The sequence below is a fragment of the Veillonella magna genome, from assembly GCF_959600285.1.
GTDB lineage: Bacteria > Bacillota > Negativicutes > Veillonellales > Veillonellaceae > Veillonella_A > Veillonella_A magna.
The window spans coordinates 57,672-115,342 of sequence record NZ_CAUGKU010000001.1 but is presented as its reverse complement, the minus strand read 5'-3'; the positions used below and the strand labels follow the sequence as shown (position 1 = coordinate 115,342).

The 57,671-nt window shown below is 43.2% G+C and carries 56 protein-coding genes and 1 other annotated feature (2 of these 57 cut by a window edge); of the genes, 55 read left to right on the top strand and 1 reads right to left on the bottom strand.

Features of this window, described 5'->3' with window-relative positions; translation table 11 throughout:
- The 32 genes from larE to pyrR all read left to right on the top strand — a co-directional run.
- Positions 1-301, top strand: the 3' portion of a protein-coding gene (larE, locus tag Q5873_RS00540; protein ID WP_303058871.1) for an ATP-dependent sacrificial sulfur transferase LarE. Its footprint begins 518 nt before the window's first position; the window shows 301 of its 819 coding nt (coding positions 519-819); its start codon lies beyond the left edge, outside the window; the stop codon is at positions 299-301.
- Positions 302-310: 9 nt separating this feature from the next.
- Positions 311-766, top strand: a complete 456-nt coding sequence (locus Q5873_RS00535; RefSeq protein ID WP_288190989.1) for a hypothetical protein — start codon at positions 311-313, stop codon at positions 764-766.
- Positions 767-835: 69 nt separating this feature from the next.
- Positions 836-1,648, top strand: a complete 813-nt coding sequence (locus Q5873_RS00530) for an MBL fold metallo-hydrolase (RefSeq protein WP_288301576.1) — start codon at positions 836-838, stop codon at positions 1,646-1,648.
- A 4-nt stretch (positions 1,649-1,652) separates the two neighbouring features.
- On the top strand, positions 1,653-2,762 hold the full coding sequence (locus tag Q5873_RS00525; protein WP_303058869.1) for a S1C family serine protease: 1,110 nt from the start codon (positions 1,653-1,655) through the stop codon (positions 2,760-2,762).
- 9 nt (positions 2,763-2,771) lie between these two features.
- Positions 2,772-3,251: a 23S rRNA (pseudouridine(1915)-N(3))-methyltransferase RlmH gene (rlmH, locus tag Q5873_RS00520; RefSeq protein WP_303058868.1), complete on the top strand. Its 480-nt coding sequence runs from the start codon at positions 2,772-2,774 to the stop codon at positions 3,249-3,251.
- 23 nt (positions 3,252-3,274) lie between these two features.
- On the top strand, positions 3,275-4,147 hold the full coding sequence (locus Q5873_RS00515; RefSeq protein ID WP_303058867.1) for a hypothetical protein: 873 nt from the start codon (positions 3,275-3,277) through the stop codon (positions 4,145-4,147).
- A gap of 144 nt (positions 4,148-4,291) precedes the next feature.
- Positions 4,292-4,750 carry a CBS domain-containing protein gene (locus Q5873_RS00510; RefSeq protein ID WP_205087421.1) on the top strand — a complete coding sequence of 153 codons (459 nt, stop codon included), beginning with the start codon at positions 4,292-4,294 and terminating at the stop codon, positions 4,748-4,750.
- A gap of 103 nt (positions 4,751-4,853) precedes the next feature.
- Positions 4,854-6,185: a trigger factor gene (tig, locus tag Q5873_RS00505; RefSeq protein ID WP_288190147.1), complete on the top strand. Its 1,332-nt coding sequence runs from the start codon at positions 4,854-4,856 to the stop codon at positions 6,183-6,185.
- Between the two features lie 42 nt (positions 6,186-6,227).
- Positions 6,228-6,821: an ATP-dependent Clp endopeptidase proteolytic subunit ClpP gene (gene clpP, locus Q5873_RS00500; RefSeq protein ID WP_303058866.1), complete on the top strand. Its 594-nt coding sequence runs from the start codon at positions 6,228-6,230 to the stop codon at positions 6,819-6,821.
- Positions 6,822-6,836: 15 nt separating this feature from the next.
- The gene (clpX, locus tag Q5873_RS00495) at positions 6,837-8,063 is read left to right on the top strand and encodes an ATP-dependent protease ATP-binding subunit ClpX (RefSeq protein ID WP_303058865.1); all 1,227 of its coding nucleotides are present in this window, start codon (positions 6,837-6,839) and stop codon (positions 8,061-8,063) included.
- A 96-nt stretch (positions 8,064-8,159) separates the two neighbouring features.
- Positions 8,160-10,472: an endopeptidase La gene (lon, locus tag Q5873_RS00490; protein WP_303058864.1), complete on the top strand. Its 2,313-nt coding sequence runs from the start codon at positions 8,160-8,162 to the stop codon at positions 10,470-10,472.
- Positions 10,469-11,164 carry a ribosome biogenesis GTP-binding protein YihA/YsxC gene (gene yihA / locus Q5873_RS00485; protein ID WP_303058863.1) on the top strand — a complete coding sequence of 232 codons (696 nt, stop codon included), beginning with the start codon at positions 10,469-10,471 and terminating at the stop codon, positions 11,162-11,164. Before lon ends, yihA begins: the two co-directional genes overlap by 4 nt.
- Positions 11,161-12,132: a polyprenyl synthetase family protein gene (locus Q5873_RS00480; RefSeq protein WP_303058861.1), complete on the top strand. Its 972-nt coding sequence runs from the start codon at positions 11,161-11,163 to the stop codon at positions 12,130-12,132. Before yihA ends, Q5873_RS00480 begins: the two co-directional genes overlap by 4 nt.
- Before the next feature lie 2 nt (positions 12,133-12,134).
- Positions 12,135-12,989 (top strand): twin-arginine translocase subunit TatC, encoded by an 855-nt coding sequence (gene tatC / locus Q5873_RS00475; RefSeq protein WP_303058860.1) that lies wholly within the window; start codon positions 12,135-12,137, stop codon positions 12,987-12,989.
- Positions 12,990-13,103: 114 nt separating this feature from the next.
- Positions 13,104-13,331 (top strand) — a binding site (T-box leader).
- Between the two features lie 36 nt (positions 13,332-13,367).
- Positions 13,368-16,025: a valine--tRNA ligase gene (locus tag Q5873_RS00470; RefSeq protein ID WP_288190151.1), complete on the top strand. Its 2,658-nt coding sequence runs from the start codon at positions 13,368-13,370 to the stop codon at positions 16,023-16,025.
- Positions 16,026-16,034: 9 nt separating this feature from the next.
- Positions 16,035-17,327 (top strand): bifunctional folylpolyglutamate synthase/dihydrofolate synthase, encoded by a 1,293-nt coding sequence (locus tag Q5873_RS00465; protein ID WP_303058859.1) that lies wholly within the window; start codon positions 16,035-16,037, stop codon positions 17,325-17,327.
- A 48-nt stretch (positions 17,328-17,375) separates the two neighbouring features.
- Positions 17,376-18,611: an O-antigen ligase family protein gene (locus tag Q5873_RS00460; RefSeq protein WP_303058858.1), complete on the top strand. Its 1,236-nt coding sequence runs from the start codon at positions 17,376-17,378 to the stop codon at positions 18,609-18,611.
- 423 nt (positions 18,612-19,034) lie between these two features.
- Positions 19,035-20,537 carry a succinyl-CoA:acetate CoA-transferase ScpC gene (locus Q5873_RS00455; protein WP_303058857.1) on the top strand — a complete coding sequence of 501 codons (1,503 nt, stop codon included), beginning with the start codon at positions 19,035-19,037 and terminating at the stop codon, positions 20,535-20,537.
- 28 nt (positions 20,538-20,565) lie between these two features.
- On the top strand, positions 20,566-22,212 hold the full coding sequence (locus Q5873_RS00450) for an acyl-CoA mutase large subunit family protein (RefSeq protein ID WP_028254790.1): 1,647 nt from the start codon (positions 20,566-20,568) through the stop codon (positions 22,210-22,212).
- 36 nt (positions 22,213-22,248) lie between these two features.
- Positions 22,249-22,644, top strand: coding sequence for a cobalamin B12-binding domain-containing protein (locus Q5873_RS00445; RefSeq protein ID WP_028254789.1), 396 nt, complete (start codon positions 22,249-22,251; stop codon positions 22,642-22,644).
- A gap of 91 nt (positions 22,645-22,735) precedes the next feature.
- Entirely contained in the window at positions 22,736-23,677 is a 942-nt protein-coding gene (gene meaB, locus Q5873_RS00440) for a methylmalonyl Co-A mutase-associated GTPase MeaB (protein WP_303058855.1), read from the top strand.
- Between the two features lie 46 nt (positions 23,678-23,723).
- Positions 23,724-24,146, top strand: a complete 423-nt coding sequence (gene mce / locus Q5873_RS00435; RefSeq protein WP_028254787.1) for a methylmalonyl-CoA epimerase — start codon at positions 23,724-23,726, stop codon at positions 24,144-24,146.
- Positions 24,147-24,184: 38 nt separating this feature from the next.
- Positions 24,185-25,714, top strand: coding sequence for a methylmalonyl-CoA decarboxylase subunit alpha (gene mmdA / locus Q5873_RS00430; RefSeq protein WP_028254786.1), 1,530 nt, complete (start codon positions 24,185-24,187; stop codon positions 25,712-25,714).
- 72 nt (positions 25,715-25,786) lie between these two features.
- Positions 25,787-26,131: a methylmalonyl-CoA decarboxylase subunit delta gene (mmdD, locus tag Q5873_RS00425; protein WP_028254785.1), complete on the top strand. Its 345-nt coding sequence runs from the start codon at positions 25,787-25,789 to the stop codon at positions 26,129-26,131.
- Between the two features lie 26 nt (positions 26,132-26,157).
- Positions 26,158-26,343, top strand: coding sequence for a methylmalonyl-CoA decarboxylase subunit epsilon (gene mmdE / locus Q5873_RS00420; RefSeq protein ID WP_303058853.1), 186 nt, complete (start codon positions 26,158-26,160; stop codon positions 26,341-26,343).
- 59 nt (positions 26,344-26,402) lie between these two features.
- Complete coding sequence (gene mmdC, locus Q5873_RS00415; protein ID WP_028254784.1) at positions 26,403-26,792, top strand: methylmalonyl-CoA decarboxylase subunit gamma; 390 nt, start codon at positions 26,403-26,405, stop codon at positions 26,790-26,792.
- A 50-nt stretch (positions 26,793-26,842) separates the two neighbouring features.
- Entirely contained in the window at positions 26,843-27,961 is a 1,119-nt protein-coding gene (locus Q5873_RS00410) for a sodium ion-translocating decarboxylase subunit beta (RefSeq protein ID WP_303058852.1), read from the top strand.
- Between the two features lie 514 nt (positions 27,962-28,475).
- Positions 28,476-29,750 carry an SLC13 family permease gene (locus tag Q5873_RS00405; protein ID WP_303058851.1) on the top strand — a complete coding sequence of 425 codons (1,275 nt, stop codon included), beginning with the start codon at positions 28,476-28,478 and terminating at the stop codon, positions 29,748-29,750.
- A gap of 473 nt (positions 29,751-30,223) precedes the next feature.
- Positions 30,224-30,391 (top strand): DUF362 domain-containing protein, encoded by a 168-nt coding sequence (locus Q5873_RS00400; protein ID WP_028254780.1) that lies wholly within the window; start codon positions 30,224-30,226, stop codon positions 30,389-30,391.
- Between the two features lie 159 nt (positions 30,392-30,550).
- On the top strand, positions 30,551-30,985 hold the full coding sequence (gene lspA / locus Q5873_RS00395) for a signal peptidase II (RefSeq protein WP_407448640.1): 435 nt from the start codon (positions 30,551-30,553) through the stop codon (positions 30,983-30,985).
- 155 nt (positions 30,986-31,140) lie between these two features.
- Positions 31,141-32,058: an RluA family pseudouridine synthase gene (locus Q5873_RS00390; protein ID WP_303058849.1), complete on the top strand. Its 918-nt coding sequence runs from the start codon at positions 31,141-31,143 to the stop codon at positions 32,056-32,058.
- Positions 32,059-32,122: 64 nt separating this feature from the next.
- Positions 32,123-32,641: a bifunctional pyr operon transcriptional regulator/uracil phosphoribosyltransferase PyrR gene (pyrR, locus tag Q5873_RS00385; RefSeq protein WP_276788329.1), complete on the top strand. Its 519-nt coding sequence runs from the start codon at positions 32,123-32,125 to the stop codon at positions 32,639-32,641.
- Positions 32,642-32,803: 162 nt separating this feature from the next.
- Here pyrR and Q5873_RS00380 read toward each other — a convergent pair whose 3' ends face one another.
- Positions 32,804-34,009: a nucleotidyltransferase family protein gene (locus Q5873_RS00380; protein ID WP_303058848.1), complete on the bottom strand. Its 1,206-nt coding sequence runs from the start codon at positions 34,007-34,009 to the stop codon at positions 32,804-32,806.
- A gap of 182 nt (positions 34,010-34,191) precedes the next feature.
- Here Q5873_RS00380 and Q5873_RS00375 point away from each other — a divergent pair, with 182 nt between their 5' ends.
- The 23 genes from Q5873_RS00375 to Q5873_RS00265 all read left to right on the top strand — a co-directional run.
- The gene (locus Q5873_RS00375; protein WP_303058847.1) at positions 34,192-34,755 is read left to right on the top strand and encodes a hypothetical protein; all 564 of its coding nucleotides are present in this window, start codon (positions 34,192-34,194) and stop codon (positions 34,753-34,755) included.
- A 3-nt stretch (positions 34,756-34,758) separates the two neighbouring features.
- Positions 34,759-35,973, top strand: coding sequence for an acetate/propionate family kinase (locus Q5873_RS00370; protein ID WP_205087436.1), 1,215 nt, complete (start codon positions 34,759-34,761; stop codon positions 35,971-35,973).
- Positions 35,974-36,137: 164 nt separating this feature from the next.
- Positions 36,138-36,830 (top strand): hypothetical protein, encoded by a 693-nt coding sequence (locus Q5873_RS00365; RefSeq protein ID WP_288190842.1) that lies wholly within the window; start codon positions 36,138-36,140, stop codon positions 36,828-36,830.
- A 184-nt stretch (positions 36,831-37,014) separates the two neighbouring features.
- Positions 37,015-37,593: a Maf family protein gene (locus Q5873_RS00360; RefSeq protein ID WP_303059003.1), complete on the top strand. Its 579-nt coding sequence runs from the start codon at positions 37,015-37,017 to the stop codon at positions 37,591-37,593.
- Positions 37,593-38,276, top strand: a complete 684-nt coding sequence (gene radC, locus Q5873_RS00355; RefSeq protein WP_038154752.1) for a RadC family protein — start codon at positions 37,593-37,595, stop codon at positions 38,274-38,276. The genes Q5873_RS00360 and radC overlap by 1 nt, the downstream gene beginning before the upstream one ends.
- 72 nt (positions 38,277-38,348) lie before the next feature.
- Entirely contained in the window at positions 38,349-39,386 is a 1,038-nt protein-coding gene (locus Q5873_RS00350) for a rod shape-determining protein (protein WP_303058846.1), read from the top strand.
- Complete coding sequence (gene mreC, locus Q5873_RS00345) at positions 39,386-40,303, top strand: rod shape-determining protein MreC (protein ID WP_303058845.1); 918 nt, start codon at positions 39,386-39,388, stop codon at positions 40,301-40,303. The genes Q5873_RS00350 and mreC overlap by 1 nt, the downstream gene beginning before the upstream one ends.
- Positions 40,300-40,791, top strand: coding sequence for a rod shape-determining protein MreD (mreD, locus tag Q5873_RS00340; RefSeq protein WP_303058844.1), 492 nt, complete (start codon positions 40,300-40,302; stop codon positions 40,789-40,791). The genes mreC and mreD overlap by 4 nt, the downstream gene beginning before the upstream one ends.
- A gap of 17 nt (positions 40,792-40,808) precedes the next feature.
- Positions 40,809-42,704, top strand: a complete 1,896-nt coding sequence (gene mrdA / locus Q5873_RS00335; protein ID WP_303058843.1) for a penicillin-binding protein 2 — start codon at positions 40,809-40,811, stop codon at positions 42,702-42,704.
- Positions 42,705-42,716: 12 nt separating this feature from the next.
- Positions 42,717-43,568 carry an AAA family ATPase gene (locus Q5873_RS00330; RefSeq protein ID WP_288759405.1) on the top strand — a complete coding sequence of 284 codons (852 nt, stop codon included), beginning with the start codon at positions 42,717-42,719 and terminating at the stop codon, positions 43,566-43,568.
- 8 nt (positions 43,569-43,576) lie between these two features.
- Positions 43,577-44,680, top strand: coding sequence for a rod shape-determining protein RodA (rodA, locus tag Q5873_RS00325; RefSeq protein WP_028254767.1), 1,104 nt, complete (start codon positions 43,577-43,579; stop codon positions 44,678-44,680).
- Positions 44,681-44,784: 104 nt separating this feature from the next.
- Positions 44,785-46,665 (top strand): TIGR03960 family B12-binding radical SAM protein, encoded by a 1,881-nt coding sequence (locus tag Q5873_RS00320; protein WP_303058842.1) that lies wholly within the window; start codon positions 44,785-44,787, stop codon positions 46,663-46,665.
- Entirely contained in the window at positions 46,640-47,329 is a 690-nt protein-coding gene (locus tag Q5873_RS00315; RefSeq protein ID WP_367997310.1) for a TIGR03936 family radical SAM-associated protein, read from the top strand. Before Q5873_RS00320 ends, Q5873_RS00315 begins: the two co-directional genes overlap by 26 nt.
- Positions 47,330-47,357: 28 nt before the next feature.
- Positions 47,358-48,779: an Rne/Rng family ribonuclease gene (locus Q5873_RS00310; RefSeq protein WP_303058840.1), complete on the top strand. Its 1,422-nt coding sequence runs from the start codon at positions 47,358-47,360 to the stop codon at positions 48,777-48,779.
- A 200-nt stretch (positions 48,780-48,979) separates the two neighbouring features.
- The gene (locus Q5873_RS00305; RefSeq protein ID WP_303058839.1) at positions 48,980-49,543 is read left to right on the top strand and encodes a manganese efflux pump MntP; all 564 of its coding nucleotides are present in this window, start codon (positions 48,980-48,982) and stop codon (positions 49,541-49,543) included.
- Positions 49,544-49,697: 154 nt separating this feature from the next.
- The gene (gene rplU, locus Q5873_RS00300) at positions 49,698-50,009 is read left to right on the top strand and encodes a 50S ribosomal protein L21 (RefSeq protein WP_028254762.1); all 312 of its coding nucleotides are present in this window, start codon (positions 49,698-49,700) and stop codon (positions 50,007-50,009) included.
- A 3-nt stretch (positions 50,010-50,012) separates the two neighbouring features.
- Positions 50,013-50,327 carry a ribosomal-processing cysteine protease Prp gene (locus Q5873_RS00295; protein WP_303058838.1) on the top strand — a complete coding sequence of 105 codons (315 nt, stop codon included), beginning with the start codon at positions 50,013-50,015 and terminating at the stop codon, positions 50,325-50,327.
- A 12-nt stretch (positions 50,328-50,339) separates the two neighbouring features.
- A complete protein-coding gene (gene rpmA / locus Q5873_RS00290) occupies positions 50,340-50,624 on the top strand; it encodes a 50S ribosomal protein L27 (RefSeq protein WP_004696430.1) in 285 nt (94 codons plus the stop codon).
- 259 nt (positions 50,625-50,883) lie between these two features.
- The gene (hydG, locus tag Q5873_RS00285; RefSeq protein WP_205087445.1) at positions 50,884-52,302 is read left to right on the top strand and encodes a [FeFe] hydrogenase H-cluster radical SAM maturase HydG; all 1,419 of its coding nucleotides are present in this window, start codon (positions 50,884-50,886) and stop codon (positions 52,300-52,302) included.
- Positions 52,303-52,626: 324 nt separating this feature from the next.
- Positions 52,627-54,618 (top strand): single-stranded-DNA-specific exonuclease RecJ, encoded by a 1,992-nt coding sequence (gene recJ, locus Q5873_RS00280; RefSeq protein WP_303058837.1) that lies wholly within the window; start codon positions 52,627-52,629, stop codon positions 54,616-54,618.
- Positions 54,619-54,630: 12 nt separating this feature from the next.
- Positions 54,631-56,868, top strand: a complete 2,238-nt coding sequence (locus Q5873_RS00275; RefSeq protein ID WP_288759417.1) for a RelA/SpoT family protein — start codon at positions 54,631-54,633, stop codon at positions 56,866-56,868.
- Entirely contained in the window at positions 56,868-57,317 is a 450-nt protein-coding gene (gene dtd / locus Q5873_RS00270) for a D-aminoacyl-tRNA deacylase (protein WP_303058836.1), read from the top strand. The genes Q5873_RS00275 and dtd overlap by 1 nt, the downstream gene beginning before the upstream one ends.
- A gap of 22 nt (positions 57,318-57,339) precedes the next feature.
- Positions 57,340-57,671, top strand: partial view of an MBL fold metallo-hydrolase gene (locus tag Q5873_RS00265; RefSeq protein ID WP_303058835.1) — the 5' portion only. It continues 289 nt past the right edge of the window; 332 of the gene's 621 nt are visible here — the first part of the coding sequence; its start codon is at positions 57,340-57,342; the stop codon falls past the right edge of the window.

Genomic DNA, 57,671 nt, shown 5'->3' with positions numbered 1-57,671 from the left:
GCCCAGTTCACCGTGCTTGGCAACACGGGTGCCTTACGATCATGTGATTACACGGGAAGCGTTGTCTATGATTGATGCAGGAGAAAATTACCTGCGTCGATTCCTTGACGAGCCGTTTCGTGTGCGTTACCATGATGGTATGGCACGTATAGAAGTGAGTGAAGCGGAATTTGTAAAATTTGCCGATTCTGCTTGGCGCCAAAAAGTGCAAGAAGAATTTGATCATATAGGTTTTATATATGTTAGTGTGGACATTAAGGGTTTTAAGAGCGGCAATCTTAATCGACAGATTACCGAGTAGGAGGCTATCGTGGATTGGCATAGAATTCGATCACAACAAGATGCTGATGAATTAATGAAGGTATTCAACGGATTTAGGAACTGTGTGTTAACAGAGCTCGACTATTTGAGTGGTGCCTATGTGCAACCGGCGTTGGCTATGTATCCGATCAATGCTAAGCGACGGGTACGCATGGTATTTCAGCGCCAAGATAAAAACTTGCCGGCCATTGAACTGGTATTTTGCGATACCAGCCGTTTAAATTTAGTACCGATTAGAACGAACTGTACGGCTGAAATTACCGGCGCCGTATTGGCTTATCAAGGGGGCCGCCTGTATTGGGCAGACCGCGATGATTTTGTGATTGATAACATCAATAAAGACCCGGTAGTAAATCAGGCGACGTGGATTGAAGCAAAACGTGCACAGTGGCGCGTTCTTAAAGACCATCTCGGCGCAGGCCATGTATATGAAGTAACAAAATAGGCAGATAAACGACGGGGTTGTCGAAGGCAATCCCGTTTTTTAGTCATAGAAAGGATGAGATGACACACCGTGGGGGAAGGAAATACGACAGCCTTTCAAGTGCATGTGTTGGCCAGTGGCAGTAAAGGCAATGCAACAGTAGTGGCGTATAAAAATACGTCTATCCTCATCGATGCCGGTATAAGTGCCCGGCGAATTACGCAGGGAATGAAGGCACTGGGCTTGGATGCGGCTAAGCTGGCAGGTATTTTTATTACGCATGAGCATTCGGATCATATTGCAGGATTGTTACAAATGGTCAAGCAATATGATGTGCCGGTGTTGACAAGGGAAGGGACTATGAAGGCACTTATTGGCAAACGGATTGCCGGCCATCAGTCATTTACCGTTTTGACAAAGGCGAATATTACTGTCGGTGATATTTCGGTAGAGACGTTCAAGACAAAGCATGATGCAGTTGACTCTATGGGCATAAGCTGCTACGGCGGCTCCCATAAAATGACGTTAATGACTGACACGGGTACGATTGACGATAGAATGTTGCGGGCAATGGATGAAAGTGACATGTTGGTGCTGGAAGCAAATTATGATCCGCAAATGCTGCGATACGGACCGTATCCGCCGGATTTAAAGCGCCGTGTTGCCGGTGAATACGGACACTTGAGTAATGAAAGTGCGGCGCAAGCATTGCTTATGATGAAACGCCCCGACAATTTACAGGTAATATTGGCGCATCGTTCAGAAAAAAATAATGCCGTACCGGTGGTGAACGATACAGTGCATCGACTTACCGGTGAAGTTGGATTGATTGAGGGGAAAGACTTTAGGCTACAACACGGACAACCAAAGGAATGTGTAAGTATGGTCGGACAGGAGGCTTGAGGCGATGGATGGAAAGAAAAAAATTATTTTTATATTGATGGCCATTATTTTTGTTTTAGTTGGTGGAATCGGCGGCTACTTAACACATGAGTGGGCTGTGCCAACGACGCCGACTACGACGGCAAGCGATACCAAGAAGGAAACATCGGTACCTCTTACACCGGCGCGGGATACAGCCATTGTAAAAGCCGTTAAGAAGGCAGGCCCGGCAGTTGTAGGGATTACGACACGAGTTTACAACCGTGATATTTTTAATCGACAAGTATTAGTCGGTGAAGGCGTGGGATCCGGTGTTATTTTTGATAAAAAAGGGTATATAGTGACAAACTATCATGTTGTAGCACAAGCGACGGATAAAAAGGTAACGGTATCGCTCAGCGACGGAACATCGGTAGATGGTGCGGTCATCGGCGTAGATCCTACGACGGATTTGGCAGTTGTTAAAATCGATGGCAACGAGAATTTGCCGGTAGCCGAATTCGGTGATTCCGACAGCTTACAGGTAGGTGAGCCGGCCATTGCCATAGGCAATCCATTGGGCCTTGAATTCCAAGGAACCGTTACGGCTGGCGTTATTAGCGCGCTGCATCGCACGCTGGATATGGAATCGCAACGCTTTCCTCTCATTCAGACGGACGCAGCTATTAACCCCGGTAACTCCGGAGGGGCATTGGTTGATGCTGATGGAAAGGTCGTAGGCATTAACAGTGAAAAAATTGCGCATACCGGTGTAGAAGGCATGGGCTTTGCTATTCCGATTAATGAAGCTAAGACGATTGTTGATGAATTAATCAAAAATGGTTACGTGACTCGTCCGTACTTAGGGCTTGGCCTATTGGACAAAGAAGCAGCCGCTAAATATGGTGTCAAATTAAATGTCGATGGTTTGTATGTAGCACGTGTATACGATAATGGTCCCGGTGTGGATTCGGGCATTAGACAAGGCGATTTTATTACGGCTGTTGATGGTAAGGCAGTCAATACAATGATGGCTATGAAGCAGGTGTTAGATGGGCATAAGCCGGGGGATACAGTGCAGCTCACGGTGCAACGGGGACAGGGCACAACGGTGCTTGATATTACCTTAGGCAAAATGCCACCGCCGGAAGCGTAAGGAGGTATCATGAAATTTTCTATACTTACCATAGGCAAGTTGAAGGAAGCCTATTTACGCGATGGAGTGGCGGAATTTGTTAAGCGCCTGCGCCCGTACGGTGGAGTTACGATTACGGAATTAAATGAAAGTAAAATCGGCGATAAACCCAGCGATGCAGATCGTCAACACGTGGTCGAAGAGGAAGGTGAACGCCTTTTAAAATTGGTGAATGACAGGAGTTGGCTTGTAGTACTGGATGTATATGGTAAGACTCTGTCATCGGAAGCCTTAGCAGCGAAAGTGGCGGAGCTGGAGCTCGATGGTATCAGCGAGATGACCTTTGTCATCGGTGGCGCCTTCGGAGTATCGGAGAAGCTGCGAAATGCTGCGCGGCTTCGGCTGTCGTTCAGTCCAATGACATTTACCCATCAAATGGTGCGACTGTTGCTGGTGGAACAATTGTATCGGGCATGTAAAATTAATCGTGGCGAACCATATCATTGGTAATATAATATAGAGGAGTGGAAACCGTGACAGAGGATATTATTTTATTGAAACAACCGGCGTTACTATGGTCTGTGGAAACCATGTCTCCCGATGAAGCGTATCGGCGTGACATTGACGAGGTGCGAATGCGCTTGCAGCAAATGGCGCAACAAATAGCGTTGCAGCACACTTCGTTGACGACAAAAGCAGAAACAATATATGGTAATGAACACATACAAGAACGTTTACTTACAATTGGCTATTCTGTAGAGGCTATTACATCGTACTGTGAGCTTTTATGTAGCTCGTTGCAGACCTATAAAGAAGCGTCATCAATGCTAAGCTTGCTTCGGGACAGTCAACCAGCGTATGCAGAACATCAGTTAAACGCATTGTTGGAACAAAATAGAGAATTTAATTCGCTGCTTACCGATTTAAATTATTATTTCGTCTTGGTAGTCAATGCGTTGGTTACCGAGAATCGTTCGTTGGAGAACTTGATGCACAACAGAATGGATGATACAACCGATCATGAGCAAGTAAACAATGAATATAAAGATTTTATTCGTCGCGGCTTAGAACTTAATAAATCCTTGGATAAAAGGATTATGTATATTGATAGTCTGCTACGGGATATCCGGAAGCAAATGGCTGCCTCTCAAGTGAGCCGTTTAGAGGCACAGGTAGCGGAACGGCGCCGTAAAATCAACGAGCAACGATATCAAGCGAAAGTAGAAGATGTCCGTGATTATGAAGATTTGGAAGGTCAATATCGTCATAAATATGATGAAGAGGGTAATCTCATCGGTACGGAAGAAGGCGGCAGCGGCGGAAATCGTCAGGGCATTAAGGCTATTATTATTGCGATAGCACTGGTAGCTATCGTACTTGTTGCGCATTACTTTATTACGTTGTAATGCGAAGTGATATATAGCAGGAAAATAAGATATAGAGTAAATAAAAGGGATTTGGCGTAGGTGTGTCAAACTATAACAATATAGGACGATTAAATTACATATTTGGCTAGGTCCCAATAGAATCAAATTGAGAGGGTGACAACTATGAAAGTTAGTGAAGTAATGAATAAGTATCCTACTATTATAAGTCGTGATGGCACCATTAACGAAGCGGCACAGTTGTTAGTGAAACATAATTTAACAGCTATTTCCGTTGTGGATGCACACAATAAACTGGAAGGTATTATTACCGAAGGCGATTTGTTGTATAAAAAAGTACGGCCTCATGCACCGCATTATGTGAATGTACTGGGAGCAAGTATTTATTACAGCGGTATCGGCGAATACAACGCACAATTTAAAAAGTTGCTGGCTACTCATGTAGCAGAATTGATGACGAAGGATGTTATTACCTGTCATCCGGAAACGGAAGTAGAAGAGGTAGTCGGTGTAATGTTGGAAAAACATTTGAAATCCGTACCGGTTGTTGATGAAGACAACTGCCTGCAAGGGGTAATCACGCGTCATGATATTATGCGATTAATCGCCAATGGGGAAGCGTAAGTGAATTAATTGCAATGCATGCAATTTTATGATAAGATTAGGAATGCAATATTAAATCTCAAAAATAAATTTGGGTAGTAACCCTTAAGGAGGACATATTTTCATGAACGTAACTGTAAATCCTGTTGATCAGCACAAGGTAACACTTACTATTGAGGTTCCGGCTAAAGAAGTGACAAAGGGCATTGCTCAGGCAGTAAAACGCATTGCCGGTCAGGTTAATATTCCGGGCTTCCGTAAAGGCAAAGCACCGCGCCGTATTTTGGAAATGAATTTCGGTAAGGATGCTATTTTGGAAGAAGCTTTTGAATTATTGGCAGGTCGTGCATATAATGAAGCATTGCGCGAACAGGAAATTGTTCCGGTTAGCGAACCTGAAATTGAACGTGTAACCTTTGAAGAAGGTAAAGATCTTGTATTTAAAGCGACTCTTACTAAACGTCCGGAAGTAACTTTGGGCGAATACAAGGGTCTCGAAGCTGAAAAACAGGATGCTACCGTTACCGATGAACAGATTCAGGAACAGTTGGATAACATCCGCAATCAGCAGGCTAAAATGGTTGTAGCCGATAAAGATGCTAAGCTTCAGAAAGATGATTTCGCAGTAATCGACTTTGCCGGTTCCATTGATGGTAAACCGTTTGACGGTGGTGAAGGTAAATCCTATCCGCTTCAGATCGGTTCCGGTAACTTCATTCCTGGCTTTGAAGATCAGCTCATTGGTCATGTAGCCGGTGATGACGTTGACGTTAAAGTAACGTTCCCGGAAGATTATTTTGTTAAGGAATTGGCTGGTAAGGAAGCTGTGTTTAAGGTACATGTGCATGACATTAAACGCAAGGAATTGCCGGAACTTAACGACGAATTCGCTAAGGAAGCAAGCTCCTACGATACCATTGAAGAATTAAAAGCAGATCTTCGCAAAAAAATGGAAGAAGATGCAACGGGCCGAGCTATCGATGCATACAATGCTGCATTGATTGAACAGGCTGTTAAAAATGCAACAGTAGATATTCCGGAAATCATGGTTGACGATCGCGTTGAACAGATGATTCAGGAATTGGCTATGAATATGGAAAGCCGCGGTTTGAAACTTGACGACTACCTGAAATTCTCCAACAAAACATTAGATGCTTTAAAGGAAGAATACAAGGCAAACGCAGCGGAAAACGTGCGTGCCGATTTAGTATTGGAAGCTATTGCTAAAGAAGAAAATATTCAGGTTACAACTGAAGACATGAATATGGAAATCTTCACGATGGCACAGAACTTCGGTGCAGATCCGAAGGAAGTTTGGAATATTATTGCAAAAGAAGGCCGTGTATCTATGTTGGCAAGCTCCGTAGCTCGCAAAAAAGCAGCACGTTTCATCATCGAACATGCTAAGGGTGCAGAAACGGCTAAGAGCGAAGAAGCTAAAGAGGAAGAAAAATAATTTCTCTGTCGCTATAGGTACATGGACAATGAGGTGTGAATCATGTATGTACCAATTGTAGTTGAACAGAATGGACGCGGTGAGCGTTCCTATGATATTTACTCCCGTTTGTTAAAGGACAGAATCGTGTTTCTGGGCGGCCCTATCAATGATGATGTGGCTAACTTGGTTATTGCACAGCTTCTGTTCTTGGAAGCGGAAGATCCGGATAAGGATATCCATTTGTACATTAACAGCCCCGGTGGTGTAGTAACTGCCGGTATGGCTATTTATGATACGATGCAGTATATTAAGCCGGATGTATCTACCATTTGTGTGGGATCGGCAGCGAGCATGGGTGCTGTTTTGTTAACAGCCGGCGCCAAGGGCAAGCGATATGCTTTGCCGCATGCACGCGTAATGATCCATCAGCCGCTCGGTGGTGTTCAGGGGCAGGCCTCTGAAATCGAAATTCATGCACGCGAGATTTTGCGTATGCGTGAAGAATTGAACGGTATTTTGGCATTCCATAGCGGTCAGCCTATCGATGTGGTAGCACGCGATACGGACCGCGATAACTTTATGAGTGCGGCGGATGCAGTAAAATACGGTTTGATTGACGAAGTATTGACGAGACCTTTGCCGAGTAATAAGTAATCGGGAGGACAAGAGTTGAAGAAGGACGAAAAAGAGACATTACGTTGTAGCTTTTGCGGACGTACTGGTGAAGAAGTGCGCAAGTTGGTAGCAGGCCCCAATGTATATATTTGCGATGAATGTGTGGAAGTATGTCAGCACATTATTGATGAAGAATTGGGCATGCAGGACGATGGCGGCTTTGCGCTGGAACAGGTTCCGACGCCACACGAAATAAAGGAATACCTTGATCAGTATGTTATTGGTCAGGATGAAGCTAAGATTTCATTGGCCGTGGCAGTGTATAATCACTATAAACGACTCCAGATGGGAAACATGGTTGATGATATTGAATTGCAAAAGGCTAACGTCCTTTTTATCGGTCCGACCGGGAGCGGTAAAACATTGTTGGCACAAACATTGGCAAAAATGCTTGAAGTGCCGTTTGCCATTGCCGATGCGACCAGTCTTACAGAGGCCGGTTACGTTGGCGAGGACGTTGAAAATATACTCTTGAAGCTGATACAAGCAGCGGATTATGATGTGGAGAAAGCCGAACGAGGTATTATTTATATTGATGAAATCGATAAAATTGCCCGCAAATCAGAAAACCCATCTATTACACGCGATGTATCAGGTGAAGGAGTTCAGCAGGCATTGCTGAAAATTTTGGAAGGCACAGTTGCGTCCGTGCCGCCTCAGGGTGGTCGTAAGCATCCACATCAAGAACTTATTCAGATTGACACTACTAACATTCTATTTATTTGTGGCGGTGCCTTTGATGGTCTTGATAAAGTGATTTCTAAGCGAACAGCAAAGAAAACACTTGGCTTTGGCGCAGATATTCAAAAGCAGGAGGAACGAGATGTAGCCTCCATTCTTAAGGAAGTAGTGCCGGAAGATTTACAAAAATTTGGTTTGATTCCGGAGTTCATAGGTCGATTACCGGTAACGGTAACTCTTGATCCACTTGATAAAGAAGGGTTAATTCGAATTTTAACGGAACCTAAAAATGCGTTAACAAAACAGTATGAAAAGATGCTGGAGCTGGATCATGTGACATTGACCTTTGAGGCTGATGCGTTAGAAGAAATTGCAGCGGAAGCACTGAAACGAAATACCGGGGCTCGCGGGTTACGGTCAATTATTGAAAAAGTAATGAAACGGGTTATGTATGATGTACCTTCTACACCAGACATTACCGGTTGTGTTATTACGCGCGAAGCCGTTAAGGGTGAAGCACAGCCCATACTCAAAAAATGAGTCGGCCATAAAAAACGAGAAGATATTCTAAGTTTAAGAAACTCATTTCAGTATGGAATGAGTTTCTTTTTAAATAGATATAGAAAAGGAGGCCCTATGAGCGAGTCACAGACAATATTACCGATGATACCTCTGCGTGGTATGGTAGTATATCCTAAGGTTACGGCCCAACTTGATATTGGGCGTGATAAATCTATCAAAGCTGTGGAAAAGGCAATGGCGGATGATCGCCTAATAGCTGTGGTTGCCCAGCTGGATGAGAATGTCGAAGATCCTGTGCAAAGCGAAATCGCTACCGTGGGTACACTGGCTAAAATAAAACAAATGCTACGTTTGCCGGGAGGCATTATTCGTATTTTGGTAGAGGGAATACATCGCATTACTATAGATAATATTGAATTAGTAGATGGATACAACAGTGCAACCTTTACTGAACTTAAGCCTATCGGTGAGAACATGGTAGAATTAGAAGCATATCGCCGTTTTGCTCAATCTAAATTTCTGCAGTGGACAGATGAAACGAAGTCTGTATCGGAAGAAGTAGTTACTCGTATAATGAATATTAACAATCCGAACATATTGGCAGATCAAATTGCATCGGTGCTGCCGGTACCCTTATTTAAAAAGCAGCAGCTTTTGAATATTTTGGATATTAAGGAACGTCTTCACAAAATCATTGCTGTACTCAATACAGAGTTGGAAATTTCTCATTTGGAGGAGGAAATTAATCATCAGGTTCGTCAACAAATGGAAATGCAGCAGAAAGAATACTTTTTGCGCGAAAAAATTAGAGCCATTCACGATGAATTGGGTGATAAGGTAGATCCCGATGAGGAGGCAAATGAACTACGCGAACAGTTGAGTAAACTTAAGGTATCCGATGACATCAGAGAACGCATTGAAAAGGAAATTGCTCGCTATAGCCGCATGCCGCAGATGATGCCGGAATCAACTATTTTACGCAATTACCTAGATTGGGTATTGGCATTGCCGTGGGATAAAGAATCGGAAGATCGATTGGATATTAATGAGGCTGCAAAAATCCTCAATCAGGATCATTATGGGTTGGAGAAGATTAAGGAACGCATTCTTGAATTCTTAGCGGTTCGCAAGTTAAGTGGTTCGCAAGGTGGTTCCATTCTTTGCTTGGTGGGACCGCCGGGGGTTGGTAAAACATCGTTGGCAACGTCTATTGCAAAAGCAATGAACCGTAAATTCGTGCGCGCTTCCCTAGGTGGTGTGCGTGATGAAGCAGAAATCAGAGGACATCGACGTACGTATGTAGGAGCGTTACCGGGACGTATGATTCAGGGAATGAAAAATGCGGGAACGAAGAATCCTGTATTTTTGCTGGATGAAATTGATAAATTAGCATCTGATTATAAGGGTGATCCGTCATCGGCATTATTGGAGTTGCTTGATCCGGAACAAAATAAAACCTTCAGCGATCATTTTATTGAATTGCCTTTTGATTTCTCCGAAGTATTCTGGATTACTACGGCTAATGTAGCCGGAAATATACCGGGACCGCTTTTGGATCGCATGGAAATTATTGAGCTTTCCAGTTATATGGAAGAAGAAAAACTAGAAATTGCTAAACGGTATTTAGTACCTAAGCAAATCAAGCGCAATGGTTTGGATGGTCAAAATGTGAAGCTGTCCGATGCGGTACTGCGTAAGGTGATTAGCGAATACACCAGAGAAGCCGGTGTCCGTACTTTGGAAAAAACGATTGCTAAAGTGTTGCGCAAAGTTGCTTATGAAGTCGTAGAAGGCGATGGCAAGGCACCTCGCGTGACAGTAAAAAATGTACCGCATTATTTGGGTGCGCCTATTTTTACGGAGCAGGAGCGAGAAAAAGAGCCGCAAGTTGGTTTGGTCTGCGGATTGGCATGGACTTCGGTAGGTGGCGTGGTTTTACCTTGCGAAGCTACCACGATGGAAGGAACCGGTAAGCTTAGCCTAACAGGCAGTTTAGGGAAGGTAATGCAGGAATCCGGTCAGGCAGCTATGGCTTATATTCGTCATAATGCAGAACATTTGGCATTGCCAAAGGAATTCTATAAGAATACGGATATTCACGTGCATTTACCGGAAGGGGCTACACCGAAGGATGGACCGTCTGCAGGTATTACCATGACGTTAGCGGTTGTGTCGGCTTTGACAGATAAAAAGGTGCGGTCCGATTTGGCTATGACCGGAGAAATTACGATTCGTGGCCGTGTGTTGCCTATCGGCGGTTTGAAAGAAAAGATGTTGGCTGCGTTGCGCCACGGAATTAAAGAAGTTTTGATTCCTTATGGCAATCAAAAGGACGTGGCCAAGTTACCGGAGTCGGTAAAAAAAGGCTTAAAAATTACTACTGTTAAAACTATGGATGATGTGTTAGCAAAGGCGTTTGCAAAATGAAACAGCGAAAGAAACAGGTAAAGCGAGGTCCGGCACCGCAGTATACTCGAAAAGAGCCGAAGGGGCCGCGTATTATAGCTTCTGCTTATACGGCTTCGGCCGTACGGGCAGATCAATACCCGGAAGGTGATACCGTAGAAATTGCTTTTTTAGGGCGCTCTAATGTAGGAAAATCATCATTGATAAATTCCTTGTGTAATCACCGAGGGCTTGCTTTGGTTAGTGGGCAACCGGGGAAGACGAGAACAATTAATTTCTTTTCCATTACATCGAAGGAAGATATTAGCAATACGGAAGAATTGAGGTATCATTGGTTTCTGGTGGATTTACCTGGATATGGTTTCGCTAAAACGGATAAGGGGAATCGTGATATTTGGTCATCGTTTATCGCAGACTATATATTACACTCCGATAGGCTTATGCTACTTTGTTTATTAATTGATGGTCGCCATCCGGAGCTCCCCATTGACCAAGAGGCTTTTAAATGGCTTATGGAGTCCGGGGTTCCATTGCAAATTGTAGTGACCAAGGTAGATAAGTTAAAGAGCAGCGAGCGACAGCGGAATATGCAGCGTATTAAAGAGCTATTTCCGACAAAAACGGCACCCATTGCGTATAGCTCTTTGAATCATACAGGTCGGGAATTATTGTTACAGCGTATTAATACAGTTATTGTGGGGGAAGAGGAATGAACGAATCGGTAAATGACAACCTAAAACGAATAATAGCCGGCGAAATGCAGTTAGTTGAGGCATATTTGGCCGATGCGTTACATACCGGTTCTGAGGATTTTAATAGCCTAATAAGGCCTTTGGCTTTGTCGAGGGGAAAACGATTACGGGCACAGCTGTGTTTGCTTATAGCATTGGCAGGGCATTCTAATCAAGACCAACGAGTAGCTGTGGCAGCAGCAGTGGAGATGTTACATCTGGCTACGTTAATCCATGATGATGTATTAGATCAAGCGGCTATGCGTCGCGGTCACGAAGCCATTCATTGCAGTAAAGGGAACAAGGTAGCTATTTTAAGCGGTGACTATCTATTCGCAAAAGCTTTTGACGTTGTGGCTCAGATTGGTTCTGTTGAATGCTTGAAGATTTTTTCCTTTGTCATTTCGGCGCTGGTAGAAGGCGAATTTTTGCAGATGGAAGATGTATTCCGCGTTGATCAAGGCGTAGAACGTTATTTAATCAAGACGCAGAAAAAGACAGCTGATTTCATTGAAGCGTGCTTGGAACTGGGCGGCATATTGGGACATTGGAATTCGGAAGATATTGTACTACTTAAACGATTTGGCCATGCGCTAGGCATGTCCTTTCAGATTACTGATGATATCTTAGATTATCAGGCCACAGAAGCAACAGCCGGTAAACCGGTGGGAAAAGATTTACGGGAAGGCATACTCACATATCCCTTATTAGCTATAGTGCGCGAGGATAACAAGGCGTATATTGAGAGTGAACTGCGACGCATAGAAACCGGTGGCGATGTAATGGAATTTATGTCTTATATCGCTAAAGAAGGCGGTGTAACAGAGGCGGAAAAACTCAATGCGACATATGTTAAAGAGGCACAGGATGCATTGACGGCATTACCGGCTTTTGCAGGCAAGGAGATATTGCTGGGCGTATTGATGTCGTTAGCACACAGAAAGGTATAGCTATGGAAGCATTTCGGGTACGAGATTTTAACGATCCGAAGCGAAAACCGTCGTTGAATAGTGTGATTGAACAACGGAATCGTCAGGCTGCCTTAAAAAACGGTATGGCTGACGAAGAGAATAAAGAGGTATATACGGAGTCGGAAGCAAAGATGATGGCAGAAGCAGGGGCTATGTCATTAGTCGGTCATTTATCTGAGCTACGTCGGCGAATTATTATCTCTGTAGTTTGCATCGCAATAGCTTTTGGGATTGCATACTATTACGTGGATGATTTGCTGCAGCTATTGATTGCACCGGCGGGTAAACTTTACTATATGCGACCGACGGAAGCGTTTTTTACGTATATGAAGGTGGCCTTGGTTGGCGGACTTATAGGGGCTTCCCCTATTTGGCTGTACCAAGTATGGGCATTTGTAAAACCTGCTCTCCGTACAAAAGAACGTCGTTTGACCAATTGGTTTTTGCCTTTTGCTATTATTCTGTTTTTGATAGGCATCGTTTTTTCGTATTTTCTTGTATTGCCCGCAGCAGTGGCCTTTTTTATCGGCTTTTCTACTGATGAATTGCAACCGATGTTTTCTATAGGGCAGTACGTAGATTTTGTTATTGCGTTCATTTTACCCTTCGGTATTATTTTTGAGTTGCCTATTATCATGATTATTTTGGCAAAGATGAATATGGTCACATCGGCAATGCTGAAGAAAAAGCGAAAGATTTTTATTTTCTTATCTTTTGTTATCGGTGCGGCTATTTCGCCGACGCCTGATATGTTTTCACAAACGATGATTGCCTTACCTATGATACTTTTATATGAGGTTAGCTTGTGGATTGTATCTCGGGTTATGAAGAAATAAAATAAACATCACTATTAACTATTATCTGTATGTAGCGTCATAGTTACGGAAAACGGTAGTGTCTGAAATTGACAGAGCTACCGTTTTTTTGCTATGATTTAGCATAGAAATATGGAACAGGCGATGAAGAGGAAAAATTTTTGCACTACGCTGCAGAGAGCGTCGGTAGGTGAGAGCGACGTGCGAACGGCAAGAAGGGTAGCCTCGAAGCTGAAATAGGGAAGCTGCGTTTAGCGGTGTGTAGTTATTTCCGGAAAGCCCCGTTACGGCGAATGAGTGATTGTCCTTATTTGGGCAATAAGTTAGGTGGTACCGCGGAAGTCAAGCCCTTTCGTCCTAGTAGGACGAAGGGCTTTTTTTATATACTGGAGGACAGGTATGAGTGAGTACAAGAATTTAGAAGCATATAATCCTGCCGAGATTGAACAATCTTGGTATTCGTTTTGGGAAAAGAAAAATTATTTCCATGAAGAGGTAGATCCGGCTAAGAAACCGTTTAGCATTGTATTGCCTCCGCCGAATGTAACGGGTCAATTACATATGGGGCATGCGCTGGATAATACGTTACAGGATATTTTGATCCGATTTAAGCGTATGCAAGGATACAATGTGCTCTGGATGCCCGGAACGGACCATGCCGGTATTGCAACACAGGTAAAGGTAGAAAAAAACGTATTGGAAAAAGAAGGAAAAAGCCGTTATGATTTGGGACGCGATGAGTTTATAAAGCGCGTTTGGGAGTGGAAGCACGAATACGGTAATACCATTGTTAAACAGATCCGTAGCTTAGGGGCGTCCTGTGATTGGTCGCGTGAACGATTTACCCTTGATGATGGTTATTATAAAGCGGTACGGGAAGTATTCGTTCGTCTCTATGAAAAAGGATTAATTTATCGCGGTGAACGTATTACCAATTGGTGCCCAAGTTGCCATACGGCTCTTAGCGATATTGAAGTAGAACATGCTGATGAAAAGGGTCATTTGTGGTTTATTAATTATCCGGTAAAAGGCGAAGACGGTGTCTTCGTGACAGTAGCCACGACACGACCGGAAACAATGTTCGGTGACGTAGCGGTAGCTGTTAATCCGGAGGATGAACGATATAATGCATTGATTGGTAAGACATTGGTATTGCCATTTGTAGAACGAGAAATACCGGTTATTGCCGATAGTTATGTAGATCCGGCTTTTGGTACGGGGTGTGTTAAAATCACACCTGCTCATGACCCGAATGACTTTGAAATGGGACAGCGCCACAATTTGGAATCCATTGTGGTTATGAATTTGGATGGCACTATGAATGATGGTGCCGGTAAATTCAGTGGGTTGACTCGTGAAGAAGCACGCAAGCAAGTAGTGAATGAATTGCAGGATATGGGGTTACTGGTAAAAATAGAAGAACATGATCATAGTGTAGGTCATTGTTCGCGTTGCGATACTATTGTGGAACCGCTAGTATCCAAGCAATGGTTTGTAAAAATGGAACCATTGGCTAAGCCAGCCCTTAAAACAGTACAAGATGGTAATATTGAATTTGTGCCGGAACGCTTTACCAAAACATATACAAATTGGTTGGAAAATATTCGAGATTGGTGTATTTCTCGTCAACTATGGTGGGGACACCGTATCCCGGCTTGGTATTGTGATGAGTGCGGTGAAGTGACGGTTTCTCGTGAAGACATTACGGTTTGTCCACATTGCGGCGGTCATGTAACGCAAGATCCGGACGTGCTGGATACCTGGTTTAGCTCGGGCTTATGGCCTTTTGCGACAATGGGATGGCCGGAATCGACGGCTGAATTGAAGCATTGGTATCCTACAAGTGTGTTGGTAACGGGGTATGATATCATCTTTTTCTGGGTGGCCCGTATGATTTTCTCTGCCTTGGAATTCATGGATGAAATTCCGTTCAAGCATGTGTTTATTCACGGCTTGGTACGTGATAGCCAAGGTCGTAAAATGAGTAAGTCCTTGGGCAACGGTATTAATCCGTTGGATGTTATTTCCGAATACGGTGCCGATGCGTTGCGTTTTACGTTGGTAACCGGGAATACGCCGGGGAACGATATGCGTTTCTACATGGAACGGGTAGAAGCAAATCGCAACTTTGCCAATAAGATTTGGAATGCAGCTAAGTTTGTTATAATGAACCTAGATGGTTATGACGAATCCTTTGTGCCGAGTGAAGATGATTTGACGTTGGCAGACCGTTGGATTATTGAATCGTACAACAACGCGGTAGAACGTATTACAGCTAATCTTGATAAGTTTGAACTTGGCGAAGCGGCTGCGGCAGTATATGACTTTATCTGGAATAGCTACTGTGATTGGTACATTGAGCTGGCAAAACCGCGCTTGTACAATAAAGAGGGCGGACGTGATCGCCAAACAGCGCAGTATGTATTGGTAACTATTTTACGTCATATGTTGGAATTATTACATCCGTTTATGCCGTTTGTGACAGAACATATCTGGCAACATTTGCCTCATGAAGGGGAAAGTATCGTAGTGGCACCGTGGCCGACAGCGTTGCCGTTTGCCGGCTATGCACAGGCAGCTGCCCACATGGAAGTTATGATGGATGCCATCAAAGGCATTCGTAACATGCGTGCAGAAATGAATGTGCCGATGGGTAAGCGAAGTGAAGTTATTTTGTCTATTACCGATGATAGTTTGACGGATGTAATCAAATCACATAGTGACTATTTTGAAACTCTTGGATGGGCCGATAAGGTAACACTTTTATCTTCCACAGATGAAAAACCGCAAAATGCAACGGTAACGGTTGTCAATGGGTTAGAAGTATACTTACTTTTGAAGGATCTTATTGATGCGGATAAGGAACGTGTGCGTCTGGCGAAGGAACAAGCAACGGTACAAAAGGAAATTGCACGTTTAGAAGGTAAATTATCAAATCAAGGTTTCTTAGCTAAGGCACCGGCCGAAGTAGTTGCTAAGGAACAGGCCAAATTGGCTGAATATAAACAAAAGCAACAGGCTCTAAAGGAACGAGAAGAATTCCTGAAGACGTTATAGGAGGTAGTCATGACCTACGAAGAGGCATTGACGTATTTGGAGGGGTGTTCTTCTTTCGGTATTAAACCGGGATTAGAACGCATAGAAGCACTTTTGGATGTATTAGGTCATCCGGAAAAAGCATATAAGACGATTCACATAACAGGAACGAATGGTAAAGGTTCGGTGACATCCTTTGTTGATACGGTTCTTGTTACCAGTGGTATACGGACGGGGCGATATACATCGCCTCATCTGGTGAGCTATACAGAGCGGTTTTGTGTCAACAATCGTCATATCACGGAAGATGCTTTTGGTGCTGTTATCGGTAAAGTAGCACAAGCTGTGGAAACAGTGCTGGCACAAGGCGTGGAAAGCCCTACACAATTTGAAATTTTAACAGCTGCCGCCTTCCTTTTCTTCAAGGAACAGGAAGTAGAATATGCGGTGATTGAGGTAGGCTTGGGCGGGCTTTTGGACTCAACGAATGTTATCGTACCGGAAGTAGCGGTCATTACGAATGTAACCGTGGATCATCAACAATATTGTGGTACCACTGTAGAAGAAATTGCTACACATAAAGCTGGTATCATAAAGAAAGGCGTGCCTACAGTAACCGCTGCTCAAGGTGGTGCTTTGGATGTTATAGAAGCAAAAGCAAAGGAAATGAAATCACCACTATATGTGTTCAATCGGGATTTTACCATTGAAAGCCGCAGTGCAAGCAGGCAAGGGCAAATGGTCACTTGGCAGGATAAAAAAGGAGAAAAATCTTTATTGTTCACTGGATTAGCCGGTATACACCAGTCTGTTAATTTAGCCTGTGCGACGATGGTGATTCGCATTCTAATGAAGACGGAGAAACGTATCAGTGACGAGACGATGCGTGAAGGGTTAGCGCGAACTAAGTGGCCCGGACGTTTTGAAATTAGCTCTGTTGAGGGACGAACGATTATATTTGATGGCGCGCATAATGCAAACGGTGCTGAGGCTTTTTCTATGACTTATCGAGAGCTTTTTAAGGAAACGCCAAAACGTATTGTAATGGCTATTCTGGCGGATAAAGATATAGGTGCGATTGTAGGTGGCCTTGTAGGTCCACATGATGAAGTATATACAGTACCAGCACCTACGCCGCGAAGCTCGGATCCGGAAGAGTTAGCGCGAAAGATGCCATGTCATGCACGAGCATTTACATCGGTATCTGCAGGCCTGGAGGCTGCTATGGAGCAGAGCCATGAAGGTGATATTATTGTAGTTGCCGGATCGCTGTATATACTGGGGGAAGCCTCAGAATGGCTGGCACATCGGCAGAAGCACTAATTGGGTACGCTCTGATAATGCAACGTAAGGTTGATAGGAAGGTCACTTATGAACGAATTCTTGTCAGGTACGTGGGAAGAACGCTTACCAAAACTAATTAGGTATCTTTTATATGGGGTCGTTTTTTGTATGCCCTTACAGCCGTTGCTAGGCGATATATTGGTAGTAGGTGCTTTATTACTGGCTTGCGTAGATGTTATACACTATCATCGCTCCATACGGCCGACGATGACCTTCCAGTGGTTGGTTATAGGGTTTCTGGTATGGAGTTTACTGGCTACGTATAATTCTATAAGACCGTTATTTACCCTGTATAGTTGGCTATACAACGTAGGCATGTATGGTGGCATTTATTTTCTTACGTATCATTATATGCGCTCATCGTCGCAGTGGCGCACCTTTTTACGGCTTTTTGTCATATCGGCTGTTGTCGTGTGTCTATATGGGGCCTATCAATATACAATGATGAAGATGACTCTCATGGATCAGTGGGTAGATGCAGCACATTTTCCAGGGTTAAAACGACGTATGTTTTCTACCTTGCAAAATCCCAATTTACTGGGTGAATATCTCTTAATTGTTATATCACTAGCAGGAACAGGACTTTTGCAAGCATGGCATGATAGGCGTTGGACTCTAATTTTTTGGATGATTCCGGCTTTGGTGTTGATGTCGGTATGTATGCTTCTTACCTATTCGCGCGGTATATGGCTTAGTATGGCATTTGTCGTACTTTACTGGGGAATACGAATCAATCGAAGATTATTGCTTCTTCTTTTGGCGATACCATGGGTTCTTTTCTTTTATCACGGCGAAGTAGCGTCGCGACTGTGGTCCCTATTCAGTGGTGAGGATACATCGGTAGTATTGCGTTGGGCACTATGGGATAGTACTACCTACATGATTTATGATCATCCGTTGCTGGGAATCGGATGGGATGCGTTCTGGTTTGTATATCCTGACTATAATTATTTTATTCAAGATACGCATACGATTATTTATCACGCACACAATATGTTTTTAAATGTACTGGCGGAAATAGGTATTCCGGGAGCATTATTTTATTTTGGTGCTATTTATATACATGCGATTAAATCTCGTGGGATGTCTCCGGAAGCTCTGCATCATATCGCAGCGTATGGCATTGGTGCTGTGTTGGTAGGAATTACCGTAAGTGGTGTATTTGATCACGATTTATTCAGTCATCAGGTATCTATTATTTTTTGGCAATTACTTGGATGGGTGGCTGCGGTAATAAAAGAACGTAACAATGATATTCAGTAGATAATAGCCCTGTGAAAATAAGAAGTACAAATAATAAGTATAAATAAATTTTTTATAATTTCTTTATCGAACATGTTAAACATGATGTTAAAATAGTTTGTGTTATATATTATAAAATTTGATGGGTATCATGCGTCATCTGCATGGTACCCATTTTTATTTTGCTAGAAATGCGTATTCGGAATATGGGTTGACAATAGACGCAAATTCTCCTATCATAAGCCATGGTTTGAGATATATCTCTGAAGAGATATACATTAAGAAAGACATACTTTAGCTATTTCGAACATATTAGATATAGTGACAAGCTTGAAAATAATTAAAGCAAAAAAGAGGAGTTTTCAAACTTTTGTCGAATACTATTAAGTGTTGGAATGAGAAAGTAGAAGATTGTCGTTCAAACTTTTAAAGGAGATGGTAATAATGATTAACATCCTCGATCGTGTACAGGGCGGCGCACTCCAAGCCAAAATTAAAACGGCGGAAGAAGCAGCTCAGTTGATCAATCCTGGAGACAAAGTTGGTATTAGCGGGTTTACTCCTTCTGGTTATCCAAAGGCAGTTCCGGTTGCGTTGGCAAAACGTATGGAATCTGATCCGTTCCAAATTGATCTTTGGACTGGTGCTTCTGTAGGCGATGAAGCGGATGGTGCTTTGGTTCGTGTAAACGGTATTCGTCGTCGTTTCCCGTACCAGACAAACTCCGACATGCGTAAAGCATTAAATGCTGAAAAGGTGCGCTATGTAGACATGCATTTGAGCCATATGGCACAGCAGGTACGCTACGGATTCTACGGAGATTGCGATGTAGCAATTGTGGAAGCGGCATGTATTCGTGAAGATGGCGGTATTGTTCCGACAACATCGGTAGGTAATACTCCCACATTTGTTAGTCAGGCAAAGAAGGTTATTGTAGAAGTCAATGTAAGTCAGCCTCTTTCTTTGGTAGGCATGCATGATATTTATGAACCTTTGGATCCGCCGCATCGTCAGCCAATTCCGATTTTCGCAGCTGGTAACCGCATCGGTACTCCGTATATTCCTTGCGATCCGGAAAAGATTGTAGCTATCGTTCCGTGTGATGTACCGGATACGACTCGCCCATTGGCACCGATTGATGATGATGCAAAAGCAATGAGCTTGCATCTTATTGAATTCTTTGAAAACGAAATTAAACATGGTCGTTTACCAAAGAATTTATTGCCGTTACAATCCGGTGTAGGTTCTGTAGCAAATGCTGTTATCAGTGGATTAGCAAAAGGTCCGTTCACTAACTTGTCCATTTATACGGAAGTTATTCAGGATGGTATGTTTGACTTAATCGATGCTGGTAAAGTTGAAGTTTGCTCCGGCACAGCATTGTCTCCGTCTCCGGATGGTTTGAAACGCTTCTATGATAATGTGGATGAATACAGCAAGAAGATTATTCTTCGTCCACAGGAAATTTCCAATAACCCTGGATTGGCACGTCGTTTGGGCGTAATCGCTATGAACACGGCCATCGAATTTGATATATTCGGTAATGTAAACTCCACTCATATTATGGGGAGCAAGATGATGAATGGTATTGGTGGTTCCGGCGACTTCGCACGTAATGCTTATATCTCCATCTTCTGTACAAACTCTGTAGCTAAGAGTGGCGCTATTAGTTCCATAGTTCCGTTCTGTTCGCATATTGACCATACGGAACATGATGTTTTGGTATTCTGTACCGAACAAGGCATTGCCGATGTAAGAGGTTTAGCTCCAATTGAACGCGCTCGCTTGATTATCAAGAATTGCGCTCATCCGGATTATAAACCTATGTTAGAAGACTACCTCGAAAGAGCTATTGTTGCAACAAAACACGCCCATACACCAATTTTGTTGGATGAAGCCCTTTCTTGGCATAAACGCTTCCAGGAAACTGGTAGCATGAAAAAGTAAGTTTACTTTTAGGAGGATGATGAAAACCATGGCTAATGAAAACTTGAAAGCCAAACTTGCTGAGTATGAAGCAGCTTGTGAAAAAGTATGTGCAAAATTCCCGGAACGTAAAAATCTGAAATATAACAGAGTTTACACTCCGCTCGATATTGATGGCTTTGATTATGAAAAAGATCTTAGCTTCCCTGGCGAATATCCATATACTCGTGGCGTACAGCCTACGATGTATCGCGGTCGCTTCTGGACGATGCGTATGTACGCAGGCTTTGCTACTGCTGAAGAATCTAACAAACGTTATCGTTACCTTATCGAATCCGGTGCTACCGGTCTTAGCTGCGCATTTGACCTTCCTACTCAGATTGGTTACGACTCCGACGATGCTATGGCAGAAGGCGAAGTTGGTAAGGTAGGCGTTGCTATCGACTCCTTAAAAGATATGGAAATTCTTTTCGACGGTATCGATCTTGGTAAAGTTTCTACTTCCATGACGATTAATGCTCCGGCATCTGTACTTCTTGCTATGTACATTGCTGTTGCTGAAAAGCAGGGCGTTCCGGCTTCCGCTTTGAAAGGGACTATCCAGAACGATATTTTGAAAGAATATGCGGCTCGCGGTACTTATATCTTCCCGCCGAAACCGTCTATGCGTTTGATTACTAATATCTTTGAATACTGCTCTCAGAATGTACCGAAATGGAACACTATCTCCATCTCTGGTTACCATATTCGTGAAGCTGGTTCCACGGCTGCTCAGGAAATCGCATTTACGATTGCCGACGGTATTGCTTATGTAGAAGCTGCATTAAAAGCAGGCCTTGACGTTGATGCATTTGCTGGTCGTCTTTCCTTCTTCTGGAATGCCCATAACAACGTTCTTGAAGAAGTTGCTAAATTCCGTGCATCCCGTCGTTTGTGGGCACATATCATGAAAGAACGTTTTGGCGCTAAGAAGGCTAAATCCATGATGCTCCGTGTACACACTCAGACAGCAGGTTCTATGCTTACTGCGCAGCAGGTTGATAACAACATCGTTCGTGTTGCATTACAGACTGCAGCAGCAGTAATGGGCGGTACTCAGTCCTTACATACTAACTCCCGTGATGAAGCCTTGGCTCTTCCGACTGAAGCTTCCGTACAGATTGCTCTTCGTACTCAGCAGATCGTAGCTTACGAATCCGGTTTGGCAGACGTAGTTGACCCGTTAGGTGGTTCCTACTATGTAGAAGCTATGACTAATGCTATCTATGACGAAGCTGCTGAATACATTCGTAAGATTGACGAAATGGGCGGCGCTGTAGTAGCTATCGAAAAAGGTTACATTCAGAAGGAAATTCAGGAATCTGCATATAAATGGCAGATGGAAGTTGAATCCGGTCTTCGCACAATCGTTGGCGTTAACAAATTCCAGGTTGAAGAAAAACCGGTTGAAGGTCTTCTTCGTGTAGACGCTTCCGTAGGTGTAAACCAAGCTAAGAAAACTCAGAAAGTTCGTGAAGAACGCGATAACGCTGCAGTAGAAAAAGCATTGGCTGCACTGAAAGCTGGCGCTGCTGATGAAAGTGTAAATCTTATGCCGTTGATTCTTGATGCAGTTCGCACGTATGCTACTTTGGGTGAAATCTGCAACGTATTACGCGATGTATTCGGCGAATACCAGGCTCATTCCACACTGTAATCAGAGGCATTTAGCTTAAATCGGAGGTAATATATCATGGCAGAAAAACGTATTAGAGTATTGGTAGCTAAACCGGGTCTTGACGGTCATGACCGCGGTGCTAAAGTTGTAGCTCGCGCACTTCGCGATGCTGGTTTTGAAGTTATTTATACCGGTCTTCGTCAGACTCCGGAACAGATTGTTGAAGCAGCTTTGTCCGAAGACGTTAATGTTGTAGCATTGAGCCTTCTTTCTGGTGCTCATAACACTTTGTTCCCTAAAATCGTTAACCTTTTGAAAGAAAAAGGTATGGGCGATGTATTGGTAGTAGGCGGCGGGGTTATTCCTGACGCTGATATCCCTGGTTTGAAAGAAGCAGGTGTAGCAGCTGTATTTACACCTGGTACTCCGACCAGCGATGTAATTGATTTCATCAAAGCTAACGTGAAATAATCAAGTACATCGATAAATTGTAACAGTGTATCGGGAGGGCTCGGATACAGTCATCCGGGCCCATCCATTAATAAGTAAGGCGGTGTAACCAATGGATTTAGTCAAAGAACTCTTAAACGGTTCCCGACTGGCCTTGGCTCGTGCCATCACTGCAGTCGAAAGCGAGTATGACAACGCTATAGACATTATGAAGGCGATTTATCCTAAAACGGGTAATGCCCGTATCCTAGGTATTACCGGTGCTCCGGGTGCCGGCAAAAGTACCTTGACAGATAAAATTGTTAAACAATATTTAGTACAAGGTAAAAAAATCGGTATCGTAGCAGTTGACCCGACCAGTCCGTTTTCCGGTGGTGCTATCTTGGGGGACCGCATTCGAATGAATGATTTGACTCTTAATGAGAATGCATTTATTCGTTCGATGGGGACTCGTGGTAGCTTGGGTGGTCTTTCTAAGAAGACATCCGATGTTGTTAAGCTGATGGATGCATTCGGCATGGATCTTGTTATCATTGAAACAGTCGGCGTAGGTCAGTCAGAGGTTGATATTGTAAAAAATGCAGATAGTACTCTGGTTGTACTTGTTCCTGGATTGGGTGATGATATTCAAGCTATTAAAGCCGGTATCTTAGAAATCGGCGATGTGTTTGCTATTAATAAGGCAGATCGTGACGGTTGCGATAAGCTTAATGTCGAAATCGAAATGATGCTCGATTTAGATTCCCGTGAACTAGCATGGCGTCCGCCAATTAAACGTACCATCGCATCCAAAGATGTTGGTGTAGATGAGTTGGTAGAAGCATTAGACGAGCATTTTGAATTTTTAGAAGATAGCGGTGAACTCGCAACGCGTCGTCAAGAACGTACGCGAGACGAAATTATTGCTATGATTAACGAACAAATTGGCCGTTATATTGCGGATAATATTGTTGTCGGTGATGAATTCAATAGGCAAGTTGAAGCGGTAAATCAAAAAGAAAGCGATCCGTATACGGTAGTAAGTACCGTTATGCAACAAGTTTTGAAGGCATAGTCATAAGGATTGTAGGTTTACCGTTGAAGTAAAGGAGATTTTAACTATGGCATTCAAAGTATTACAAGTAGACCATATCGGTATTGGTGTTACTGACTTAGCAGAAACCAAGGAATTTTATAAAAATGCATTGGGTATGGAACATCTTCCGGAAGATGAAGTTGTAGAAGAACAAAAAGTAAAAGTAAGCTTTTTCCCTTGTGGCGATGCTGAATTAGAATTCTTGGAAACTACAACTCCGGATGGACCTATTGGCAAGTTCATCGAAAAAAATGGCGGCCGTAACGGCATTCAGCACGTAGCTCTCCGCGTAGATAATATTGAAGCTGCTATTGCTGACTTGATGGCTAAGGGAATTCGCATGATTGACGAAAAACCTCGTTATGGTGCAGGCGGCTCCTCCATTGCTTTCGTACATCCTAAAGCTACCGGCGGGGTTCTTCTTGAACTTTGTCAGCGCATGAAATAAAATCTTTTCATAAACATGACATTCATGGAGGTGTAGTAATGGCAACAGTTCAGGAAAAAATTGAATTATTGCACAAAAAACTTGCTGTCGTAAAATTGGGCGGCGGTGAAAAGCGCATTGAAAAACAGCATGCTAAAGGTAAAATGACTGCACGTGAACGTTTGCTGAAGTTATTTGATGAAAATAGCTTTGTTGAACTTGATCAGTTTGTAAAACATCGTTGCGTTAACTTCGGTCAGGAAAAGAAAGAACTTCCTGGCGAAGGCGTTGTAACCGGTTACGGTACAGTCGACGGTCGTTTGGTATATGCTTTTGCGCAGGATTTCACTGTAGAAGGTGGTTCTCTTGGCGAAATGCATGCTGCAAAAATTGTTAAAGTACAGCGCTTGGCAATGAAAATGGGTGCTCCGATTATCGGTATTAATGATTCCGGCGGGGCACGTATTCAAGAAGCAGTTGATGCACTTGCTGGCTATGGTAAAATTTTCTTTGAAAATACTTGTGCATCAGGTGTTATTCCGCAGATTTCTGTAATTATGGGACCATGCGCAGGTGGTGCTGTTTATTCTCCGGCATTAACTGACTTTATCTACATGGTTAAGAATACATCCCAGATGTTTATTACTGGTCCGGCAGTTATTAAATCCGTAACCGCCGAAGAAGTAACAGCTGAAGATTTGGGTGGTGCAATGGCACATAACAGTGTATCTGGTGTAGCTCACTTTGCTGCTGAAAATGAAGATGATTGCTTGGCTCAGATTCGTTATCTGTTAAGCTTCCTACCGAGTAATAACTTGGAAGATGCTCCGATTGTTGAAACTGGTGATGATCCGACTCGCGAAGATGAAGCTCTTAACAGCTTGCTTCCGGACAACAGCAACATGCCTTATGATATGTTTGATGTAATTCGTGCGTGCGTAGATAATGGTGAATACTATGAAGTTCAGCCGTTCTATGCACAGAACATCATTACTTGCTTCGCTCGTTTTGATGGACAGAGCGTAGGTATCATTGCTAACCAACCGCGTGTAATGGCTGGTTGCCTTGACATCAATGCTTCTGATAAATCTTCACGCTTTATCCGTTTCTGTGATGCATTTAATATCCCTATTGTTAACTTTGTTGACGTTCCTGGTTTCTTACCGGGTACTAATCAGGAATGGGGCGGCATCATTCGTCATGGTGCTAAAATGCTTTACGCATATTCCGAAGCAACTGTACCTAAGATTACTGTTATTACTCGTAAAGCTTACGGCGGTTCCTACCTTGCTATGTGTTCTCAAGACCTTGGTGCTGATCAGGTTTATGCATGGCCAACTTCTGAAATTGCAGTTATGGGACCGGCAGGTGCAGCTAATATTATCTTCAAGAAGGACGAAGATAAAGAAGAAAAAACAGCTAAGTATGTTGAAGAATTCGCAACTCCGTATAAAGCTGCTGAACGTGGCTTCGTAGACGTAGTTATTGAACCAAAACAGACTCGTCCGGCTGTTATTAACGCGTTAGCAATGCTTGCAAGCAAGCGCGAAGCTCGTCCGCCTAAGAAACATGGCAATATTCCATTATAATATGGTATAATATGCAAGTTCAAAGCATATATTGCTTATGACGACTCATCATTATAAGAAAGGGTGGAGAGCATGGAAGGACATGTAGTTACTACGAATCCTTGGCTGGTAATGGCCATAAATATGACCGTTGTTTTCGGCGTCCTGATTTGCCTAGGTTTTCTAATGAAGTTGATATATATTATCGACCCGACCAAAAAAAAACCGGTAAAAGCTGAAACGGTTGTGCCTGCCCCGGCTACGGAATCGACCAAATCGGTTGAACAGCCTGTTGCAACGTCCAACGACGAAGAAATCGTAGCAGTTATCACTGCCGCTATCTGTGCAATGGGATATTCGTCTGACCGAATTGCATCTATTAGACCAGCAATTAGTAATAGTTGGAAGCTCGACGGACGACTTACTGGAAGGACGTAATACGTACGAGATTAGGAGGTATTCCAATGACTAAAACTGCAACTTCGAATAACTCGAAGAATGCAGGTGCTGCTTCCTTGAATCAGGAGGCAGTAGCTGTTATTGTTGGCGCTATTGCGGCTATGGGCTATTCTGAAAATCAGATTGCTAGCATTCGTCCCGTAATCAGTCGCGGATGGAGATTTGAAGGTCGCTTAAGAGGCCGATTCTAATACTGGGTAGAGCACAAACAAACACGATAAACACAAGGTTTATTTAGGAGGATTCAAAAATGAAAAAATTCAATGTTACAGTAAATGGCACCGTATATGAAGTTGAAGTTAACGAAGTAGGCGGCGCTGCTCCGGCAGCAGCTCCTAAAGCAGCACCGGCTCCGGCAGCAGCTCCGGCTCCTAAGGCAGCTCCAGCACCGGCTCCGGCTGCAGCAGCAGCTCCGGTACCGGCAGGTGCAGCAACTGTTAAATGCCCAATGCCGGGTAAAATTCTTTCTGTTGCAGTAAGCGCTGGCGCAGCTGTTAAGAAAGGTGATCTTCTTTTAGTTCTTGAAGCTATGAAAATGCAGAACGAAATTTACGCTCCGCAGGATGGTACTGTTTCTGAAGTTCGCGTAGCAGCTAATCAGACTGTTGCAACCGGCGACGTATTAGTTGTTCTCGGCTAATTGACTAACACAACATTATATTAGTTTATTAGAATCGAGGAGGAACGTTCATGGATGCTTTTATGGTCGCATTGAACTCTGTTTGGACAGACAGTGGTTTAATCGTCTTCACATGGGGCCATGCAGTAATGATCGCCGTTGGGTGCTTGTTAATGTACATGGCATTTGCAAAAAACTTTGAACCTTTACTCTTGGGTCCGATTGCCTTCGGTTGTATTCTTGCTAACCTGCCGCGCAATGGTTTTGAAGAGGGGGTTATGGCGCTTATTGGCGCAGGGATTAAATATGAAATTTTCCCACCGTTGATTTTCTTGGGTGTAGGGGCCATGACCGACTTTGGTCCGTTGCTCGCTAACCCGAAGACGTTGTTATTAGGTGCTGCAGCACAGATTGGTGTGTTTGTTGCATTAGCTGGCGCTATGTTACTTGGCTTTACGGAACAGCAAGCAGCAGCGATTGGCATTATTGGTGGTGCTGATGGTCCGACATCTATTTATCTGGCTTCAAAGCTAGCACCGGAATTACTGGGTGCGATTGCTGTTGCCGCATATTCGTATATGTCGTTGGTACCGTTGATTCAGCCACCTATCATGAAACTTTTCACGACGCAAAAAGATAGAGAAATTGTAATGGAACAGCTTCGCGAAGTATCTCGCTTTGAAAAGATTGTATTTCCAATTGCTTCAACTATCGTCATTTCGCTCTTGTTACCTCCAATTACCTCTTTGTTGGGTATGTTGATGTTAGGTAACTTGTTCCGTGAATCTGGTGTAACTGCTCGTTTGGCGGATACATCTGAAAATGCACTTATCAATATTGTAACCATTTTCTTGGCAACTGGTACTGGGTTAACAATGAGTGCTGATAGTTTCTTGAATTTGGATACATTGCTTATTATCGCATTGGGCTTGGTAGCTTTTATTGGCGGTACTGCCGGCGGTGTATTGTTTGGTAAATTGATGTGTATGCTTGATGGTGGTAAAACAAATCCACTTATCGGTTCAGCAGGTGTATCTGCCGTTCCGATGGCAGCCCGTGTATCACAGGTTGTTGGTGCGAAAGCAAATCCATCAAACTTCTTATTAATGCATGCAATGGGTCCGAACGTAGCTGGTGTAATTGGTACAGCAGTTGCTGCAGGTACTATGCTTGCAATGATGTCTCGCTAATCAATGTTGGAAGGAGGGTTCGGCGCCCACCGAACCCTTTCTTTTCCACATAGCATATATTTTTTTAATGAGTATATCTATGTAGTATGATTGGACAATGAGCATGATATCGGGCAGATTAGGCCGTGTAGATCTATTGTTTTCACAGCTTGAGGTGAGTGTTTCATGAGTGATCTGGAAAGAGTATTTATTTGTCTTGGTATTGCGTTCATTGTATTCTTGGCCACTGCGCTTCTGATTGGGCCAGAACGGAAGGCTCGCTGGTTTAGAAAGCGCAAAAAGGAATCCTTCTTTACCAAACGGGGTCCTATAGGTGAAGTACTACGTTTTGGGCATCCTGTGACATGGGAAGGGTACCTGACTACTTTTATTATGTTTGGTGTTATAGGGCTGTGTAGTTGGTTAGTTGGAATTATATAGAAGTCTATTGATATCATTATATTTAATTCATACACAGCATGTATAGGCCAGGCATAGACAGGATTCATTATATTACAGCATAGGAGATGATTTTATGGATCCCGCAGTACAGACTTTAATTGTATTAGCAGTTATGGCAGTTTTGTTTGTAACAGAGATTATTCCTCTTGCTATTACCTCTATGGGAGGAGCTATTGCAGTTGGACTCTTGGGGATTATTCCTCGGTCTCAGGTATTTTCTGGACTATCAAATAGTACCGTAGTTTTATTCGCGGGTATGTTTGTTATCGGTGGAGCTATGTTCCATACAGGGCTAGCGCAGAAAATTGGTATTACAGTTGTTGAAAAGGCTGGTAAAAGTGAAAATGCATTGATGTTCTCTTTGATGGCCGTAACGGCAGTAATGTCTTCCGTATTATCAAATACAGGAACAGCGGCTGCTTTGTTACCTGTTGTTTTAGGGATTTGTGCGGCCGCAAAAATTCCGGCATCCCGTCAGTTAATGCCTATGGCTTTTGCCGCTAGTATCGGTGGTATTATAACCTTAGTAGGCACACCACCTAATATTATCGCTAATGGAGCATTACAGGCGGCAGGCTTACGTCAGTTTGGTTTCTTTGAATTTGCTTGGATTGGTATTCCATTAACGATTGTAGCGATTCTTTTTATGATGCTGATTGGGAAACGATTCTTGCCAAAACATATTCTCTCGGCTGATGTTGAAGTTGAGCAAGAGGTAGAAAATGTTTCTAATGATCCTAAGAAAATGTTGTATGCAGGGATAATTTTGCTGATTGTTGTTATTGATATGGCCTTGAGTGCCAGCATCAAATGGTTACCTTCTCTTTCTATGGCAGCTATTATTGGTGCTATCCTTTGTGTATTAACAGGATGCTTAAAGGAAAAAGAGGCATATATTTCGATTGACTGGGTAACTATTTTCTTGTTTGCTGGTATGATGCCGGTAGCAACGGCTATGGATAAATCCGGCGCAGGCAAGTTGATTGCTGACACAGTTATTGCAATTATGGGTGATAATCCAAGCCCGTATTTTGCTACGGCAGTATTGTTCCTGTTATCGTGCATTTTGACGCAGTTTATGTCCAATACAGCTTCTTGTGCGTTGTTGGCTCCAATTGGTATTGCCATTGCGCAGGGGATGGGCGCTAGTCCTCATGCTGTATTAATGGCTATCGCAGTTGCTGCATCTTGTGCATTTGCTACACCGGTAGGTACACCGCCAAATACGATTGTTCTTGGACCAGGGGAATATAGTTTCATGGATTATGTAAAGGCAGGTATTCCGCTTATTGTTGTGTGCTTTGTGGTAAGTTTGGTTATAATTCCGATGGTATGGCCGTTCTTCTAATAAGGATTGGTCGGTGGAATACTTGTTGTGGGCGAAAAAGAGAGTCTCCGAGAGGGGACTTTCTTTTTATATGCTTCCATGCATTGGGGAGTTGTATTAGTAATGCTGATAATTAATAAAGAGTGAGTTATTGTGTATTAAAAGATTGCCGTTATATTCACCTGGTAATTGATAATAATATGCAATAAAATACACTGAATTTAAATGCTTTAAATGAGAATTACAATAAAGCAGCTCATTATATTGTAAGGGTTAAAAATATTTATGATAAAAATTATCAAATAATAGAAATCCAGTTATTTACTATGACGAAAGCTACTAACTGGATGCGTAAAATTAATAGAAAATCTTTATCCAAAAGTTTGACAAGCAATGAATTTCATGTAATAATGAGAACATAAAGTTAAGGTAAGTTCCTTACGACAGATGATAATTAAGCTGTTATCTATAACTATTTTTGGAGGTGTCCAGCAATGAGAATTATTGGCGATGAATGTATTAAATGTGGTTCCTGTGCTTCTGTGTGCCCAGTAGGCGCTATTAGCGAAGGCGAAACTAAATACGAAATTAACGAAACTTGCATCGACTGCGGTTCTTGCGAATCCGTTTGCCCGGTTGGTACAATTCATCCGGCAGAATAATTAAGGATGCCAAAGCCCTCCATGTGGAGGGCTTTTTTGTTGCTTATATTTAAGGTACAATATAAGCATGTGATGTGTAGAGAAGCTGGCATTTTTGGTAGGATGGGAGCTTTTCATTTGCGGTGTATATGCTTAGAAAGGATTGAATACATGCCAGGTATTGTGTATGTTATAGAAGCCATTGTTATATTAGTTGATGGGATTACCAAGCAACTGGTTCAAAGTCATATGAGTTTAGGTGAATCCATTCCTATTATTCCTAATATTTTTCATCTTACATATATTATAAACAGGGGGGCAGCATTTGGTTTGTTCTTAAACCAGCAGGTCATGTTTGTTGGTGTAGCAGTTGTATTGGTGATTGCTGTTGTTTATTGGCGCAAACAGATTCGAGAAGGAAGCAAATCATTGCAAGCTGGTGTCGGTTTACTAGTAGGTGGTGCTATAGGCAATGCATGGGATCGCATTTCTAATGCAGGGGTTGTTGATTTTTTTGACTTTAGAGTTTGGCCTATTTTTAATGTAGCGGATATAGCGATATGTATTGGGGTAGCCTGTATTATGTATGCGTTATGGAATGATAGAAGTGAATAGATATATTAAAAGTGAATAGGTAAATTAAATGCGAATAGGTAAATTAAATGCGAATAGGTAAATTAAATGCGAATAGATATATTAAATGTGGATAGGCATACAATATAAAAACTTACAACAGTAGTATATAGATGTACAGCGTGACGGAGGAAATAATGGAAGAGCAGAAATTTGTTATAACAGCAGACCAAGAAAATCAGAGGTTGGACGTGTTTTTGACAGAACAGTTAGAAGGATCGCGCAGTTATATACAGCAATTAATTAAGGACGGCCATGTAAAGGTGCATCCTAAAAAAGCAAAACCCAATTTACGCTTAACAGAAGGTATGGAAATAACGCTTACTATTCCGGAACCGGAATCAACGGAAGTATTGCCTGAAGCGATACCATTAGACATTCTTTATGAGGACCACGATATTATTATCGTAAATAAAGCGCGTGGCATGGTAGTTCATCCGGCAGTAGGAAATTATTCGGGAACATTGGTGAATGCGCTGCTCTATCATTGTGACGATTTATCGGGCATTAATGGTGAGATACGACCGGGAATCGTTCATCGACTGGATAAAGATACTTCCGGCGTGATGATGGCAGCAAAGACGAATCAGGCACATTTAGGGTTAGCGGAGCAAGTGAAGGCGCATACTGCAAAACGCACGTATTATGCATTGGTGCAGGGAAATATTGTGGAAGAGAAGGGTGTTATCAAGGCGCCCATAGGACGTCATCCAAAGGAACGTATGAAAATGGCAGTTGTTTTTGAGAACAGTAAAGAGGCGGTTACTCATTTCACTGTATTGGAGCGTTATGGTAAACATACACTAGTTGAATGTGTGTTGGAAACAGGTCGTACCCATCAAATTCGTGTGCACTTTGCATATATCGGCCATCCTGTAGTCAATGATCCTTTTTACGGATATAAAAAGATGGATTTTCCTATAGAGGGGCAAGCCTTGCATTCGAGAACGTTGGATATCATACATCCTATTAGTGGTAAGCCTATGCATTTTGAGGCTCCGCTTCCGAAGGACTTCTTGGATTGTATTGCGTATGCAAAGGAATATAATCATTAAAGTTGCTGTTGTTTTATCTCGGCGATAGCAGGGGAAAACGCTCAGATTAATAGGAGGAACGGCCATGGAAGAAAAACGTATTTTGATGGATGAAGCAGCAATGATGCGTGCCATTCGACGAATTAGCCATGAGATATTAGAAAAAAATAAGGGATTGCATGATGCGTTGCTCATTGGGATTGAAAGTCGCGGTGTTTATTTGGCACAACGATTACAACGAGAAATTAAGGCGATTGAAGGGGTCGATGTTGCTGTGGAGCCAATGAATGTAGCAATGTACCGTGATGATAGGGATACAAGGCCCAAGAATGGGATGCCCTTCGAATTGGATACTACCGATAAATTAGTTATCTTAGTGGATGATGTTTTATATACGGGACGCACTATTCGATCGGCACTTAATGCATTAATGGAAGCAGGACGGCCGAGGGCGATACAGTTGGCAGTTTTAGTTGATCGTGGGCATCGTGAGTTACCGATTCGCGCAGATTTTGTGGGCAAAAATGTACCTACTTCGCATACGGAGATTGTTAAGGTGTTTATGCAAGAACAGGATGGGCTTGATAGTGTTATCATCCAATAAGAGAAGCGCTATAATAAGACGAGTAGTATAATAAAAAAAGTAGTGTAATAAAAAGAGTAGTGTAATAAAAAAGTAGCGTAATGTAATACAAAAACGCGGCGCAGTATATTGAAACTGCGCCGCGTTTTTATGTAATCGTTATTAGATTATAGATGTTGATTACTAGGCTAGATAGTGCGGTGTAAAGCGATAGTCGGTATCGCCTAATCGCATAGCTTCGCCTGTGAAGCAAGCATGCTGTATATCGGTAGCAAGCATATCTGCCAATACATAATCCTTAACTAATCCCGTACTGTGGCGAACAAAAGGGGCCCACTTTTGAATGAGGGGAAGAGTACTGTCATTACCGCGTAACCAATCACGGGCAGCTCCGGTAAATCCTAAGAGACGAGCGTAAAGAGGTCCGTGTTGATGAGCTTTTTTTTGTAATGCTGCAGAGCGACGTAACACAGTGTAGGCAGCCATGCGATCTAGGCGAGAAAAGGAATATCGCTTTGACTTAAGTTGATGGCGCGCCAGGAACCAAGAGGGCAGAGAAGCCCCCTTTTTCCATGCATTTTCTAAGCCTTCCCCAAAGTCTGTTAGCTGGGACAATTCTGCTGTTGATAAGATACGACTTTGCCAATGAACTATATCATAGTAACGTTGCATGTTTACATAACGACCGAGCGATAAGGCGTTTTCTACTGAGGGTAATACGTCCTCCGGAAAATAGCAGGCGAGTGAGGCTGTACTGGGGTTCTCTTGTAAATAGTTGCGAAGTGCTGAAGCGGAGGGAAGTGATTCGGTAAGAGAGGTGCTATTATAGTCACTTTGCCGTTCGATGACAATGGGAAGTAGTGAAAGTCCATAGGTGTCGATGGCACGTAAATATTCTATCCCTAAGGTGGCATTGGGATGGTTCAGTGCCTCATCGGCATGAGGCACAATTTCGAGCAAAGCTTGTCTTAGTGCGGCCCCGTAAAAATGTCCCGACTTGAGGAGCTCGCGAATTCTTTCGTTTACGCTGGCATTGTTGGCTGCTTCCGCAATAGAGGTAAGCATGTCAAGATTGGTCACCTCTGAACCAAAGCAAAAGGCATCAACTCCCAGCGCAGCTAATAGTCGCATAGCACCGGCGGAAAAAATTTCTGCACTTCCCAATGCAAAGAGTGATGGCAACTCGATGACCATGTCGGCTCCGGCCAATAAGGCCCAGTACGCACGATCGTACTTACTAAAGAAGGCCGGCATACCGCGTTGTACAAAGGAACCGCTCATGACTACAATGCGTAATGCTTGGGGCCACCGTTCGGCCAAGTACGAAAGTTGGTAGGCATGGCCCATGTGCAATGGATTGTATTCGGCGATAATGCCTATGGTGTTCATGATAAAACCTCCCTTAGAAGATAACTTTCAACTTGTATTATAATAGATAGCATAATTGTGGTAAAATGTAAATTGACCAGCATGCTGAAAACTGATAGCAACTATATCGAAAAAGAGTAATGCAAGGTGTCGAAGAGAGTGATATAATGATTGAGTACATGTAAGTAAAGTAGGGGTAATGTATGAGACGAATTCTAATGGGATTATTAGGGCTGATGCTCATGTTTGTTGTCAGTGGGTGTGGTATTACCACTGCGCTGGATACCTACAGCTTTGGTAATAAAGTAGTCAATGTAGGTGCTTCGGAGATTATTGTGCCGACTCCCTTTGACTTAGGAAAGTTAGCAAATCCTACCATAACTGATGATGGTTATCCTATTACTGTGTATCAGAATGGAGATGCCAATTTCATAACGACGATAAAAGCGATGACGGCGGCACCGGGTAAACCGTTGCCAACACCATTGGCACGAGCTGAGTATAGTCGCGATCATGAGTATAAACATTATTTTGGCGACTCCTTGCAATGGGAAAATACAGCAATTACATTAGATGGTGTTCCCGCTGTAGAGTCTACCGGATTATATACGGTAAAAAATAAACAGATACGTTTCTTGCAGTATACCTTTATCAGCAACGGGGTACTGTGGAATATAGCCTATCAATATGCAGCCGATAGCACAGTCGGAGCTGAGGCATTAAAACTCGTTGAGGGCAAGATTCAAATTATCAAGAAAGAGGGTTAAGTAATGAACGTTCTAGTAGTAAACTGTGGTAGTTCTTCTTTGAAGTACCAGCTTATTGACATGGACAACGAACATGTAATGGCTAAAGGCCAGTTCGAAAAAATCGGTGCGGAGGATGCAATTTTTACGCATAAACGTCCGGATGCAGAAAAATTGGAACGCGTAGAACCGATTTTGGACCACAAAAAGGCATTAACCATTTTATTAGACATCTTGGTAGATCCTGAATTTGGGGTAATTTCTTCCATGGATGAAATTGATGCGGTAGGTCATCGTGTAGTACACGGGGCTGAAAAATTTGCTGACTCCGTATTGATTACACCGGCTGTTATGGATGCATTGGAAGAATGTGCTAAGATTGCACCGCTTCATAATCCGCCAAACATTCAAGGTATTGAAGCTTGCCAGAGCATTATGCCTAAGGTTCCGCAGGTAGCTGTATTCGATACTGCTTTCCATCAGACTATGCCGCCGGAAGCATTCTTGTATGGTCTTCCGTACGAAGCTTACACTGAACTTGGTGTTCGTCGTTATGGCTTCCATGGCACTAGCCATAAATATGTGTCCCAGCGTGTAGCTGAACTTATGGGCAAGCATATGAGCGATCTTCGCATTATTTCTTGCCACTTGGGTAACGGTTCCAGTGTTACTGCTATTAAAGGCGGTCGCTCCATCGATACATCTATGGGCTTTACTCCGTTGTCCGGTTTGATCATGGGTACTCGTTGCGGTGATATCGACCCGGCAATTGTACCGTTCTTGATGGACAAATGGGATATGACTTATCATGAAATTGATGCCATCATGAATAAAAAATCCGGTGTGCTCGGAATTTCCGGCGTATCCAATGACTTCCGCGTAATCGAAGAAGCTGCACAGGAAGGCAATAAACGTGCGCAGCTCGCGTTGGATATGTTCCATTACAAAGTACGTGCGACTATCGGTGCCTATGCAGCTGTTATGGGCGGCGTTGATGCTATCGTATTTACGGCCGGTATCGGTGAAAACGGTATTGGCAACCGCGATGCAATCTGCAATGGTTTGGAATACTTGGGCACGCGTCTTGACCGTGATCGCAATAACATTCGCGGTGAAGAAGCTGAAATCAGTGCAGAAGGCTCCAAGGTTAAGATTTTCGTAGTTCCGACAAACGAAGAAATCATGATTGCTCGCGATACGAAACGTATTACGGCTAGCCTTGTGATGAAAAACTGGTAATTAATTTTATACTAGAGAATAGAGAATCATCTATTTCGTAGGGACCGCTTCGGTATATTTGTGAAAACAAATTCTTTTGCCGAGGCGGTCTTTTTAGTAGTAAATCCGGTTGATTTTAGTTATAATAAAAGACGTAATAATTTTTTACGGATGGAGAGATTGTCATGACGGTAGTCTATCGAGAGAAATCTAAGCGTTCGCGTAGCGGATTGCGATTGGTATTGTTGCTGTTAGCTTTTGTAGCGCTTATTTTAGGATACGCTACCTATGTATCAATGGAAGCCGGTAAGTTAGCCATTGATTTATATTTTGTCGGAGTTTTCTTAGGCATTGTTGTTTGGACACAAGCGTTTGGTCGTTATGAATATGTATTGACGGAAGATAGTCTGATTATTATTGAGCAAGGGCTGTTTGGTAAAAAGTCTATGACGATTCCGTATGCCATGATTGATGGTGTATATGCTTTTAAACAACAATTAATGGGGGGACTTAAGTTTAGATATAAATTCCGCAAGCTATCCTCTATGGACCCAAGACCTGTATGGGCGTTGGCGTATGCCGTGGAAGCTGGAAATAAAATCAAGCACGGTCGTATTTTGTTAAAGGCAGACGAGTCCTTCTTTGAGAAGCTTAACGAATTTGTACCGAACCGTGTGTGCGTTCCTCAGGAAGATGTAGTGTTTTATGCCTATGTTCGCGAGGATGCGCATAAGCATGGAGAGAAAGTAGAGACATACTATGCACAAATTATGGCGCAGTCTAATGAACGAAATGATGATGTTACCAAAGGGATGAGTATTGAAACGGAAATTTCCGACACAGCCAGTGAGCAAGTCAAGACAACATCGGCACGATAAAACTGTATAGAAGTACATTGCACGCAGCGTTCATGGGAATGCTGCGTGTTTATCAGTTATGGCTACGGTTGCGACAAGGATAAAAGATAGTCGGTCGATGAATTGGCATGTTACGAAGTCATAGGAAGTATAGACATGTAATGTAAATAGATAATAGATAGAGGAAGGAAGAATGAATATGAAAATAGGCAAGGTATGGTTAGCATCATCTTCACCGCGGCGTCGGGAATTATTAGAGCAAGTAGGGATTCCTTTTGAAGTAGTAACAAGTACGTATGAAGAAACCAATCAATGCTACGGAAGTCCAGTTGAATTGGTCGAAAGACAGGCAGAAGGAAAGGCCATGGCAGCTTCTGTTGATGGAATCCTGCAACCTGTTATCGGCGCCGATACCATTGTTGCTTACGGTAATCGTGTACTGGGAAAACCGGAAGACGAAGAAAACGCGAGGCGTATGCTGCACTTGTTGTCCGGCAAGGTGCACAGTGTAATAACCGGCGTTTGTATACGCTATGGCCAATGCATTCATACATTTCATTGTGAAACTAAGGTGCACTTCTACACATTGAGTGATGATGATATTGATGCTTACATTACAACCGGTGAGCCTATGGACAAAGCCGGTGCATATGGCATTCAAGGAAAAGGGGCGCTCTTTGTGGAACAGATAGAGGGTTCGTATACGAATGTTGTGGGCTTGCCTGTTGAAATGGTGGCAAGGAAGTTAAGAAATATAAGTGAAGATAAAGGGATGAATGAGTAATGTTACGCATACAGGAGTTACGACCTTTTCAACGGCCGCGAGAAAAATTTTTTGCACATGGAGCAGCTGTGATGACAACGGAAGAGTTGATAGCAATACTGCTACGCACCGGTCATCGTGGAAAGTCGGCGATTGATATAGCCCATGATATAGTAGCTTCGTTGCCGGAAGGGGAAACGGGATTACAAACCATTTCCGTAGAGGAGTTGTGCCAAATAAAAGGAATTGGTCGAGATAAAGCCGTTACTCTTTGTGCGGCTATTGAGCTGGGCAGACGGTTAACAGCCCTGCATGCCAAACAAGAATATAGCGATTTCAGCTCTCCGGAAGCAGTGGCCGATTACGTAATGGAGCAATTGCGCCACGAACCTAGTGAGCATGTATGTGTTGCCTATTTGACCTGCAAAAATAAACTTATTGCGGTTGAAACCATTTCTACCGGCGGTTTGACAGCAAGCTATGCAGAGCAGCGTAGTGTATTTCGCGGCGCGGTGCGAGCTAATGCAGCTTCTATCATTTTGATTCATAATCATCCATCCGGAGAGGCAACGGCTAGTCCTCAGGATGTGCGTATTACAAAAGAGTTTGAAAAGGCGGGACAGATTATGGGGATACCCGTGTTGGATCATATTATAATTGGTGATGGAGAGTATGTAAGCTTGGCAAAAGAAGGACTGTTATAGCCTAATTTTTTCTTATCATAATGAGTGTTTTGTGCTATCATTTAAAGATAGACTAACACAAGGAGATTTACGATGATTCGCTTATTTTCATCTCTTGAAAGAGATTTAGGGATAGATATGGGAAGCGTTAATACCCACGTATACGTACAGGGACGCGGGGTCGTGCTTTCCGAACCATCGGTGGTAGCCACCGATACTAAACAAGAATTTATTGTGGCTGTCGGAGCCGATGCAGAACGATTATTACTTCGCACACCGGATATGCTGGAGGAGCTGCGTCCTCTTAAAGATGGGTTTATTGTAGATTATCGTGTTATGCTTACCATGTTGCGCCATTTTATGCACAAAGCTTCTCGTTTGGTAAGTCGGGCACGTGTTATTATGGCTGTGCCATGTGGCATTACCGATGTAGAAAAACGAGCCATGACCGATGCTATTATCCAGGCCGGAGCGAGAGAGGCCTATTTAATTGAAACACCGGTGGCTTCTGCATTAGGATGCAAGTTACCGGTATTCGAAGCACAGGGTAATATGGTTGTCGATATCGGTGGCGGTACAACAGACATCGGTGTATTGTCATTGGGAGGCAAAGTGGTAGCCTCTTCGGCACGTATCGGTGGTAATGATTTAAATGAGGCGATTCTACAATATATTAAGGAATGCTTTGCCGTTATGGTTGCTGAAGAAACCGTAGAAGCAATCAAGCTTGAATTAGGAACAGCAAAGATGCCGGAAGAGGAAGCGGAATTGACTTTTACCGGTCGCGATATGTCCAATGGTTTAACGAAACGTATCATGGTGCGTAAAACAGAAGTGTACCAAGTACTGCAAGACCCCTTGAAGAGAATGGCCGATGAAGTGAAGCGAGTGATGGAAGTTACTCCGCCGGAATTGTTGGCTGATATCATGGAGCATGGTGTTTTGTTAACCGGAGCCGTTGCCGATATGGATGGACTGGCAGACTACTTCAGTCACGAATTGGGTGTGCCGGTATGGGTGCCACAGCAGCCGGGCTTTACAGTCGCTGTCGGTTTGGGTAAGGCATCGCAGGAGTTTGAACGTATGGATCGATTTATTATTGCGTCAAAAAATAGGAAGGGGCGTGCCTGATGTTTTCTTCAGATCGTAAACTGACGGTATTCGTCGTGATATGCTGTATAATATTGGCACTCTTAGGATATGGTTGGAAACATCGTACGATTATTCCCTATGTGACGGTGCCGCTTGAAAAAGTAACAACACCTTTTGCCTACGGGGCGTCCCGTGTATTGGACGGTGTACATACCGGAATTACTGTTATTGATAATGCGATTGCGGCAACTAAAAAAATAGAAGCCTTGGAAGCGGATAATGCACAGCTACAACAACGAGCTACCGACTATGACGAATGTGTGGCAGAAAATATTCGTTTGCGGCAATTGTTAAATTTCAGAACTACGCATCCGCAGTTTGATATGGTGCCGGCTATGGTTATGACGCGAGATATCGGAACGTGGACGAATACGTTTACTATTGATCGCGGCGAAGCAGAAGGCATTGCCGTTAATATGGCTGTGGTAGTACCTGGTGGGGTTGTTGGATTTGTAAGTGATGTATATGAGCATTCGGCGCGGGTACAGACTATGTTGGACCCGAGAACTGCAATCGGGGTTATCGTGCAGCGTCCGGAATCAAGGGTCGCTTCCGTTATTAAAGGGAATGGTAACCATCCAGATGAACCGCGGCTTGTTGATGTAGCGCGTGACGGTGATGTACTTGATGGAGATGCTCTGATTACATCCGGCTATGGTGGTATTTATCCGAAGGGACTCTTGGTTGGCCATGTAGTGCGCATTGAAAATGATGCGGAAGGTTTTGTAAAAAATGCTATAGTACAACCATCTGCTAATTTCCGTAGTATAGAAGAGGTATTTGTTATTTTACGATCTCGCGAAGGAGATCCGGTAAAACCGGCATTGGAACCTAAGTTGGTACCACAGACGCAACGTGACCAAGTACAGGGCGTTAAAGGAGCGATGTCGCAATGAGAATAGCTGCTTTAATTTGCGTTGGGATTATCACTTGTTTCTTGCAGAGTGAGTTACTACCGCTGCTGTTTAAGCAAGGGTGGATGCCCAATCTTATATTGACTTGGATTATTGTGGTGGCCCTTTTGAAAGGGCGGCGTGCAGGTATAACTGTAGCTGTTATCGGAGGTTTGGTTCACGATATTTTAATCAGCAATTTATTTGGATTACATCTATTTCCCTATATTGTGGTAGCATATGTTCTTAGCATGTGGTCTCATTCTGTATATGAAGAACAGTGGTACGTAACTTTCTTCTGGGTATTAGGAGGTACATTGCTAGATGCGGTGGTACGTATAGGTATGCTGTTGATGGCACGGGAATCCGTAGATGTGCTGATATATGCTTGGCACTTTGTATGGCCGGTTGTTTGGCTCAATGGACTTATCGGCATAGGACTGCATGAATTGATTTGGAATTTTGAAAAAGATGATGAGTATATTTGGTAGAAACGGAGGGCAGCAAAGTGCTGGAGGCACTCTATAAAAAAAGAAAAAAGGGCCGCTTTGATGCCCTCATGTATATTGTGATTGCCATTTTTGTTGTATTAGTGACCCGTTTGTTTTATTTGCAAATCGTTGAAGGGGAATACTATCACTCAAAGGCGGAAGGAAATCGATTGCGCATGCTATCGGTAACGGCGGCGCGAGGGATTATGTATGACCGGAACGGGCAAATATTGGTGGGCTCGCGGCCTGCATATACCGTATCCATTATGCCTACCGATAAAGAAATTGATGACAGTGAGCTGCAGCGATTGGCCAGTATTCTGGGGATGAAACCGGAAACAATTAAAGAAAAAGTAAAAGCTCATGAAGGCGGATACGAACCGATTCGTTTGGCTAACGATATTACCATGGATACGGTCACAAAAATCGCAGAACGCAGTCATGAATTGCCAGGGGTATCTATTGATGTGGAACCGCTTCGTTACTATCCCTATGATACAATGGCTTCTCAGCTTTTCGGGTATGTCGGAGAAGTGGGCGAAGAAGAATTAGCTGATATTCGTGAAAAAGATCCTAATACAAGCGTCGGACCGGGTACCATTTTAGGACGAGCCGGCTTGGAGCGAATGTATGATAACGTTTTGCGCGGTATTGATGGCGGTAAGCAAGTAGAAGTAGATGCAGCGGGTCGTCCCGTAGCCGAAGTCGGACGGCAAAATACGGTACCGGGACGCGATATTCATTTGACAATCGACTTACCGTTGCAGAAGGCAGCAGAAAAAGCAGTCGCCGATCAACTGGCTTCCTTGCGTTCACAAGGTATACCGGCCAAAGGAGCTGCCGTAGTGGCTATGGATCCTAATACGGGGGCTATTCTGGCTATGGTGAGTGCACCGGAATTTAATCCTAACTGGTTTGCACGGGGGATTACTGCGGCACAATGGAAACAATTAAACACGGATATGAATCATCCCTTTGATAATAAGGTGATTTCCGGTGAATACCCGCCTGGGTCACCGTTCAAGATTATTACTGGAGCTGCAGCCTTAGAGCTAAAAAAGGTAACGCCGGACGAAATGATTTTTGATAGCGGTCGACATTGGCTTATTGATAAACGAAATGCAGAAGGCGAAGCACTGGGGTGGCTTGATTTTAATACGGCCTTGGCTAAGTCGGATAACGTATATTTCTATGAAATGGGCAATCGCGTAGGGATTGAAAATCTTGATAAGTTTGCACGTTTATTCGGTTTAGGTGAAAAGACGGGAATTAAGCTGTTCGGTGAAGCAGCCGGTAATATAGCCAGTCCGGAATATAAGCGTAAGGTGTTTGATCAGGATTGGTATTTAGGGGAAACCTTTGATGCTGCGATAGGTCAGTCGTTTACGTTAGTAACACCGATTCAGATGGCAATGGTTATGTCTGAAGTAGCTAACGGTGGTATTCGATATCAACCGTACGTTGTCAGTCGTATCGATAACAGTGACGGCACGCCGGAAGAAATATTCGGACCTAAAAAGATAGGAGTTTTGCAGGTATCGAAAAGCGTTATGGATCTTATTCGTAATGCCTTGCGTGATGTAACGGCTGAAGGTGGTACCGCAGGGTCTCTCTTTAAAGATTTGCCGATTGCTGTAGCCGGTAAAACGGGGACCGCAGAAAATGCTACAGGGCGCGATCATGGGTGGTTTGTTGCCTATGCGCCTTATGATAAACCGCGTATTGTTGTGGTGGCATTGGTTGAACAGGGCAGCTTTGGTGCCGGTTCGGCAGGACCTATTGTTAGAGCTGTCTTAGAAGAATATTTCCATGTAGGACAGAAATCGCAGACGAAGGCAGATGATGGTAATACTAAAGCTACAGAGGTGATTAAAGCCTCGGAGCCGGCCATTACAGGTCCACAAATGCGATAGAAAGGACATGCTATGGGACTCATTATTGCGATGGTATCCGGCAAGGGTGGCGTTGGTAAGACGACGTTAACAGCCGGGTTAGGCGGTGCATTGGCACGTCGTGGAAAAAAGATTTTGATTACTGACGGTGACTTGGGACTACGAGATTTGGATCTCGTTATCGGTAAGGAAAACGAAATTCTCTATGATGCGCTGGACGTGTGGAAAAAGAGATGCCGAGCGGAAGATGCCATTGTATCTGTCGCGGAAGGGCTTGATTTTTTACCAGCCAGTCAAGGCGTGCGTTGGGAGGACGTGGGCCGTAAAGGTTACGGCCGGTTATTGAAAAAAATGGCGAAACAATACGATTATGTGATTGTAGATGCACCGGCCGGTATCGGTCGTGGTAATGATGCAATTTTGCGTGTAGCCCAGCGACTGGTAATCGTTACGGAACCGGTTTGGGTGGCGCTACGTAATGCGCAACGCGTGATGCAGGTATGTCGAGAACAGAGACAGCTTGACTATGCGCTGGTATTTAACAGAATTAATCCGCATATGTCGGTAGCGGATATAGAAGAGGCTTGGTATTCGTTGTCGGCGGAAATGCTGGGAGCCGTATTACCTTATAGTGAAGCGGTATGGCAACAAGGGCAAGCGGGTAAATTATACAATCCTATAGCTGATACGTTTGATAATTTGCTTACACCTTTGTGTGATTTTTGTCAAAGCGGTAATGCGTGGGATGATACAACAATATTTACGCAATATGCATCAGTGATGTCGGCAGAACAAAAGAAATTTGAAGAAAATAAACGACAGAAAGAGCAGCCAAGGCTACTTGTGCGTCAGCGCGATAGCCGATGGCGGCGCTTACGTCGATAGGAGGATATATGTGGCGACGAATATGGAGGGAGTGGGACTGGACTGTAGTACTATGTACTCTCGGGCTTATCGGTACGGGAATTGTTATTATAGGAAGTGCGACCCATGTAAATAAGGACGGCATCACTCTTTCGGGATTGGTTACGAAGCAATTTAGCTTTTTTTGTATAAATGCTATCATCGTTGTAGCTATGCAGTGGTTTGACTATAGACGATTAGCGTCGTGGGGAAAGCCCTTATATGCGATTACCCTACTTTTGTTGGTAGCGGTTATGCTTGTAGGCACCTCGGCATTGGGGGCTCAGCGATGGATTCAGATTGGACCGATTACCATTCAACCATCGGAGTTTACGAAATTATTGATGATAATTAGTATGGCTTCCATGATGACGAAGCATGTGCAAAAGTTAAATACCTTTAAGTCACTGGTACCTATTGTTATATTTGTGGGTATTCCCGCCCTTCTGGTATTTAAACAGCCGGACTTAGGAACATCATTGGTATATCTGGCCATTCTTTTCGGTATGCTTTTCGTAGGCGGCATTCGTATGCGATTGGTTCAGATTATTGTTGGCGTAGCGGTAGTACTGGCTCCGCTAGGGTGGTTTGTATTGAAAGAATACCAAAAACAACGTATACTGGTATTCTTAAATCCTAATATTGATCCTTTCGGTGCCGGATATCATATTATTCAATCTAAAATAGCAATTGGTTCAGGTATGATACTGGGGAAAGGTTTGTTTGAAGGTACGCAAAGCCAGCTAAACTTTCTGCCGGAAAATCATACGGACTTCATTTTTTCGGTAATTGGTGAGGAACTGGGATTTGTAGGATGCTTTATTGTTTTGGTACTATTGTGTGTATTAATCTATCGCAGCATAGCCATTGCTAAAAGTGCTAATGATACATTCGGCATGTTGTTGGCTACGGGGATAGGTTCCATGCTTGTATTCCAGGTATTGGTAAACGTGGGGATGACTACCGGTATTATGCCTGTAACGGGAATTCCACTACCGTTTATTAGCTATGGAGTCAGTGCGTTGACAACGAATATGCTTAGTGTAGGACTTTTATTAAACATAGCTATGCATCGCAAACAATTGATGTTTTAATTGGTATTGTGAGAAATTACATAGTAATTTTTCATGGAGTTAAGCGTAGAACTTAAATGATGCATTATTATTGAGATAAATGATAAGACTGTATAGGAGGCTATATGATTCAATTAGATACGGCGTGGTTACAGCATGTAAGCAAGCCGGCTCGTTATACCGGCGGAGAATGGAACAGTATCGTTAAAAATCATGATGAAGTAGATGTGACGATGGCGTTGGCATTTCCCGATGTATATGAAGTAAGCATGAGTCATCTGGGAATTAAAATTTTATATTCTTTATTGAATGAACGTGCCGATGTAGCGGCAGAACGTGTATTTGCTCCATGGGTAGATATGGAGGAAGAAATGCGAAAACGTCATATTCCTCTGTTTTCACTGGAAACAAAGACTCCGGCTAAGGATTTTGATTTATTGGGATTCACTTTGCAATATGAAATGAGTTATACCAATATTCTGAATATGTTGGACTTGGCAGGGATTCCTTTTTACGCAAAAGATCGCGATCTTAGTTTTCCCTTGCTGTTGGCAGGTGGCCCTTGCGCCTATAATATCGAACCGATAGCTGACTTTTTTGACATTGTGTCTATTGGTGAATCGGAAGAATGGCTTAATGAATTTGTCGATTTATACAAGGCTGAAAAAGCGGCCGGTTTTCCCGGTGGTAAGGAAGCATTTTTACGTAAAGCGGCTCTGATTCCGGGCACGTATGTTCCTGCTTTGTATAAGCCGGAATATACCGCAGCCGGTGATTTCAAGGGAATGAAACGTTTGGCTGAAGAAGCACCGGAGGTAATCAAAAAGCGTATTATTGAAGATATGGAACATAGTTTTTATCCAACGAAACCCGTGGTTCCTTTTTTAGATGTTGTTCATGATAGAGCCGTATTGGAATTGTTCCGCGGTTGCACACGAGGATGTCGTTTCTGTCAAGCCGGCATGTTGTATCGACCGGTGCGCGAACGCACCCCGGAACGATTGGTGCAGTTGGCTAAAGACATTATTGCCAATACAGGGTATAACGAAATATCTTTGATGTCGCTTAGCTCAGCGGATTACTCAAAGCTTCCCGAGTTGGTAGATATGCTTATGGAGGAATTTAAAGACAAGCAGGTCAGCGTTAGTCTGCCGTCACTTCGTATCGATGCATTTTCTATTGATATTGCAAAAAAAGTACAGCAAGTGCGTAAGAGCGGTCTTACCTTTGCGCCGGAGGCTGGTTCGCAGCGCATGCGTGACGTAATCAATAAAGGTGTCAGTGAAGAAGACCTTATAGCAGCTTGTACGAATGCTTTTAAATCGGGATGGCACACGGTGAAACTGTATTTTATGATGGGATTGCCAACGGAAACCGATGAGGATGTAGCCGGAATTGCCGATTTAGCCTATAAAGTGTTGGATTTACATCGCGAAATTACAGGCAAACGCAACGGTAAGGTTACAGTTAGTGTATCCTTCTTTGTACCTAAAAGTCATTCCCCCTATCAGTGGTACGGTCAACAGGCAGTGGAGGAAATTCATCGTAAGCAACAGTATTTAAAGACGCTCATTAATAATCGCAATATTTCTTATCATTATCATGACGGGGCTACCGGTTATATGGAAGCGGTGTTTGCTCGCGGCGATCGTCGTTTGGCTAAAACACTTATTGAAGCATGGAGGCTGGGCTGTAAGTTTGATGGCTGGACGGAATACTTCTCTATTGATACATGGCTGGAAGCTTTTAAAAATACAGGTATTGATCCGGATTACTATGCGCGGCGCAATCGTGATTTTGATGAACCTTTGCCGTGGGATCACTTAGATGATACGGTAAGTAAAAATTATCTTAAACAAGAGTGGGAGCGTGCCGTGCGGGCCGATTTAACTCGCGACTGCCGACGGTTACCTTGCAATGGCTGTAATGTATGCCCTGAATTGGACACAGCTATTATTGATTATAAGGAGGGTGGACGCGTTGAAAAAGTTACGTTTGGCATTTAAAAAGGGGGAGCAATTGCGATTTTTATCGCATTTGGATTATGCGCAAGCTGTAGAACGCACAATCCGACGGGCCGGTATAGCCATGGCATATTCAGAAGGTTTTAATCCTCATATGAAAATTAGCTTTTCCTCGGCGTTGGCATTAGGGATTACGGCTACCTGCGAATACGCAGATCTTGATATATTGGAAGACATACCGGTAGACGTAGTTATAGCGCGTCTGAATCGTGTGGCTCCTCCGGGATTGGAAGTCATTGACGGCTGCGAAATGCCGAATAAGGTTCGAAAAATGATGGCTATCTGTAATTATGCCGTTTATGAAGTGACGGGGCCGGTTGAAGATAAAGCTGATTGGAAGTCGTTGCTGGTTCCTTTTAATGAAGCAACGGAAATTAGTTATGAAAAAGTAACTCCTAAAAAAACGCGACTTATCGATGTGAAACATTTCATAAAAGAGCCTATTACGGCAGCGGTTAACGGCAACCGGGTTACATTGACTATGGGAATTGGCATTTATCCGGAAGGGACGATTAAGCCCGGTGAGGTATGGTTGCTAGGTCGTGATCGATACGGATGGCCTTTGACGGATGCGTATACTATTCATCGTAAAGCTATCTTAGTGGAAGAAAACGGTGAACGAAAATCCCCGTTAGATGTGGTATAACCAGTTATGATAGGAAAGGAGGTGTAGTATGAAGCGAATCATAATTACTACGATGCCTGAAGAAAGTCGCATCGCCATTACGGATGAAGCGGGGGTATTAACCGATATATTATATGAGCGTCCGGAAGCAACACACACGGTTAATCATATCTATAAAGGTGTCGTGCGCAATGTATTGCCCGGTATGGCATCCGCTTTTGTTGACATCGGTCGTGGGCAAAATGCATATTTAAACTTAAAGCATGGTAAGCAAACACGAGAAATGGGCAAGCTCTTCGTGGGACAGGTTATTATGGTGCAAGCGGTAAAGGAAGAGATGCGCGGCAAAGGAATACGTGTTAGTGCGGACATTAGTTTGGCCGGTCGCTTCATGGTACTACTTCCTTACTCAAAGGGCATTCATATTTCTAAAAAAATTACCGAAACTGCACGACGACAGGCCCTTGAGTCTATGGCAGCACCGTATTTGGCAAGAGGCTGTGGCTTCATATTGCGAACGGCCGCAGCCGATGCAAAGGAAGAGGATATTGCAGCCGATATGGAATTCTTATGGCAAACATGGGAACAATTGCAGCGGCGTTTTGCAGTGGCAAAAAATGGAACGGAGATTTACAGTGATGCCGATGTATGGTTACGGTTGTTGCGCGATTACGTAGGGCGTGGTGAAACGGAAATTGTAGCAGATGATGAGGCGGTAGTTCAACATTTAGGAGAATTATGCCGTAATATGGCGGCTATGAGCAATGTTGTAATCCGTTATGTGGAAAGCAAAGAGGACATTTTTAAGCATTACGAAATAGATACCCAAATCGAGGCATTGGTAAGTAATCGCGTAGAGTTGCCATCCGGTGGATTTTTACAAATTGATTATACGGAGGCCTTGACCGTTATTGATGTTAACTCAGGACATTTTACCGGCGGAAATCCCGGTGAAACAGCGCGGATTGTCAATATGGAAGCAGGCGATGCGATTTGTCGACAGTTGCGTTTGCGCGATATTGGGGGTATCATCTTATGTGACTTTATAGATATGCCTAAAAAAGAGCAACGTGAAGCATTGATAGCCTATCTGACTAAGCGGGTACGCTATGATCGCGTTAAAACTGTGGTTTGTGGTATTACATCACTGGGACTGGTGGAAATGACACGCAAGCGGGAGCGACAAGGATTACAGAGCGTGCTGTTTGATACGTGCTCTCACTGTGGTGGCAGTGGCACGGTTTTATCTGCGCAGACGGTCTATTTACAGATTTTGCGACGCCTTCGTCAGTTATCTCGTTCGGGACGACTTAAGACTGATATTATGATCACAGTGCATCCTGAAGTAGGCGCATGTTTTACAAAAGGTGTTTTGAAAGAGCTGCATCAAGAACTGCAGCGTGATATACGTGTTGAATGTGATGCCGTATTGCATCGCGAAGCATATTCTCTATTGGCCGTGAATGAATGAGGCAGTATCCTACTATTTGATGATACTTGTTGAAATATAGGATGAAATGCTACAGACAAGTATTGGAAATAACAGGAACGATGAATATAATTTACACCTTGAAGATACTTGGTGTAGTAAGCAGATGCAAGGTGCTATAAAAGGACTATGATAGTTCAAGAGTAGAGATATAAGTATATAGCTTGGAGTGAAGACGAGTAATGAGTGGTTTTGAAATTGTATTGTTAGCGGTGGGATTGGCCATGGATGCCTTCGCGGTTTCAGTAGCCAAAGCACCTTGTATCGGGCCTAAGGAACAGTATAAGAAGGTAGTATTACCTTTCTTATTTGGGCTTTTTCAGATGGGAATGCCTATTATAGGTTGGCTGGTAGGTGCGCAATTAGCTGATATTATCAGTGAATACGATCACTGGATTATTTTTGCACTCCTTGGATATCTTGGTATAAATATGATTCGCGAGGCTTATCATAAGGATGCTGCTGACGATATATGTCTTTTCATGGATTGGAAGGAAATGCTGATGTTGGCACTGGCTACTAGTATTGATGCATTGGCAATAGGTATTACTTTGGCCTTTTTATCAGTCAATGTACTTTGGGCATCCAGTATTATAGGAATCATTACATTTGGTATTTCATTAGTCGGTATTTATTTGGGGCATCAATTGGCAAAGCTGTTGCGGGGACGAGCAGAGGTTATTGGTGGCATCGTATTAGTTCTTATTGGAACTAAGATTTTATTGCAGCATTTGGGGATTATTTAAAGGACGATTCTTGACAGAACCGTCCTTTTTTGCTATATTTATTAAGTCGTAGTTTGGGTACGCCTAAGCTATTGCAGCCGCATGGAAGGGTAGTAAATTCCGACTCCACGTCGGGTACCGTATTCAGCGAGTTCGAAAACAAGGAGGTGTCACAATGTACGCAATCATTAAAACCGGTGGTAAACAGTATCGCGTTGCAGAAGGCGATGTTATTACCATTGAAAAATTGGAAGCTGCTGCTGAAGCAACCGTAACGTTTGACGAAGTATTAACTGTTGTTAACGACGGTGATGTTAAAGTAGGCGCTCCGCTTGTGGACGGTGCAAAGGTTACAGGTACTGTACTTGAACATGGTAAGGCTAAAAAGATTTTGGTTTTCAAATACAAAGCTAAATCTAATTATCGTCGTCGCCAGGGTCATCGTCAGCCGTTCACTAAAGTTCGCATTGACTCCATCCAGGCATAAGCTATGATTTCGATTGTAGTTGATCGTGATGCGGAAGGCCTCGTCCGGGCCTGTCAAATTTCCGGTCATGCCGGGTATGATGTAGCGGGCTATGACATAGTGTGTGCTGCTGTATCAGCCTTGTCTTGTACGGCTATTGTCGGACTTGAGCAAGTAGCGAAACAGAAGGGACACTATTCGAACGGCGAAGGTCAGTGCCGGATTGAGCTTTCCGGTCTTATAACGGAAAGCGGACAAGCTATATTGGAGACAATGATTCTCGGTCTTTCTGAAATCAGTCGTCAGTATAGTGAATTTGTAAAAGTTAGTGAAACGTAGGAGGTGAACACAATGTTTACTTTTGATTTGCAGTTATTTGCGCATAAGAAAGGTGTATCCAGTACACGTAATGGTCGCGATAGCGAATCCAAACGTCTTGGTGTGAAATGCCATGATGGTTCCATCGTTAAGAGCGGTAACATCATCGTTCGTCAGCGCGGAACTCATTTCCATCCGGGTACCAACGTTGGTATCGGTAAAGACGACACATTGTTTGCATTGGTTCCGGGCAAGGTTGCCTTTGAACGTGCAGGTCGTTATAACCGTAAAGTAAGCGTTTACCCTGTAGAAGCGTAAAAGCATATACACTGGAGCCGAAGGCTAAGGTCTTCGGCTCTTTTTGCGTGTAATTGTAGCTACAGTCATTCACAAAATTATCTAAATGAGGTATACTTAGTACATATCCGGTGAAATGGGTATGATATAAGTTTTATGCATAATTATAATACCCTGATGAGGATCATTGGGGTGGTAATCGGTATGTAAGCTGCTAATGGCATTAACAGGTACATGGCTGAATATCGGGTTTTATGCACTGAGAGTAAAGGAGATACGTATGTATGATGTTCGCTCCTCAAAAGCAGAGGAATTTATTAATCATGAAGAAATTTTAGATACCTTAGCCTATGCAAAAGCCAATAAAGAGAACAGAGAGCTTCTTGATCAAATTTTAGCTAAGGCGGCAACTTACAAGGGATTGAATCACCGAGAAGCCGCTGTATTACTAGAATGTCCGTTGCCTGAGTACAAGGAAAAGCTCTTTGCTTTGGCGAAAGAAATTAAGCAGAAAATCTATGGTGACCGTATTGTTCTTTTTGCGCCGCTGTATTTATCCAATTACTGCGTTAATGGCTGTGTATATTGCCCTTACCATGCAAAGAATCGTCATATTTCTCGCAAAAAATTGACGCAGGAACAAGTACGGGAAGAAGTTATGGCTTTGGAAGCTATGGGTCATAAACGTATTGTTATCGAAGCCGGTGAAGATCCGATTAATAATCCGCTTGAATATATCTTGGATTGTATTAAAACTATTTATAGTATAAAAAATAAAAATGGTGAAATTCGTCGCGTAAATGTAAATATTGCTGCTTGCGAAGTAGAAGATTATAAGAAGCTTCATGAAGTAGGCATTGGTACTTATACACTCTTCCAAGAAACCTATAACAAAGAAAATTATGAAATGCTTCATCCTCATGGTCCTAAGAGTAATTATGCTTACCACACGGAAGCTATGGACCGCGCTATGCAGGGTGGTATTGATGATGTAGGTATTGGAGTATTGTATGGACTTGAACATTATCGCTACGATTTTGTGGGATTGCTGATGCATGCGGAACATTTGGAAGCCGTTTTTGGTGTAGGTCCGCATACAATTAGCGTACCGCGCATTTGCCCAGCTGATGATATTGATGTGGATGATTTCAGCAATGCTGTGCCGGATGATATTTTTGAAAAAATTGTAGCTTTGATTCGCGTATCTACACCGTACACGGGAATGATTATGTCTACTCGCGAAAGTAAACGCATGCGTGAACGTGGTTTGGCATTGGGAATTTCGCAAATCAGCGGTGGATCCCGTACTAGTGTAGGCGGTTATGCCGAAGAAGAGTTGCCTGATGATAACTCGGCACAGTTTGATACCAGTGACCGTCGTTCCTTGGATGAGATTGTCGAATGGTTATTAGGCCTTGGTTATGTACCAAGCTTCTGTACGGCTTGTTATCGAGCAGGGCGTACAGGTGATCGCTTCATGGCATTGGCTAAAAGTGGTCAGATTTCCAATTGTTGTCAGCCTAATGCGTTGATGACGTTGAAGGAATATCTGTTAGACTATGCAACAGACGAAACAACCGAAGTGGGGCAACGCGTAATTGATAAGCAACTAGCATCTATTAAGAATGAAAAGGTTAAGGAAACAGCCCGTAATTACATTGCACAAATGGAAGATGGGGAACGCGATTTCCGTTTTTAATAGATGGTTGGAAAAGATATAAAAATATGTAATGGCCAATTCCGGAGAATGCACCAACTAATGATAGTGCAGGAGCTGTTATAAAACAATACAGTTAGTTCTGGCAATATAACAGAATATATACCAATGAATAGAAAATGAGTGGTGATTCTAAATGATAACCACTCATTTTTTATTATCTGGTGAAGTAATGATGGAATACGAAAATATGGGCTTTTATTAGGAAGTTGAATGGTGTATAATGTACCTATATTGATAATGATAATAGACTAGCGAAGAAAAAAGTGGTTTCGAGGATTCGAAATAGATGAGGCAGTGAGATATATGAAGCAGAGTAAAGAGAGGCGGTGGCGAATCGCTACCGGTGATACGGCAGAGGAAGAACGCTTAGTGCGAGAAATCGGTGTGTACCCGGTGGTGGCAAAGTTACTGGTAAATAGAGGTTTAGGGTCTGTAAAGGACGCGGCAGCATTTTTAAGAGGGACCATGGATGAGTTGCCGGATCCGTTTGGACTCAAGGGGATGGAAAAAGCAGTAGCCACTATAGAAGAGGCTATAACGAACAAGGTTCCTATTGTTGTTTATGGAGATTATGATGTGGATGGTATTACAGCCACATCGTTGCTGTATCGTTTTTTGAAACGCTGCGAAGCAGATGTTACCTACTATATTCCTGAACGACAAAGTGAAGGATATGGTCTAAATGAGGAAGCATTAGAACATATTATAGAACGGGGTGTTGGACTGGTAGTTACAGTGGATTGTGGAATCAGTTCTTATGATATTGTGGAAGGTGCCCGCCAGCGTTTACAGATGATTATAACTGACCATCATAATGCGCCGGATCAAATACCACGGGCTGCTGCCGTGGTCAATCCGAAACAACCGGGGTGCATGTATGAGGACAAGAACCTGTCCGGAGTTGGAGTGGCATTCAAATTATGCCAAGCGATCTGGCACCGGAGGACAGGATTGAGTTATCGGGAAGATTTGGATATCGTGGCATTGGGGACAATAGCCGATGTGGTTCCGCTGGTAGGTGAGAATCGTATTATTGTTAGAGAAGGACTTCGCAAGATGGAAGAATCTCCCAACTTAGGTATTGAAGCGCTTGTCAAAGTAGCTGGCTTGGAGGGGCGAAAGCTTAATGCAGGGCATATCGGATTTACTTTAGCTCCGAGACTTAATGCAGCCGGGCGCGTGACACATGCTACGCGAGCCGTTGAGCTGTTAACAACGACAGATCCACAGGCAGCGGTGGCCATTGCAGAGGAGTTACAGGCTACAAATACAGAACGGCAGATGATCGAACGCAGTATCTACGAGGAAGCGCATAGAGATGTACTTAATCAAGGTGAGAGTGCTGATAAGGTTATTGTTGTTGCCGGTGAGGAATGGCATCCCGGAGTTATCGGCATTGTGGCTTCACGATTGGTAGAGGAATTTTATCGGCCCACATTGGTTATAAGTGTTCATGATGGTGTTGGCAAAGGATCATGTCGCAGTATTGAAAACTGTAATATCTATGAGGCACTAAAATCAGCAGAGGATTTATTAATACAGTTTGGCGGACATAGACAGGCGGCAGGTTTTAGTATTGCCGTAGAAAATATTCCGGCATTGCGGGAACGATTGACAGCGTATTGTGAAGAGCATCTTAGCAGTGAAGATTATGTGCCGATTGTCGATATTGATGCATTGTTGGAAACAGAGGAAATTACCGTAGAACTGGTTGATCAAATCGAAACGTTGGAGCCGTACGGTATGGGAAACAGTACGCCTGTATTTGCACTGCCTAAAGTTACCGTTCGTGATGTGTATTTAATGGGGCAGCAAAAAAATCATTGTAAGATTTTATTGGACACTGAAGGGGCTCCTTTAGATGCCATCGCATGGCAGGGGGAAGCATATCATCGCGAGATATTCCCTAATCAAACGGTTAAAATGGCAGTTACGTTACAAAAGAATGAATGGCAAGGCAGGATTTCTCCTCAGTTGGTCATACAAGATGTATCTCCATTGGAAAGACAAAGAGCTCGTTTGACAGAAAATGGTTTGCGTGAGATGTATCTGGTGGTTAAATCAGTATTTCGCAGTGCTACCGCGCCGCGATATATTGTTGAAAATGAGGTAATTCACCGTCATCCGGCCAATCAGTCGGATCGAGAGGCTATTTTGTCTTTGGATGTATTTAAAGAGTTAGGCATATTAAAAGAAGAAACATCACCGGATGGTATGATGCTGTACCGTTGGTGTCATATAAAAGAAAAGCTAGAGTTAATTACTTCATTAACATTCTTGAAGTATAGCTCGTAGGAGGTGTGTTATATGGCAGAAAATGAAGAAGGCAAGGTACTGGTTGAGAACAGCACCTTTAATAAAGAAGAAGCCTTGGGGCGTTTAATGGATATCGTGAAATCCTATTTAGATGATGCCGATTGTGAACGCATTATGGAGGCGTTTCGATTAGCTGATAAAGCACATGCGCCTCAGAAGCGTGCCTCCGGGGAGCCGTACATTCTGCATCCATTGGCAGTCGCTACCATTTTGGCGCATCTACAGATTGATGCGACTACAGTTATTGCGGCTTTACTGCACGATGTGGTAGAAGATACGGAATACACGTTAGAGCAAATCGAAGAGATGTTCGGTAAGGATGTAGCATTTTTGGTTGATGGCGTGACGAAGTTAAATCAGTTTCAATATCAGACAAAAGAAGATCAACAGCTGGAAAATTACCGTAAGATGATATTGGCGATGGCTAAGGATGTGCGTGTTGTTGTTATAAAATTGGGTGATAGATTACATAACATGCGCACGCTGAAGCATATGCGCAGTGATAAACAAAAACGCATTGCTAAGGAAACGCTGGAAATTTTTGCGCCATTGGCCCATCGTTTAGGGATTTTCAATATTAAATGGGAGTTAGAGGATTTATCATTCCGTTACTTGGAACCGGACAAGTACTATGATCTGGTTGAGCAGATGAAAGAAAAACGCAAAGCCAGAGAAGAAATCGTTAATGATACAATGGTACAGTTAAAAAAGGCTTTGGAAGAAGCACATATTAAGGCAGATGTAAAAGGGCGCCCAAAGCATTTTTATAGTATCTACAAAAAAATGAAGAAGGATAACCGTGATTTATCGCAGATTTATGATTTATATGCGGTGCGTGTTATCGTTGATACAATTCCCGATTGCTATGCCGTGTTGGGGATTGCCCATAGTTTATGGAAGCCGTTGCCATATCGTTTTAAAGATTATATTGCTATGCCGAAATCAAATATGTATCAGTCGTTGCATACCACAGTTATAGGCACGATGGGACACTCCGTCGAAATACAAATTCGAACTTGGGAAATGCATCGTGTATCCGAGTATGGTGTAGCGGCACATTGGCGTTACAAAGAAGGTAATAAAGGTGGCGACAAGGATTTTGATCAAAAAGTAGGGTGGCTTCGCCAAGTATTGGAATGGCAGGATGCCAGCAACCCGAAGGAATTAGTGAATGCTCTTAAATTAGACGTGTTCTCCGGCGAAGTTTTCGTATTTACACCGCGCGGCGATGTGATGAAGCTTCCCAAGGGGGCCGTACCGTTAGACTTTGCCTACCGTATTCATACCGATGTGGGACATCAATGTGTAGGGGCAAAGGTAAATGGTAAAATTGTATCTTTGGATTATACTTTGCAAAATGGCGACATTGTAGATATCATTACGTCGAAAAACGGTAAGCCGAGCTTAGATTGGTTGAATATTGTAGGTTCTACGGAAAGTAAGAGCAAAATCCGTAATTGGTTTAAAAAGGAAAACCGAGAAGAGAATATCGTCAAAGGACGCGAGTTGTTAGAAAAAGAGGCAAAGCGTCTTAACTATGATTGGAAAGCGCTCAACAAGTCGGGACGTATGGAGCAAATCGCTAAATCATTAAATGCGGGTAGCGAAACGGAACTGTTATCAGCCGTAGGTTATGGCGGCGTGCCGGTTAACTCCGTATTACTTCGCTTGATTGATATGTATAAACGAGATCAGGCAAAAGAAGATAATCGTAAAGATACGATGGCTATGCTCGAAAAATTGAAGAGCCATGAACCGGTACGTAAGAAAAGTAGCAATGGGATTTTGGTCAAAGGCGAAGCTGATGTAATGGTTCGAATGGCGCGTTGCTGTAATCCGGTGCCGGGCGATGAAATTATTGGTTATATTACGCGAGGGCGCGGTGTTTCCGTCCATCGCGCGGATTGTCCGAATATTGGTCATACTCCGGAAGATGTGGAGCGCATGATAGAAGTTTCTTGGGATGGGGCAACAAGTGATAATTTCCAGGTGGCTATCGATATTATGGCCTATGATCGCGGCGGTATGCTTATGGAAATCATGGCTACCTTGTCGGAGATGAAAATCAACATTGTCAATATTAATGCTAAAGTAGATGATACAAAGAATGCACATATCTCAATGATTATAGAAATTAGAGACTTGTCACAGCTTGATTTTGTAATGACAAAAGTGCGGCGTATTCGTGATGTATACACGGTACAGCGTGCCAATAACGGAGGTGCGTAATGCGGGCAGTTATACAGCGTGTTACTGATGCCAGGGTAACGGTGGAAGGTGATGTTACTGGAGCTATCGAGCAAGGACTGGTAGTTCTGCTCGGTGTAGGAAAAGAGGATAACGGCAAAGATGTGGCGTATCTGGCAGAGAAGGTATGTAATCTCAGGATTTTTGAAGACGAAAATGAAAAAATGAATTTATCTCTTCGTGATATCGGCGGTTCATTATTAGTCGTCTCACAGTTTACCTTATATGGTGATGTGCGTAAGGGACGACGCCCGGGTTTTGAAGGGGCAGCTTCACCGGACAGAGCGAATGCGTTATACGAAGAGTTTGTAGAAGCCTGTCAGGCATTGGGTGTCAAGGTAGATACCGGCAAATTTCAGACGCATATGCAAGTTGCCTTAGTTAATGATGGGCCGGTTACTATTTTGTTAGATAGTAAGAAATTATTTTAATGCTGTGCATGAGGTAATGTGTATGAAGCTTTATAGAATGCCCTTGGGAATGTTGGGCACGAATTGCTATATTGTTGTGGATGAACAAAGCAATCAATGTTTGGTAGTTGATCCGGGTTCGGACGGTGAACATGTAGTAGAGGTACTGCAAGAAAAAAAATTAAATCCTTTAGGTGTGGTTCTAACGCACGGACATAGTGATCATATCGGTGGCATACAGCCGATAGTGGATGCCTATCATTGTCCGATTTATGTGCATAAAAAGGATGAACCCTTTTTGACGGACAGTCGATTGAATCTGAGTGTGTATAGTGGTAGTACTGTAGAAGCGCATGGTAAAGTTCGTCATGTCAA

What these genes read in the sequence shown, in the direction of transcription:
- tatC (WP_303058860.1), top strand. Translation starts at nt 12,135, where the DNA reads ATGGAAGCATTTCGGGTACGAGATTTTAACGATCCGAAGCGAAAACCG.
- tig (WP_288190147.1), top strand. Translation starts at nt 4,854, where the DNA reads ATGAACGTAACTGTAAATCCTGTTGATCAGCACAAGGTAACACTTACT.
- Q5873_RS00365 (WP_288190842.1), top strand. Translation starts at nt 36,138, where the DNA reads ATGACGGTAGTCTATCGAGAGAAATCTAAGCGTTCGCGTAGCGGATTG.
- Q5873_RS00390 (WP_303058849.1), top strand. Translation starts at nt 31,141, where the DNA reads ATGGAAGAGCAGAAATTTGTTATAACAGCAGACCAAGAAAATCAGAGG.
- Q5873_RS00380 (WP_303058848.1), bottom strand. Translation starts at nt 34,009, where the DNA reads ATGAACACCATAGGCATTATCGCCGAATACAATCCATTGCACATGGGC.
- Q5873_RS00370 (WP_205087436.1), top strand. Translation starts at nt 34,759, where the DNA reads ATGAACGTTCTAGTAGTAAACTGTGGTAGTTCTTCTTTGAAGTACCAG.
- radC (WP_038154752.1), top strand. Translation starts at nt 37,593, where the DNA reads ATGTTACGCATACAGGAGTTACGACCTTTTCAACGGCCGCGAGAAAAA.
- clpP (WP_303058866.1), top strand. Translation starts at nt 6,228, where the DNA reads ATGTATGTACCAATTGTAGTTGAACAGAATGGACGCGGTGAGCGTTCC.
- mmdD (WP_028254785.1), top strand. Translation starts at nt 25,787, where the DNA reads ATGGAAGGACATGTAGTTACTACGAATCCTTGGCTGGTAATGGCCATA.
- Q5873_RS00470 (WP_288190151.1), top strand. Translation starts at nt 13,368, where the DNA reads ATGAGTGAGTACAAGAATTTAGAAGCATATAATCCTGCCGAGATTGAA.
- rodA (WP_028254767.1), top strand. Translation starts at nt 43,577, where the DNA reads ATGTGGCGACGAATATGGAGGGAGTGGGACTGGACTGTAGTACTATGT.
- rplU (WP_028254762.1), top strand. Translation starts at nt 49,698, where the DNA reads ATGTACGCAATCATTAAAACCGGTGGTAAACAGTATCGCGTTGCAGAA.
- rpmA (WP_004696430.1), top strand. Translation starts at nt 50,340, where the DNA reads ATGTTTACTTTTGATTTGCAGTTATTTGCGCATAAGAAAGGTGTATCC.
- mreC (WP_303058845.1), top strand. Translation starts at nt 39,386, where the DNA reads ATGTTTTCTTCAGATCGTAAACTGACGGTATTCGTCGTGATATGCTGT.
- Q5873_RS00305 (WP_303058839.1), top strand. Translation starts at nt 48,980, where the DNA reads ATGAGTGGTTTTGAAATTGTATTGTTAGCGGTGGGATTGGCCATGGAT.
- mce (WP_028254787.1), top strand. Translation starts at nt 23,724, where the DNA reads ATGGCATTCAAAGTATTACAAGTAGACCATATCGGTATTGGTGTTACT.
- mmdA (WP_028254786.1), top strand. Translation starts at nt 24,185, where the DNA reads ATGGCAACAGTTCAGGAAAAAATTGAATTATTGCACAAAAAACTTGCT.
- Q5873_RS00525 (WP_303058869.1), top strand. Translation starts at nt 1,653, where the DNA reads ATGGATGGAAAGAAAAAAATTATTTTTATATTGATGGCCATTATTTTT.
- pyrR (WP_276788329.1), top strand. Translation starts at nt 32,123, where the DNA reads ATGGAAGAAAAACGTATTTTGATGGATGAAGCAGCAATGATGCGTGCC.
- Q5873_RS00405 (WP_303058851.1), top strand. Translation starts at nt 28,476, where the DNA reads ATGGATCCCGCAGTACAGACTTTAATTGTATTAGCAGTTATGGCAGTT.
- Q5873_RS00460 (WP_303058858.1), top strand. Translation starts at nt 17,376, where the DNA reads ATGAACGAATTCTTGTCAGGTACGTGGGAAGAACGCTTACCAAAACTA.
- Q5873_RS00275 (WP_288759417.1), top strand. Translation starts at nt 54,631, where the DNA reads ATGGCAGAAAATGAAGAAGGCAAGGTACTGGTTGAGAACAGCACCTTT.
- Q5873_RS00510 (WP_205087421.1), top strand. Translation starts at nt 4,292, where the DNA reads ATGAAAGTTAGTGAAGTAATGAATAAGTATCCTACTATTATAAGTCGT.
- Q5873_RS00450 (WP_028254790.1), top strand. Translation starts at nt 20,566, where the DNA reads ATGGCTAATGAAAACTTGAAAGCCAAACTTGCTGAGTATGAAGCAGCT.
- Q5873_RS00480 (WP_303058861.1), top strand. Translation starts at nt 11,161, where the DNA reads ATGAACGAATCGGTAAATGACAACCTAAAACGAATAATAGCCGGCGAA.
- mmdC (WP_028254784.1), top strand. Translation starts at nt 26,403, where the DNA reads ATGAAAAAATTCAATGTTACAGTAAATGGCACCGTATATGAAGTTGAA.
- Q5873_RS00445 (WP_028254789.1), top strand. Translation starts at nt 22,249, where the DNA reads ATGGCAGAAAAACGTATTAGAGTATTGGTAGCTAAACCGGGTCTTGAC.
- recJ (WP_303058837.1), top strand. Translation starts at nt 52,627, where the DNA reads ATGAAGCAGAGTAAAGAGAGGCGGTGGCGAATCGCTACCGGTGATACG.
- Q5873_RS00350 (WP_303058846.1), top strand. Translation starts at nt 38,349, where the DNA reads ATGATTCGCTTATTTTCATCTCTTGAAAGAGATTTAGGGATAGATATG.
- Q5873_RS00455 (WP_303058857.1), top strand. Translation starts at nt 19,035, where the DNA reads ATGATTAACATCCTCGATCGTGTACAGGGCGGCGCACTCCAAGCCAAA.
- Q5873_RS00330 (WP_288759405.1), top strand. Translation starts at nt 42,717, where the DNA reads ATGGGACTCATTATTGCGATGGTATCCGGCAAGGGTGGCGTTGGTAAG.
- lon (WP_303058864.1), top strand. Translation starts at nt 8,160, where the DNA reads ATGAGCGAGTCACAGACAATATTACCGATGATACCTCTGCGTGGTATG.
- Q5873_RS00375 (WP_303058847.1), top strand. Translation starts at nt 34,192, where the DNA reads ATGAGACGAATTCTAATGGGATTATTAGGGCTGATGCTCATGTTTGTT.
- hydG (WP_205087445.1), top strand. Translation starts at nt 50,884, where the DNA reads ATGTATGATGTTCGCTCCTCAAAAGCAGAGGAATTTATTAATCATGAA.
- rlmH (WP_303058868.1), top strand. Translation starts at nt 2,772, where the DNA reads ATGAAATTTTCTATACTTACCATAGGCAAGTTGAAGGAAGCCTATTTA.
- mmdE (WP_303058853.1), top strand. Translation starts at nt 26,158, where the DNA reads ATGACTAAAACTGCAACTTCGAATAACTCGAAGAATGCAGGTGCTGCT.
- mreD (WP_303058844.1), top strand. Translation starts at nt 40,300, where the DNA reads ATGAGAATAGCTGCTTTAATTTGCGTTGGGATTATCACTTGTTTCTTG.
- Q5873_RS00295 (WP_303058838.1), top strand. Translation starts at nt 50,013, where the DNA reads ATGATTTCGATTGTAGTTGATCGTGATGCGGAAGGCCTCGTCCGGGCC.
- Q5873_RS00320 (WP_303058842.1), top strand. Translation starts at nt 44,785, where the DNA reads ATGATTCAATTAGATACGGCGTGGTTACAGCATGTAAGCAAGCCGGCT.
- dtd (WP_303058836.1), top strand. Translation starts at nt 56,868, where the DNA reads ATGCGGGCAGTTATACAGCGTGTTACTGATGCCAGGGTAACGGTGGAA.
- yihA (WP_303058863.1), top strand. Translation starts at nt 10,469, where the DNA reads ATGAAACAGCGAAAGAAACAGGTAAAGCGAGGTCCGGCACCGCAGTAT.
- Q5873_RS00310 (WP_303058840.1), top strand. Translation starts at nt 47,358, where the DNA reads ATGAAGCGAATCATAATTACTACGATGCCTGAAGAAAGTCGCATCGCC.
- Q5873_RS00400 (WP_028254780.1), top strand. Translation starts at nt 30,224, where the DNA reads ATGAGAATTATTGGCGATGAATGTATTAAATGTGGTTCCTGTGCTTCT.
- Q5873_RS00410 (WP_303058852.1), top strand. Translation starts at nt 26,843, where the DNA reads ATGGATGCTTTTATGGTCGCATTGAACTCTGTTTGGACAGACAGTGGT.
- meaB (WP_303058855.1), top strand. Translation starts at nt 22,736, where the DNA reads ATGGATTTAGTCAAAGAACTCTTAAACGGTTCCCGACTGGCCTTGGCT.
- Q5873_RS00465 (WP_303058859.1), top strand. Translation starts at nt 16,035, where the DNA reads ATGACCTACGAAGAGGCATTGACGTATTTGGAGGGGTGTTCTTCTTTC.